This is a genomic window from Pseudanabaena sp. UWO311, from assembly GCF_006937785.1.
In the GTDB taxonomy this organism is placed as follows: Bacteria; Cyanobacteriota; Cyanobacteriia; order Pseudanabaenales; family Pseudanabaenaceae; genus Pseudanabaena.
In genome coordinates, this window is the sequence record NZ_SJEE01000001.1 from 1 (window position 1) to 57,671 (window position 57,671).

50 protein-coding genes and 1 tRNA gene (1 of these 51 running past the window's edge) are annotated in these 57,671 nt (G+C 41.6%); 24 read left to right on the top strand and 27 right to left on the bottom strand.

Annotation, left to right across the window (positions count from 1 at the left end; all coding sequences use genetic code 11):
* The first annotated feature begins 130 nt into the window (after window positions 1-130).
* From PseudUWO311_RS00005 to hemG, 10 genes are all read left to right on the top strand, one after another.
* Window positions 131-550: a GUN4 domain-containing protein gene (locus tag PseudUWO311_RS00005; protein ID WP_142653044.1), complete on the top strand. Its 420-nt coding sequence runs from the start codon at window positions 131-133 to the stop codon at window positions 548-550.
* 432 nt (window positions 551-982) lie between these two features.
* Entirely contained in the window at window positions 983-1,228 is a 246-nt protein-coding gene (locus tag PseudUWO311_RS00010; protein WP_142653045.1) for a hypothetical protein, read from the top strand.
* 165 nt (window positions 1,229-1,393) lie between these two features.
* Window positions 1,394-2,422, top strand: coding sequence for a glycosyltransferase family 2 protein (locus tag PseudUWO311_RS00015; protein WP_142653046.1), 1,029 nt, complete (start codon window positions 1,394-1,396; stop codon window positions 2,420-2,422).
* Between the two features lies 1 nt (window position 2,423).
* Window positions 2,424-3,395, top strand: coding sequence for a glycosyltransferase (locus PseudUWO311_RS00020; protein ID WP_142653047.1), 972 nt, complete (start codon window positions 2,424-2,426; stop codon window positions 3,393-3,395).
* Window positions 3,396-3,401: 6 nt separating this feature from the next.
* Window positions 3,402-3,968, top strand: coding sequence for an acyltransferase (locus tag PseudUWO311_RS00025; protein WP_142653048.1), 567 nt, complete (start codon window positions 3,402-3,404; stop codon window positions 3,966-3,968).
* A 291-nt stretch (window positions 3,969-4,259) separates the two neighbouring features.
* On the top strand, window positions 4,260-5,093 hold the full coding sequence (locus PseudUWO311_RS00030) for an ABC transporter ATP-binding protein (RefSeq protein ID WP_142653049.1): 834 nt from the start codon (window positions 4,260-4,262) through the stop codon (window positions 5,091-5,093).
* A 5-nt stretch (window positions 5,094-5,098) separates the two neighbouring features.
* Entirely contained in the window at window positions 5,099-6,427 is a 1,329-nt protein-coding gene (locus PseudUWO311_RS00035) for an MlaD family protein (protein ID WP_142653050.1), read from the top strand.
* On the top strand, window positions 6,424-6,858 hold the full coding sequence (locus tag PseudUWO311_RS00040; RefSeq protein ID WP_142653051.1) for an NfeD family protein: 435 nt from the start codon (window positions 6,424-6,426) through the stop codon (window positions 6,856-6,858). The genes PseudUWO311_RS00035 and PseudUWO311_RS00040 overlap by 4 nt, the downstream gene beginning before the upstream one ends.
* A 504-nt stretch (window positions 6,859-7,362) precedes the next feature.
* The gene (locus tag PseudUWO311_RS00045) at window positions 7,363-7,599 is read left to right on the top strand and encodes a DUF2811 domain-containing protein (RefSeq protein WP_142653052.1); all 237 of its coding nucleotides are present in this window, start codon (window positions 7,363-7,365) and stop codon (window positions 7,597-7,599) included.
* Between the two features lie 157 nt (window positions 7,600-7,756).
* The gene (gene hemG / locus PseudUWO311_RS00050) at window positions 7,757-9,196 is read left to right on the top strand and encodes a protoporphyrinogen oxidase (protein ID WP_142653053.1); all 1,440 of its coding nucleotides are present in this window, start codon (window positions 7,757-7,759) and stop codon (window positions 9,194-9,196) included.
* A 219-nt stretch (window positions 9,197-9,415) separates the two neighbouring features.
* Here the strand turns inward: hemG and PseudUWO311_RS00055 are convergent, their stop codons facing one another.
* The 10 genes from PseudUWO311_RS00055 to PseudUWO311_RS00100 all read right to left on the bottom strand — a co-directional run bounded on the left by PseudUWO311_RS00055 (window position 9,416) and on the right by PseudUWO311_RS00100 (window position 19,194).
* The gene (locus tag PseudUWO311_RS00055) at window positions 9,416-9,841 is read right to left on the bottom strand and encodes an STAS domain-containing protein (protein WP_190303343.1); all 426 of its coding nucleotides are present in this window, start codon (window positions 9,839-9,841) and stop codon (window positions 9,416-9,418) included.
* Window positions 9,842-10,210: 369 nt separating this feature from the next.
* Entirely contained in the window at window positions 10,211-11,548 is a 1,338-nt protein-coding gene (gene rimO / locus PseudUWO311_RS00060) for a 30S ribosomal protein S12 methylthiotransferase RimO (protein WP_142653359.1), read from the bottom strand.
* A 172-nt stretch (window positions 11,549-11,720) separates the two neighbouring features.
* On the bottom strand, window positions 11,721-13,205 hold the full coding sequence (locus PseudUWO311_RS00065; protein ID WP_142653055.1) for a phospholipase D-like domain-containing protein: 1,485 nt from the start codon (window positions 13,203-13,205) through the stop codon (window positions 11,721-11,723).
* A gap of 85 nt (window positions 13,206-13,290) precedes the next feature.
* Window positions 13,291-13,479 carry a hypothetical protein gene (locus tag PseudUWO311_RS00070; RefSeq protein ID WP_142653056.1) on the bottom strand — a complete coding sequence of 63 codons (189 nt, stop codon included), beginning with the start codon at window positions 13,477-13,479 and terminating at the stop codon, window positions 13,291-13,293.
* Window positions 13,480-13,764: 285 nt separating this feature from the next.
* Window positions 13,765-14,112, bottom strand: coding sequence for a YkgJ family cysteine cluster protein (locus PseudUWO311_RS00075; RefSeq protein ID WP_142653057.1), 348 nt, complete (start codon window positions 14,110-14,112; stop codon window positions 13,765-13,767).
* 113 nt (window positions 14,113-14,225) lie between these two features.
* Window positions 14,226-15,113, bottom strand: a complete 888-nt coding sequence (locus PseudUWO311_RS00080; protein WP_142653058.1) for an alpha/beta fold hydrolase — start codon at window positions 15,111-15,113, stop codon at window positions 14,226-14,228.
* Between the two features lie 78 nt (window positions 15,114-15,191).
* Window positions 15,192-16,007, bottom strand: coding sequence for a phosphate ABC transporter ATP-binding protein PstB (pstB, locus tag PseudUWO311_RS00085; protein ID WP_142653059.1), 816 nt, complete (start codon window positions 16,005-16,007; stop codon window positions 15,192-15,194).
* 75 nt (window positions 16,008-16,082) lie between these two features.
* Window positions 16,083-17,054, bottom strand: a complete 972-nt coding sequence (pstA, locus tag PseudUWO311_RS00090; RefSeq protein WP_142653060.1) for a phosphate ABC transporter permease PstA — start codon at window positions 17,052-17,054, stop codon at window positions 16,083-16,085.
* Window positions 17,047-17,997, bottom strand: coding sequence for a phosphate ABC transporter permease subunit PstC (gene pstC, locus PseudUWO311_RS00095; RefSeq protein ID WP_223807384.1), 951 nt, complete (start codon window positions 17,995-17,997; stop codon window positions 17,047-17,049). The genes pstA and pstC overlap by 8 nt, the downstream gene beginning before the upstream one ends.
* Window positions 17,998-18,093: 96 nt before the next feature.
* Complete coding sequence (locus PseudUWO311_RS00100) at window positions 18,094-19,194, bottom strand: PstS family phosphate ABC transporter substrate-binding protein (RefSeq protein ID WP_223807385.1); 1,101 nt, start codon at window positions 19,192-19,194, stop codon at window positions 18,094-18,096.
* 651 nt (window positions 19,195-19,845) lie between these two features.
* Here PseudUWO311_RS00100 and PseudUWO311_RS00105 point away from each other — a divergent pair.
* The 3 genes from PseudUWO311_RS00105 to PseudUWO311_RS00115 all read left to right on the top strand — a co-directional run bounded on the left by PseudUWO311_RS00105 (window position 19,846) and on the right by PseudUWO311_RS00115 (window position 23,377).
* Complete coding sequence (locus tag PseudUWO311_RS00105; RefSeq protein ID WP_142653061.1) at window positions 19,846-21,078, top strand: HhoA/HhoB/HtrA family serine endopeptidase; 1,233 nt, start codon at window positions 19,846-19,848, stop codon at window positions 21,076-21,078.
* Window positions 21,079-21,240: 162 nt separating this feature from the next.
* Entirely contained in the window at window positions 21,241-22,008 is a 768-nt protein-coding gene (locus tag PseudUWO311_RS00110) for a hypothetical protein (protein ID WP_142653062.1), read from the top strand.
* Window positions 22,009-22,243: 235 nt separating this feature from the next.
* The gene (locus PseudUWO311_RS00115; RefSeq protein WP_142653063.1) at window positions 22,244-23,377 is read left to right on the top strand and encodes a tetratricopeptide repeat protein; all 1,134 of its coding nucleotides are present in this window, start codon (window positions 22,244-22,246) and stop codon (window positions 23,375-23,377) included.
* A gap of 29 nt (window positions 23,378-23,406) precedes the next feature.
* Here PseudUWO311_RS00115 and cbiB read toward each other — a convergent pair whose 3' ends face one another.
* Window positions 23,407-24,402 carry an adenosylcobinamide-phosphate synthase CbiB gene (cbiB, locus tag PseudUWO311_RS00120; RefSeq protein WP_142653064.1) on the bottom strand — a complete coding sequence of 332 codons (996 nt, stop codon included), beginning with the start codon at window positions 24,400-24,402 and terminating at the stop codon, window positions 23,407-23,409.
* 59 nt (window positions 24,403-24,461) lie between these two features.
* On the opposite strand from cbiB, the gene PseudUWO311_RS00125 reads away from it, so the two are divergent.
* The 3 genes from PseudUWO311_RS00125 to PseudUWO311_RS00135 all read left to right on the top strand — a co-directional run bounded on the left by PseudUWO311_RS00125 (window position 24,462) and on the right by PseudUWO311_RS00135 (window position 29,469).
* The gene (locus PseudUWO311_RS00125) at window positions 24,462-25,943 is read left to right on the top strand and encodes a cobyric acid synthase (protein ID WP_142653065.1); all 1,482 of its coding nucleotides are present in this window, start codon (window positions 24,462-24,464) and stop codon (window positions 25,941-25,943) included.
* Window positions 25,944-26,272: 329 nt separating this feature from the next.
* Window positions 26,273-28,012 carry an ABC transporter ATP-binding protein gene (locus PseudUWO311_RS00130; RefSeq protein WP_142653066.1) on the top strand — a complete coding sequence of 580 codons (1,740 nt, stop codon included), beginning with the start codon at window positions 26,273-26,275 and terminating at the stop codon, window positions 28,010-28,012.
* A gap of 98 nt (window positions 28,013-28,110) precedes the next feature.
* A complete protein-coding gene (locus tag PseudUWO311_RS00135; RefSeq protein ID WP_142653067.1) occupies window positions 28,111-29,469 on the top strand; it encodes a pyridoxal phosphate-dependent decarboxylase family protein in 1,359 nt (452 codons plus the stop codon).
* 39 nt (window positions 29,470-29,508) lie between these two features.
* On the opposite strand, the gene PseudUWO311_RS00140 is transcribed toward PseudUWO311_RS00135, so the two are convergent.
* The 6 genes from PseudUWO311_RS00140 to uvrB form a co-directional block, all read right to left on the bottom strand.
* On the bottom strand, window positions 29,509-30,384 hold the full coding sequence (locus tag PseudUWO311_RS00140) for a shikimate dehydrogenase (RefSeq protein WP_142653068.1): 876 nt from the start codon (window positions 30,382-30,384) through the stop codon (window positions 29,509-29,511).
* A gap of 209 nt (window positions 30,385-30,593) precedes the next feature.
* The gene (locus PseudUWO311_RS00145) at window positions 30,594-31,241 is read right to left on the bottom strand and encodes a retron system putative HNH endonuclease (RefSeq protein WP_142653069.1); all 648 of its coding nucleotides are present in this window, start codon (window positions 31,239-31,241) and stop codon (window positions 30,594-30,596) included.
* 233 nt (window positions 31,242-31,474) lie between these two features.
* Window positions 31,475-32,785 (bottom strand): AAA family ATPase, encoded by a 1,311-nt coding sequence (locus tag PseudUWO311_RS00150; protein WP_142653070.1) that lies wholly within the window; start codon window positions 32,783-32,785, stop codon window positions 31,475-31,477.
* A 15-nt stretch (window positions 32,786-32,800) separates the two neighbouring features.
* Window positions 32,801-33,211, bottom strand: a complete 411-nt coding sequence (locus tag PseudUWO311_RS00155) for a putative toxin-antitoxin system toxin component, PIN family (RefSeq protein WP_142653071.1) — start codon at window positions 33,209-33,211, stop codon at window positions 32,801-32,803.
* Window positions 33,201-33,422, bottom strand: a complete 222-nt coding sequence (locus PseudUWO311_RS00160; protein ID WP_142653072.1) for a hypothetical protein — start codon at window positions 33,420-33,422, stop codon at window positions 33,201-33,203. Before PseudUWO311_RS00160 ends, PseudUWO311_RS00155 begins: the two co-directional genes overlap by 11 nt.
* A 48-nt stretch (window positions 33,423-33,470) precedes the next feature.
* A complete protein-coding gene (gene uvrB, locus PseudUWO311_RS00165; RefSeq protein ID WP_142653073.1) occupies window positions 33,471-35,474 on the bottom strand; it encodes an excinuclease ABC subunit UvrB in 2,004 nt (667 codons plus the stop codon).
* 258 nt (window positions 35,475-35,732) lie between these two features.
* Here uvrB and PseudUWO311_RS00170 point away from each other — a divergent pair, with 258 nt between their 5' ends.
* From PseudUWO311_RS00170 to gloB, 3 genes are all read left to right on the top strand, one after another.
* Window positions 35,733-36,335 carry a vWA domain-containing protein gene (locus tag PseudUWO311_RS00170; protein WP_142653074.1) on the top strand — a complete coding sequence of 201 codons (603 nt, stop codon included), beginning with the start codon at window positions 35,733-35,735 and terminating at the stop codon, window positions 36,333-36,335.
* Window positions 36,336-36,407: 72 nt separating this feature from the next.
* Window positions 36,408-36,860 (top strand): salt stress protein, Slr1339 family, encoded by a 453-nt coding sequence (locus tag PseudUWO311_RS00175; protein ID WP_142653075.1) that lies wholly within the window; start codon window positions 36,408-36,410, stop codon window positions 36,858-36,860.
* A gap of 65 nt (window positions 36,861-36,925) precedes the next feature.
* A complete protein-coding gene (gene gloB, locus PseudUWO311_RS00180) occupies window positions 36,926-37,696 on the top strand; it encodes a hydroxyacylglutathione hydrolase (RefSeq protein WP_142653076.1) in 771 nt (256 codons plus the stop codon).
* A gap of 97 nt (window positions 37,697-37,793) precedes the next feature.
* Here the strand turns inward: gloB and PseudUWO311_RS00185 are convergent.
* Both PseudUWO311_RS00185 and PseudUWO311_RS00190 read right to left on the bottom strand, forming a co-directional pair.
* Window positions 37,794-37,865 (bottom strand) — tRNA-Gln (locus PseudUWO311_RS00185).
* A gap of 167 nt (window positions 37,866-38,032) precedes the next feature.
* Window positions 38,033-40,591, bottom strand: coding sequence for a mannose-1-phosphate guanyltransferase (locus tag PseudUWO311_RS00190; RefSeq protein ID WP_142653077.1), 2,559 nt, complete (start codon window positions 40,589-40,591; stop codon window positions 38,033-38,035).
* A 66-nt stretch (window positions 40,592-40,657) separates the two neighbouring features.
* Here PseudUWO311_RS00190 and pyrF point away from each other — a divergent pair, with 66 nt between their 5' ends.
* The gene (gene pyrF, locus PseudUWO311_RS00195; protein ID WP_142653078.1) at window positions 40,658-41,371 is read left to right on the top strand and encodes an orotidine-5'-phosphate decarboxylase; all 714 of its coding nucleotides are present in this window, start codon (window positions 40,658-40,660) and stop codon (window positions 41,369-41,371) included.
* Window positions 41,372-41,515: 144 nt separating this feature from the next.
* Complete coding sequence (locus PseudUWO311_RS00200) at window positions 41,516-41,956, top strand: hypothetical protein (protein WP_142653079.1); 441 nt, start codon at window positions 41,516-41,518, stop codon at window positions 41,954-41,956.
* 50 nt (window positions 41,957-42,006) lie between these two features.
* Here the strand turns inward: PseudUWO311_RS00200 and PseudUWO311_RS00205 are convergent, their stop codons facing one another.
* From PseudUWO311_RS00205 to purN, 6 genes are all read right to left on the bottom strand, one after another.
* Entirely contained in the window at window positions 42,007-42,369 is a 363-nt protein-coding gene (locus tag PseudUWO311_RS00205) for a DUF2237 family protein (RefSeq protein ID WP_142653080.1), read from the bottom strand.
* Complete coding sequence (gene def / locus PseudUWO311_RS00210) at window positions 42,360-42,920, bottom strand: peptide deformylase (RefSeq protein WP_142653081.1); 561 nt, start codon at window positions 42,918-42,920, stop codon at window positions 42,360-42,362. The genes PseudUWO311_RS00205 and def overlap by 10 nt, the downstream gene beginning before the upstream one ends.
* Before the next feature lie 84 nt (window positions 42,921-43,004).
* On the bottom strand, window positions 43,005-43,238 hold the full coding sequence (locus PseudUWO311_RS00215; RefSeq protein ID WP_142653362.1) for a hypothetical protein: 234 nt from the start codon (window positions 43,236-43,238) through the stop codon (window positions 43,005-43,007).
* A 496-nt stretch (window positions 43,239-43,734) separates the two neighbouring features.
* Window positions 43,735-47,091 carry a response regulator gene (locus PseudUWO311_RS00220; RefSeq protein WP_142653082.1) on the bottom strand — a complete coding sequence of 1,119 codons (3,357 nt, stop codon included), beginning with the start codon at window positions 47,089-47,091 and terminating at the stop codon, window positions 43,735-43,737.
* A gap of 445 nt (window positions 47,092-47,536) precedes the next feature.
* Complete coding sequence (locus PseudUWO311_RS00225; RefSeq protein WP_142653083.1) at window positions 47,537-49,033, bottom strand: UDP-N-acetylmuramoyl-L-alanyl-D-glutamate--2,6-diaminopimelate ligase; 1,497 nt, start codon at window positions 49,031-49,033, stop codon at window positions 47,537-47,539.
* Window positions 49,034-49,209: 176 nt separating this feature from the next.
* The gene (gene purN / locus PseudUWO311_RS00230) at window positions 49,210-49,779 is read right to left on the bottom strand and encodes a phosphoribosylglycinamide formyltransferase (protein ID WP_142653084.1); all 570 of its coding nucleotides are present in this window, start codon (window positions 49,777-49,779) and stop codon (window positions 49,210-49,212) included.
* A gap of 195 nt (window positions 49,780-49,974) precedes the next feature.
* Between purN and dusA the strand changes: the two genes are divergently transcribed.
* Entirely contained in the window at window positions 49,975-50,994 is a 1,020-nt protein-coding gene (dusA, locus tag PseudUWO311_RS00235; protein WP_142653085.1) for a tRNA dihydrouridine(20/20a) synthase DusA, read from the top strand.
* A 63-nt stretch (window positions 50,995-51,057) separates the two neighbouring features.
* On the opposite strand, the gene PseudUWO311_RS00240 is transcribed toward dusA, so the two are convergent.
* Together PseudUWO311_RS00240 and rsmH are read right to left on the bottom strand one after the other, a co-directional pair.
* Window positions 51,058-55,329 carry a PAS domain S-box protein gene (locus PseudUWO311_RS00240; protein WP_142653086.1) on the bottom strand — a complete coding sequence of 1,424 codons (4,272 nt, stop codon included), beginning with the start codon at window positions 55,327-55,329 and terminating at the stop codon, window positions 51,058-51,060.
* A gap of 156 nt (window positions 55,330-55,485) precedes the next feature.
* Entirely contained in the window at window positions 55,486-56,349 is an 864-nt protein-coding gene (rsmH, locus tag PseudUWO311_RS00245) for a 16S rRNA (cytosine(1402)-N(4))-methyltransferase RsmH (protein WP_142653087.1), read from the bottom strand.
* Window positions 56,350-56,515: 166 nt separating this feature from the next.
* On the opposite strand from rsmH, the gene ilvN reads away from it, so the two are divergent.
* Entirely contained in the window at window positions 56,516-57,055 is a 540-nt protein-coding gene (gene ilvN, locus PseudUWO311_RS00250; RefSeq protein WP_142653088.1) for an acetolactate synthase small subunit, read from the top strand.
* 205 nt (window positions 57,056-57,260) lie between these two features.
* Window positions 57,261-57,671 carry the start of a type I restriction endonuclease subunit R gene (locus tag PseudUWO311_RS00255; RefSeq protein ID WP_142653089.1) on the top strand. Its footprint extends 2,679 nt past the window's final position, so the window shows 411 of its 3,090 coding nt (coding positions 1-411); the start codon lies at window positions 57,261-57,263; its stop codon lies beyond the right edge, outside the window.

Below are 57,671 nucleotides of genomic sequence, written 5' to 3' on the forward strand. Positions count from 1 at the left end.
CGCAATTACTATGGCTATTAATTCTATTACTGATGAAGATGCTCTTAATTGGTTTCATCATTGTGGTCTCTGCTTCGACCCTTTTAGTTAGCTTCTTTTGTGGCGGGTTTGATCGGTATTTGCTGTAAAAGTGGCAAATCGAGAAAAAGATGGATGCTTAAATATTGAAAATATTAAAGATTTCCCTTCTGAAGATTTGCAGATGATTGACTGGCTATGGGTAAATTATAGCGATGGCAAATTTGGTTTTAGTGTCCAAAAAAAACTATGGTTAGAGTGTGGCGGTAAAATTGGTGAATATGATCAAGGGGTTTGGAGGGAATTTGCAGCAAGAGTTGGTTGGTATTATCCAGAGAACGATGACTGGCAAACATACAATAATAACTGGAGAACATATAGTGAATTTACGAAAGACACTGATAACTTCCAAAATCTTCTCCCTGCAAGTCTTCCGTGGCGAAAGTTAATTGGTGGAATAGAGCGTATTGGTAGAAGAATTTTAGTAAGTGGAGTAGTGATTTGTTCTCTTTTTTCTCGTAGTGATTTGTAGTAATCAGGTTCCCATCACTTTTGTTACCTGTCACCACCGATTTTCCTGTAGGGGCAGAGCATTCCCACCACAATCTATAAATTCTGCAACCATCTCAAATTGGGAATGCTCTGCCCTTAACCTCCAACATTCACCGACAATCCTAAACCTCCCTAAGCGATCAACATTCACTGAAAACTCCCAAACCGCAGGGATAAATTATCGATAAAAGCGCATAGGGTAGAGCATTTGCGATCGCAACTCTCCACTGCGATCTGCGATCACAAATGCTCTACCCCTAACAATATTTTCCTTTTTCCTTGATCTCCCGTGACCCCGATCGCATTTACGCACACACAACATCACAAGAGCATAGATTTGCGATCGCAACCCCAGCCTTGATAGAACGAGATACTAATCTCATAGAAAAATTCTTTCAAATGGCAAAAAGCAATGATCCTCAATTCACTAAACCAAGTTCGCTCGATTGTAATCAACACCGTCGCTGGCACAGAACAAGCGATCGTTTTTCTAGGCAAAACTTTTGTAGCTGATAAAGTTTATAACTCTCTCAACGATGCGATCGCGGGATGCAGAAGAGATTTAGATTTGGGCATGGCAGTCTTAATCGCACCAAATGACAGCCAGTTTAGTGTTTGGTTATCAATTCCTAATGAAATGATTTTACAAGCTGCCTAATCCCTTCCTAGTTAAAGAATAGGCAAAGGAAATAAAGAAAACAAAAGTCAGCCTACAGCTATTTTTAATTGACTATGTGGAATGCTGTTGTACAATGTGATTCCAGAGAATGCAAACAAAGCGCTATATTAACTACACAAACTGATTTCGCGATTTTGATCAAATATGGTACTTGTAAATACTGCTATAACATTACAAGATTTGCCTATTCAACCAGAAGGCAAAACGGGCTGGCCTTGGACAGAAGAGACAGAAGTATTGCCTGATAAAATGCCTGACGGTTCTGACTGGCCAAGAATTAGTATTGTCACTCCAAACTATAACTATGGACATTTTATAGAGGAAACAATTCGTTCAGTTCTACTTCAAGGATATCCAAACCTTGAGTATATAGTTATTGATGGAGGAAGTACTGATAATTCTATTGAAATCATCAAGAAGTACGAAAAATGGTTATTCTATTGGATTAGCGAAAAAGATTCTGGGCAAAGCAATGCGATTAATAAAGGGATCAGAAAATCCAGTGGAGTAATCTTTAATTGGATAAATTCTGATGATATATTGAACTTGGGAGCTTTATATAATGTTGCCTCGATTTGGAAAGAAAGAAACCCAGATATTTTAGTAGGCTCTAGCAGAATAATCACTCAAGAAAAATATATTGATTGGATACCAAAAGAAACAATTTCAGTATTAGAGCTAGCACTGAGTTTTCAGGGCAAAGTCGGAATGTCACAGCCTTCAACTTTTTTGAATCTAGATCTTGTCAAATGTATTGGAGGTCTATGTGAAAACTTCCATTACATAATTGACTATAGCTTATACATCAATCTACTTTTAAGTAACAATACAAGTATAAGTAGGTTGACAACTATCAATACGTACCTGTCAACTGTTAAACTACATGAAGAAGCAAAGACAGTTTCATCTTGGATTCAGTTTGAAAAGGAAACTATTCAGATGCTTTCTAGCGTTATAACTAAGTTTCCAGAAAATGACAGAAAAGGTATAAAACAATATATATATCAATTGTCTGTTCAAGTAGCCGTAAGAGAGACCACTCTGAATCTAAGATTTTTAGGACTTGTTTTCCTCCTAAGCTTACTCTTAAAAAAGCCTTCCTTCATCTTCTCACGATTTTATCTCGGAGCATTAAAGAATAAACTTGTGGAAGTCACTGGTAGGGAACATTAGTATGACTGAACTGGTTTCTATTATTATCCCATGCTACAACGCCGAAAAATGGATTGCAGAATGTATTGATTCTGCACTTTCACAAACCTACAGCCCCATAGAAATAATTGTTGTTGACGATGGATCTACGGATAGAAGTCTATCTATAATTAAAAAATATGGCAATAAAATTAGGTGGGTTAGTTATGAAAATGGGGGGGCAAGTGCAGCTCGAAATCGAGGAATTCAAATTAGTAAAGGAAAGTATATTCAATTTATAGATGCTGATGACTATATTTCTCCTATAAAAGTAAAGGATCAAGTAGAGTTTTTAAAAGTATCAGGCAAAGATATTGTTTATGGTGATTGGTGTCATCAAGTTTATAATGATGATAATACAATCAAATCATCAAGTTACATTACAAATCAGTCTTCTGATGACATGACTTATTATGTAATTAGTAATAACACTATTCATAGCGGATCTTGTTTATGCAAACGTGAAGTAATTGAAAGAATATCAGGATTTGACGAATCGATAAGAATTGCGGAAGATTATGATTTTTTTGTTAGGTTAGCTCTCTCTGGAGCTAAATTTACCTATCTTCAGGGTCGCAACTACTTTTATCGTATATATAGCCAAATTACTGCTTCTAATGGGCAAGGAATAAAACACCCAAATTCAGTTAAATTTGTTTTAGACAAAACAAGCTTTTACCTAGCACAAAAAGATCTTTTGACTGGTAAATATCGTCGCTTGCTTGCTTGTAAATACTTTCTAGTTGCTAAAAATTATCTAATGCTTGGGGAGTTTAAACAATCTAATACTTGTTATAATATATCTAATAACTTGTCAGAAACACATAAATATAGATCAGAAGGAAGCTCGAAATTTGAGAAGGTATACAATTTGTTTGGTTGGAAAGTCACTTCATTGTTGATGTATGCTTTACATTTTATTTCTATGACAATAAACAAGTTAGCTAAAAGTTAAAGTGATATGAAAAATCTTTTACTAACATTTACTTGTAATCTTAAAAGTTATATAGGAAATTTCCTTCTGTATTTTAATAATTATATTTTATCTTATATACCACTACACACATTAAGAAAGTGTTTCTATATTAATTTTTTGGGTCTTGAAATTGGGGAAGGAAGTAGTATTTTTATGGGAGCATGGTTTGACAGTAGAAAAAATTTTAGGATAGGGAAAAATAGCATTATTAATCAAAAATGTCGTTTGGATAATCGCGGAAGATTGACGATAGGTGATAATGTCTCTATATCCGCTGAAGTATGTATTCTAACTGCTGATCATGATTTGCAATCCCCTCTATTTACTGGAAGATGTCGAGCAGTAACTATTGAAGATTATGTGTTTGTTGGAACAAGAGCGATTGTATTGCCTGGGGTAACATTGGGGAAGGGTTGTGCGGTTGCAGCAGGTGCAGTTGTTACTAAAGATGTTGAACCATTCACAATTGTTGGTGGTGTTCCTGCTAAACATATTTCTAATAGAAATGAAAACTTGAACTATGAATGTCATTATCCAAGGTCTTTCTTTTAGTTCTGCTATAGCCAGAAATTTTAGAACAGAGAGTTGCGCTGCTTTGGCACTGGACAGCTAAAACGTGATCGACGTATTTGCGTCTTTTTTGTCCTCATGACATGGACGTTTCAGTACCCATCACTCTTTGACAATCCAGTACCCCTGATAGAGAGCTTTTACAGCTTTTAGATTTTTTTGGCTTTGGGTTTTATAATGCAAATTGCTGATTTAGAGTTATTTTTTAGGAAAAGTTTCTGAAAAAATGTTAGTTTTTTGTAGAGCGATTTTTTCAATCTGAAATAAATGTCGATGGAGCCAGTCCGATCTCTGATCAAAAATAGTAGCAATGTGGTTACGCCTTTGCTAGAACTGCGTGATATTCACAAAAGTTTTGGTTCTAATGCCGTGCTAAATGGTGTTGATCTCACTGTGCATTCAGGGGAAGCGATCGCGATCATTGGCCCCTCTGGTACTGGTAAATCGACAATCTTACGGATTATTTGCGGTCTCCTTGCCCCTGAGCAAGGTGAACTCTATATCAATGGCAATCTCGTTTCCTCCGAAGATGATATTCAAGAAGGAGGCTATGGGGTAAACATCGGTATGGTGTTTCAAAATGCGGCGCTATTTGACTCGCTTACGGTTGCAGAAAATGTGGGTTTTTCACTATTTGAGCATTCTCGTTTGTCGCGCCGCGAAATATATCGACTGGTCGAACATAAACTTGCACTCGTGGGTTTAGAGAATATTAGCGATCGCTATCCTAGCCAACTATCAGGCGGGATGCGAAAGCGAGTTAGTTTTGCTCGCGCCATTATGGATGACCCCACTGCGAAAACGCAAACCAAAAAAGTGCTGCTCTATGATGAACCCACCGCAGGACTTGATCCTGTGGCTTCGACAATTATAGAGGACTTAATGCGATCGCTACGAGAGCAACAGGTCTGTGATAGTTATATTGTCGTCACTCACCAAGACAGCACTATCCGTCGTACTGCCGATCGTTTGGTCGTGCTTTACCGTGGATTGGTTCGCTACGCAGGAAACGTGAGTACAATTGATACTGTTGACAATCCATATGTCAGGCAATTTTTTAGCGGCAGTACTGAAGGTCCAATTCAACTTTTGACTAGGGAGGTATAAGACTCGTGCAGCGAAAAACATTACGCGACGGTGCGCTTGGCTTATTTATCATCGGTGGAGTAGTTGCCTTTGGTGGCGCTTTATTATGGTTACGCGGGTTGCAACTTAGTAGCTCTAAGTTTACATTTACGATCAAAATAGCTGATGCAAGTGGTCTAAATAATGGCTCAGTTGTCAGATTTCGTGGTGTCGAAGTAGGACGGGTCACAGCGTTGACAGCCCAAACAGAGGGTGTTGATGTCCAAGTAAGTATTGAAAACTCTAGATTAATTATTCCGAAGAACTCGATCGCTGAAACTAATCAAAGTGGTTTTCTGGGGAATACCAATATCGATATTTTTCCGCCGCAAGATAAATTAGCAATTGATCCGAAGATGAATCCGATCGCAAAGGATTGCAATGCCGATCTGATTATTTGTCAAGGTGGAGAAATTGAAGGAACTCGAGGTGTGAGCTTCATTGCATTGCTCAAGGATTCGAGTGCTACATTACGCAAAATTAACGATCAAAATTTAGTCGATAACCTCAATGAGACTCTAGTTGCAGCCAAAGCTACTGCAAAAAGCATCCAAAAATTGACGGATTCCGCGAGTAAAGTGATCGGTACATTTGAGGGGCAAATCGTTAAATTTGGCGATACAGCGGACGCAATTAGTGGAGCAGCCACTAAGGTTGGCAATGTCGCAAATAGTGCCCAAGATTTAATCGAGGTCAATCGCGAAAAACTAGCGCAAACCCTTGATGGCATTGCCGCTACTTCCAATGAAGCGAGAGCTTTACTTGCTAGTGCCAAGCCCTTATTGAGTGATGGTAAGATCATCGCAAATTTACAGCAACTAGCCGAAAATGCTGCTGAAACATCAGCAAACCTTCGGAAAGTATCTGGTGAGTTAAACAATCCTGCCACAATGTCGGCATTGCGTGAAACCCTCGATTCAGCAAGGGCAACTTTTGCCAACGCCAAGAAGATTACCGCCGATCTTGATGAACTAACGGGAGATCCCAAGCTGCGCAGCAATATTCGTAATTTGATCAATGGTTTAGGAGGGCTACTTTCCAATGCTCCGAATCTAGACTCCATTGCACCAACCGCGACTAATGCACGCCCTAGCGAACCTGCTACAAGCGATCGACCTAAATCACCAGCAACCGTAGAAGTTGCTCGAAATAAAGTGATTAAATCTACTACAGAGGATGATCGCTTTAAACGAGAAAAATCTCTTGACTCTCAAAAAGTGAAGATCAACAGCCCCAAACCTAGCAGCACAATTGTGAAGTCAGGAACATCTTCTGAGACAGCTACATCCAATTCTGATAAATCAAGCAATCCATGAACTTACTACCTAGTCAAGTCTGGCTGCTGCTCGGGATTGCTCTTGTCGTTATTGAGCTACTAGTGCCATTGCCAACTTTTCTAATTGCAGGAGCAATGGGAATAGCCGCATTGTTAGTAGCTGCGATCACCATAATCTTACCTATTCCTGCGTTGCAAATCTTGGTCTGGATGTTGCTCTCAGGTATGTTGGCAATGTTTTCACGGCGATTCATTCCTAAGGATTCGCATCAACTTAAAGAGTCTAGTGAGGGGATTACGCTCACGGAAATACCTGTAGGAGAAACTGGACGAGTCAAGTATGAGGGTGGTTCATGGAAAGCAAGATGTGATAATCCGCAAATTGCGATCGCAGCCAATCAAAAAGTAATCGTGCTAAGGCGAAAAGGTACAACACTGATAGTTGTTCCTGAAAATTGGCTGAGTAATTAAGTAAAAGAAATTACATAAACATACAAGGTAGCGCCCCCTTGGGGCGTAACCCTTGTATGTTTATGTTTGTAATTGTCGTTTTTTGCTTGTGTAGTGATCGCTATAAACATGCCACAAATATTAAGAAAAAAATAATTTTCAACTTAAATACCCAAAAGTTTTCCACAGACTTTTCCACAGATATTGTGGCTTTATCCACAGATAACCATTAGTTTTCCACAGGTGTTTTTATAGATATAGATACTTGCGCCTTACTGGTTAAGGATTCGTTAATAGAATGAACACTTCACTTGGGAAAACTTTTTAATTGCTTCTAATATAAATAAATGTAACCTAAAATCATCTAAAATGCTGATTCTAGCAAAGCGATTTCAGTATTTTGTCATCGCTACTTAATATTCCGTTACGTTGACAAGATCCATAGATACACGCACAATTAAAGCCCGACCGCTGAAAATGGTTGCGTCATTTCTATCAAACTTGTTTAAAAGTTGAGGTTTCAGCATGAGTACGACCGTCAGTATATTGGCAGAAATTCCTGAAGAATTACACGAAACCCTCAAAAACTACTTAGAGTCACATCCCGACTGGGATCAAGATCGCGTATTTGCTGCAGCATTATCTTTATTTCTATTGCAAAATGGCGGGAATGATCGCCATGGCTCATCCCATAATGCATCCCATAGTTATCGCAGCACCGCCAAAGTTTATCTAAATGCTTTATTTCAGCACTCAGTATAAAAGCGGCTTTCCTCAGAAGAGCCAATTGTGTGTTTTGTAGCACCTCAGTCGCTAAATACACACAATTGGTTTATTGACTTTCAAAGCTTGTACTAAACTATAAGAGCTTAGTTGTACTAGACTAAAAATTGCTCAATTGATCAAAGCGCTCTAAGCTATGTCCCTCAAGCCATCCTCCGAAGCCAATCCCCCTTTAGATGTCCTTGTCGTTGGGGCAGGAATATCAGGATTAACGATCGCTCATGAACTAGCGATCGCCAACCAATATTGTGTCTTAGTTGCAGAAGCTCAAGATCGTGTGGGTGGGGCTATAACCAGTGCCAAAAATGACGAAGGTTATCAATGGGAAGAGGGGCCAAATAGTTTTCAGCCTGCTCCTGAACTATTACGTCTAGCTGTACAAGTTGGACTCAAGGATGAATTGGTTCTAGCCGATGGCAAATTACCCCGTTTCGTTTTTCTGAATGGCAAGTTAAACGCTTTGCCCATGAGTCCACCTGGTGCGATCGCTTCCAAGATTTTGACTTGGGGTGGCAAAATTCGCTTAGCTATTGGTGCGCTTGGCTTTGCCCGTCCAGCTATGGCAGGAGAAGAATCTGTCGATCAATTCTTTTCGCGTTTATTAGGCAAACAAGCTGTTGAGAGATTAGTTGCACCGTTTATATCAGGTGTATACGCAGGGGATCCCAAGAAACTAAGTGCTAGTGCAGCTTTTTCTAAGATTTTTAGATTAGAAAATAACTATAATGGGCTGCTCGCTGGAGCAATGCTTTCTGCAAAAGAACGTAAAGCCCAGAAGCTTTCTGATCCGAATCTTCCCAAAGTTAAAACTGGTGAACTGGGATCATTTCGTGAAGGTATTAAGATGCTGCCTGAAGCGATCGCCACCAAGTTAAGAGATCAAGGTGCTGTTGTGAAACAACAATGGACTTTGAGATCGCTGGAAAAGCAAGGCGAAGTCTATATTTCTAAGTTCGATACACCAACGGGTGAAGAAACTGTGACATCGCGATCGGTAGTTCTCAGTACCCCTGCTTATATCACCGCAAAACTTTTACAAGATTATTTGCCATCAGCTAGCCAAGCCTTAAATGAGATTTTCTATCCGACTGTTGCTTGTGTGGTACTTGCTTACCCTAAGAGCGAATTTGCCTATGATATGAAAGGCTTTGGTAATCTGATCCCCCGCACTCAAGGGGTGCGAACTTTAGGCACAATTTGGTCATCGAGTCTATTTGCTGGACGAGCTCCAGAAGGTTGGCAACTATTACTAAACTTTATCGGTGGGACGCTTGATCCCGCTCTAGCCAAACTTTCAGAATCAGAAATCATTGCCGCCGTGCATCAAGATCTAAAAAAGACTATTCTCAGACCTAATACAAAAGCTGAACCGAAAGCGATCGCTGTTCATATATGGGATAAAGCGATCCCCCAATACGAAATTGGACATTTAGAGCGACTTGCCACTGTGGAAACAGAATTACAGAAATCTCAGGGACTGTATGTCAGTGCCAATTTTATCGGCGGTGTGGCTCTAGGTGACTGTATCAAGCGTAGCTTGCAAGAAGCTAATAAAATTGATGCATTTTTAAAGTAACGTTAGTTCGGCTAAATCACAAAATAGGAAGAATCGCAAAGCGATTCTTCCTATTTTGTGCCATCTGCGCCGTGCAAAGCACGGTGCAGATGGCGATATAGAACTCACTCATGTCAAAGCAATAGAAGTTATGTCTAAAAAGCAAAAGCCTCGCTCAGCGAGGCTTTTGCTTTTTAGACATAAGACAAAGAGCATAGAATGTTCACTTTTATACTGATTCTAGGCAGCTAATAGATAGTCAGAACCTTGATTTTGAACATCAGAGCGATTTACGAAGTTGCTAACGCTAGGGAAAACTGCAAACAGTTGATCAATTCTTGTAATCTCGAATACAAGACGAACAGAAGGTTGTTGAGAGCAAAGTAAAAAATTACTCTTGTGGGATTGCATTAGTCTTAAACATGCTAAGAGCTTTTGTAAACCTTGACTATCAATAAATTCAACATTTTCCATATCAACAATCAGAACAGGAACTTCTTTATTGTTCATCATGACATTAGCTGAAACCCAAGACTCAACATTAGCAAGAAGTTCAGATCCCGCGAGGCTATCAAACTTGCTATTGGTAAGTTTAATTGTAAAGGCGGATTCGCTATTTAAACCTTGGTGGAAGGATAGCTGGTTAACTTTAGTAATTGTATCCATTGTTCTTCCTTTTAGCTTCTTTAAGAGAGTGTCAGTTTGAGTTCTAATGTCTAGCATCTGATTTAGAAGAGAATTTAGATTGCTGGACAGCGCAAACTTATTTTTTACTTCTTGGATTCTATTATTCACGCTTTTCTATTTTTTAAAACCATTAATAGATATACAAAGGTTAGTAAATAGAAGTTAGAAAGTTATATAAAAGTTATTTTTCTCGTCTTGATATAAATTTTCTAAAAACTATGTAGCTATATATACCAAAATGAGGCTATACCCCTTAAGCTGCAACTCTCTCACATTAAAACCGTTCTGCCCATGCCAAGCGCAGCAAGGGAAGAACAGACTTATAATTTTTAATTGTTTAGGTACTTATTAGACAATTTCACCAAATAGATCGTAGTGATCGGCGGCAGTAACTTTGACGGAAAACATAGAGCCTAGAGTTGCTTTGCCAAGGGGATCGCGAACATAGACCACACCATCAACATCAGGAGCAAATCTTGCCGATCGCCCAATTAGTTCACCCGTGGCTGGATTTTCTTGCTCGATCAACACATCAATGGTTTTACCGATCTCTAACTGGTTATTCTTGAAAGAAATTTCCTGTTGAGCTGCCATGATGCGATCGCGGCGGTCTTGTTTGACTTCTTCGGGTAATTGGTTTGGCAAATCAAAGGCAGGTGTACCTTCTTCTGCGGAAAACGTAAATACACCGACATGATCAAATTCATGACGCTTCACAAATTCTAGTAAATGCTCAAACTGATCCTCAGTTTCCCCAGGAAATCCAACAATGAATGTAGTACGGGTAACAGCATTGGGAAGTGCAGCTTTGAGTTGCTCCATGATCTTGTCATTGATCCGCCCTTGCCAAGGACGATTCATGGCTCTTAATACATCGGGATGTGAATGTTGCAAAGGTAAATCTAGATAAGGAACCACGTTATGAGTGGACTTCATCGCATTGATTACTTTTGGAGTAAGTCCTGTGGGATAGGCGTAATGCATTCTGATCCAAGGCACATCGACTTGTCCAAGAGCGGTTAAAAGTTCGGCAAGGCGAGGCTGACCGTAAATATCTAGACCATAATTAGTAGTGATTTGCGAAATCAAAATAATTTCTTTTACGCCTTCACTGGCTAAGCGATCGCATTCAGTCACAATCGACTCAATCGATCGCGATCGCTGATCGCCGCGTAAATGAGGAATGATGCAAAATGCGCAACGATAGTCACAACCTTCAGCTACGCGGACATAGGCAACAGCTTCATTGGTGGTGCGATATCGCGGTACGGTGTCATCAGCGATATAGGTGGGGACTTGAGTAACTTCTTTGACTCGTTCGCCTTTCTCGGCACGTTCAATTACATCAACAATTTTTTGATAGTCGCCAGTACCAACAAGGGCAACCGCTTCAGGAATTTCATCAAGTAGTTCCTGCTGAAAGTGTTGCGCCATACAGCCAGCGATGACGATACGCTTGCCCATATCGGCAAGTTCAACCAGTGTCCGCACAGATTCGCGCCGCGCATCTTCGATAAAGCTACAGGTATTAACGATCACATAATCGGCTAGTTCTTCGTTGCTATCGACTTGATAACCTGCTTGAACTAGTAAGCCCAGCATATGTTCCGTATCGACGCGGTTCTTTTCACAACCCAAGTGAGAGAAAGCGATCGTGGGTTTGACGGTTGGAACCAGATTGACCATATTTGTATTAACGCAACTTTTGGCGCGAAAAATTTCAGACACTCTAGCTTAACAAAACTTAAGCACTATATGAAACCGATTTTGGTGTTTCCATCGCCTGCGGCGATGGAAACACCAAAATCGGTTTTTTGAAAGATCTCCAAAAAACCGATTTTTATAACGAGAATGACTGTTAAAATTCTGAATTTTCAATCAAGGAGTTAGACTTGCTTTTAACTCGCTCAGCGCAGCTTTTGGAAGTAGCTTGGACTAGTTTTGCGGTGGGTCCCAAGGTGACATCTTGATAAAGGCGATCATATTCCCTTTGAAAATGTGCTGCTACAGTCTCATTTTGGATGGCAACTAAAACTTCATCATTTGTGAAGTTTGCAGCCTTTGTCCAGTTGTGTGAACCTGTAAGAATTAAATTGCGATCAAGAATTGCGAACTTATGATGCAACGTATCTCCAGATACAAGATTGGGAATACCAACAGTTTTAATGGGTTGTTTCCATGCACTGCTCTTTCCTCTTCTGCAATCTTGGGTGGACTGAAGCCCCCACATATCGAGAGTTGACGAATAATCCCGATAGGCAAATTGAGGCTCTACTAGTGCTCGAATCTGTACATTTCCTTGTTGACGCTCTTCCAGAATTGTCGAAATAAATTCATCGGAATAGACAAATAGTGCCATATCAACATTTGTCTTAGTACCAGCGATCGCCGTGGCGATTAGTCCGTTACTGGTTTGTTCCCTTGCTGTATCTTCAGGATCTGGAGAGAACTTAAGTCGGATTTGCGCTCCGCCAACGATGAGATAATCAATTTTTCGAGAAGGTTTTTTCGTGCCGAACAGACTGTCAGGTTTTCCATTTGGACCGTCTCCCCACATTAGATTAAATTCTTGCTTAAATCTTGCGGCGAGTTCTTTACTTTCTATCCGAACAAGATTATTAGCATTACCTCTAGTCTCAGGTCTAGTAAAGTCACCATGAATATCACTCATGGTCAAATTTGCAGAACCAAACAAAACTATTTGATCGTCAATCACCATAAATTTATGGTGCATTAATCCACTACCTTTTGAGCCATCAGCAGTATCGTCAATCCAAGGCACATTAGTAATCTTGATTAGCCGTAAACCATCACTACGATCCAATTCATCTTCACTTAAGCGACCATCGTTATCAATATCCGTAAACTTCTGAAATTCTTTATAGCGATCGCGATCGCGAGGATTCAGCTTCTCAACTTGCTCAGGTGTATATTCGCTCCAAGCTCGACTATAGTTGTTTTCGAGAATCAGTCGGACGTTTACGCCCCGCAATTTCGCCTCAACAATTGCTTTAGCAATATTAGGTAAACGTAGCTCTTGGACAGCAATATCAAGACTAACTTTAGATCGACTAACATTGTCAATCATCACCCGTTCTAGATTGTCACCAAGACGTTCGATTTTTCGATATGGGTCGGTGTATCGAGCGGCTTGATTTTGATTAAAAAACACCTGAATATTTGGATGCTGTGGCAAAGTTGGAACAATGCCAGACTCAGATTTGCAAGCATTTACCGCGATCGTAATTAGAGCAGTTATCCCAAAAAGTATTAACCAATAACCTATCCGACGAGATAGAGATGGGAATTTATAATTTATCTGCGAATAGGTCACATAACCCATACAAGCAAGACTTCAAATTTTGCAATTCTAGTCTACAGCCCTTAGCACTAAAATCAAGGCTAATAATTGGCGCTTAAGCCAATTATTAGCTAACTTGCCTGACTTTACCTTGATCGATAGCCTGCATGAGATACTCTAGGGCTTCGTAGTCAGGATCAGTAATATAACCTTGCTCAGAAAGCTCATGATTAATCATGTTTTCTAGTTCAGGGGTAAGGCGTTTGACGAGAAGAGCACGGTTGACGAGATTTCTGATGACACTCTTGTTACTCATGATTTTTGTACTAGGTGTATAAGGATTAAATTAGAGAAATAGTCTTTCGAGTGATGATGACCAGATCTTGAATTGGTGTATCGTCACTTTTTAAGGACTATCCCTATACCAATTAGTTTCCTCTGAAATCACAGATATAGATGTGACTCGTATCTATGTAAAGATGTGACTTATATCTGTAGATAGATGTGACTCTGATGTATATATGTTGGTGATCAGAATCACAAAACCCAAAAAGACAAAGTGCCCGCTTAGCGGGCACTTTGTCTTTTTGGGTTTTGTGAACTAATTAACTGCTTGCTCGAACCGTAGTATTTCTAGAGATCTCTCACCATAAACTGACTCAATATTTTCCTCGCAACAAGCGATCGCAAACTCATCTAATTCTTCTGGCTCCACGCCAAACATGTCATAGAAAGTCTCAGGTTCTACTCGACAAAAGCGCGGTCTTTGCTCATAAATTGTACATTTGCGGTTCAGTTGATCGAAGTTGATGCACCAGCCATCGCTACCCACCATACTTAAGTATTTTTGAAGTTCGTCGGCGGTGAGGTAATCTGCAAGGTCAGGGCGATCTTTCGGATCAAGATTGCAGCATGCGCCACAGCCGCTAATGCATTGCCAAGTTGCCATTTTATATTTTCTAATCAATTCGTTTATTCAATATACAGCGCTTTGCGCTGTCCCCTAAACCAAGAAAAATCTTAAAAGGCTTGCAAAGCAAGCCTTTTAAGATTTTTCTTGAGCTATAAAGACAAAGACCACTCTCGAATTAATCTATTCACGACCTCTGGACTCTCATCATGGGGGCAATGTCCTGCATTAATGTAATGCTCTGTGAGTGATGGATAAAACTCACGAAATTTTGCACCCCTCGCACAGGAATTCATCCAAGGATCACCTTCACCCCAAATCATTAATAAGGGACTACTCATTGATCCTAATAACTCATCGACCTTTTTGCCTTGCGGTGTGCTAAATACTGACGCAAAAACTTGTGCAGCACCCTGATCACAGGAAGGACGATAAATATCTTCAACTAATTGATCGGTAACAGCAGATTGATCTAAATAGACTTTTTTTAAAGTGCTACGAATACGAGATTTTTGACGGACGAAGTTAAATAACAATTGATTTGCCCAAGGCTGGCGTAGGACTTTCTGCAAGGCTGGGGTGATCGCTTTTTGGATTGGATTTACTTTCTTAGCCCCAAGAGGATTGGTATCTGTAAATGGCCCCGCACTATTGAGTAAGATCACACCTGCCACTGATTGAGGATAATCAGCAGCTACACATAACGAAGAATAACCACCAAGGGAATTACCAGCAATTACGGTTGGACGTTGAATTTTTTCGGTAATAAAATCATGGAGCTGATCGCGCCAAAGATTGCCGCTATATTGCCATGCAGGTTTTTGCGATCGCCCAAAGCCTAACAAATCAATCGCATATACTTCAAAGTCTTGACTAAGTTCAGAGATATTCTTGCGCCAGTGATCTGTTGATGCCCCAAATCCATGCACTAAGAGCAGTGGTGGACGCTGAGAATTATTTCCCGCTTTGACAAAATAAATTTTTTGTTCACGCCATAGCCAATATTGACCAGCGATCGATTCAGTACTTGTTAAAACCATGAAAGTTTATTAGCCACAAAAATAAGTAAAGAGAGCGCCAAGCGCTCTCTTTACTTATTTTAATCTTGATTTTTAGCTTTAGCCAAATCTACCGCTAATGTATTCCTCAGTGGCTACTTGCTTAGGACTGCTGAAGATAACTGAGGTGCGATCAATTTCCACTAACTTACCTGTACGCTTACCACTTTCGGTAAGTTCTGTATTAAAGAAAGCAGTCATATCAGCCGATCTCGAAGCTTGCTGCATATTGTGGGTCACGATTACCAGCGTATATTTCTGCTTTAACTCTTGCATTAACTCTTCAATGCGAAGAGTTGAGATAGGGTCAAGTGCCGAACAAGGCTCATCCATCAAGATCACCTGTGGCTCAACTGCGATCGCACGAGCAATACACAAACGTTGTTGTTGACCACCAGAGAGGGCTAAACCACTTTCTTGAAGCTTATCTTTGACCTCATCCCAAATCGCAGCCGATCTCAATGACTTTTCTACTAAGTCATCCATATCATTCTTAGAACCCTTAAATCCATTGATCCGAGGACCAAACGCGATGTTTTCATAAATCGATTTTGGAAATGGATTAGGGCGCTGAAATACCATACCAATGTGACGACGTACTGCCACAGGATCGATCTTGGGATCGTAAAGGTTATGACCATTGAAGGAGATTACGCCTTTAACTCTTGCACCTTCAATCAAATCATTAAGACGATTAAAACATCTCAAAATTGTGCTTTTACCACATCCCGAAGGACCAATAAAAGCAGTGATTTGATTTTTGAAGATTTCTAAATTAACGCCTGCTACTGCTGGAGAGTTGGAGCTGTAAAAAACATTAACGTCTTCGACCTTTAAAATTGCCTGATTTTCAGAGGAGTTGCTGCTTAAGTTCATTGTAAGAAACCAGATTCGTAATTATTATCTTTCATAAAATACTTTGCAAACGGATACCCTGCACAAGGACTCGAATCACTTAGCCCGACTGCGTAAGAAAATGGCAATTAAATTCATCCCTAAAACTAACACCAGTAAAACAACGATACCTGCTGAAGCAAGTACTTGAAACTCTGGCTTAGGATCACCCACCCAGTCATAAATCTGGGATGGCAGAACTGAGAAGAAATTATCGTTTGACCATAATGTGTCGGTGAATACATCTCCTATTTTACCACTGGATAAAGCTCCAAAGTTGATGGGTGAAGCTTTTGGGTCAAACAGAACCGTACCAGCCCCAAGGACGATAATTGGAGCCGTTTCGCCAATACCTCTGGAGGTAGAGATAATCACGGCTGTTAAAATCCCTGGTAGAGCTGAAGGTAAAACGTGATGGCGAATTGTTTGCCACTTAGTTGCACCAACTCCATAGGAAGCCTGACGAATTGATTGTGGGACGGCGCGAATTGCTTCTCTGGAAATAACAATTACTGGGGGCAAAATTAGCAATGTAATCGTTAAAATCCCTGTAACCAATACAGCTCTACCGCTATAAATGCCCCGTACAAATAGCCCTAAGCCCAACAGACCATAAATGATCGAGGGAATACCAGCTAGATTATAAATATTTAATTCGATTAACTCTGTAAACCAATTTTTCTTGGCATATTCTTCTAGGTAGATGGCGGAGCTAACTCCAATCGGGACTACCAAGAGTAACACATACGCGACCATCGAAATAGATCCTAGAATCGCGGCTTTGTACCCAGATTCTAAAGGTCGGCGAGATGGATACAACTTAAATAAATCCCAGTTGAGACGACTAGAACCATCTTTGACTACATTGAAAATTAATACAACGAGGACAACTAAACCAAGTAGGGTAGCGAAAATGCAAAAGCCTGCAAATATGTTGCCCCATAACTGTCGAGATTCTAGTTTCGGGTCAAATTTTGAATCGCTAGATTGTCCGCCAAACGTATCTAATATTTCTGAACCGTTATTCATAGGTTTCTTGGAAACGCTTGCTAATTTGCTTACTAATAATGTTGAGAAGGAGCGTGATTAGAAAAAGCGTCATACCTACTGCAAAAAGTGCTTGATATTCAACGCTACCAACCCGTGAATCACCCTTTGCGACTTGAGCGATATAAGCCGTCATTGTACCAACAGTTTGTCTGGGATCGAGAGTGAGAGTAGGTTTTTGTCCTGCGGCGATCGCTACAATCATCGTCTCACCAACGGCGCGAGATATGCCCAAAATGATGGCAGCACATATACCTGACAAAGCAGCAGGAAGTACGACATTTGTCGAGACTTCTTTCTTGGTCGAGCCAAGCCCATAGGCGGCTTCACGTAGAGATATCGGTACTGCACGCATGGCATCAGTACTAATTGAAGCGATGGTTGGTACGATCATTACGCCCATGATTAAACCCGCGCTGAGAGCATTAAAGCCTTGCAAATTAGGAATAATCTTACTAAGAACAGGGGTAATAAAGGTCAACGCAAAGTAGCCGTATACGACCGTTGGCACGCCAGCAAGCAACTCGATTACAGGGCGCAAAAACTTGCTTAATCTTGGTGATGCATATTCTGACAAATAGATAGCAGTTGCTAGTCCCAGAGGAGTTGCTACCAACATCGCGATCAGAGCCACCATGATAGTGCCGTTCACAGTCGGCCATATACAAAAGCTTTTTTCGGAAAATTGAGGTGTCCAACTACAGCTATAGTTGCCATCTGGCAAGGTTTTGCCGAATAGAAATTCGCCAATATTTGCCTTGCCAAAAAAGCTGATGGTTTCCGAGGAAAGCTCAAAAACGATCGCTATGGTCGTCAGTACAGAAATGCAGGCACAAATAAGCAACGCATAGCCGATCGCATTTTCTTTAATATTGCGATCGCGACGTTGATAAATATCGAGTGAATCGGGTTCAGGAATATTCACAAAAATTGACAATGAAGTTTTTCAATCAAGTAAATCAAACAAGTAAATCACAAAAATAAGCCCTTTCCCAAATGCTGGGAAGGGCTTAAATCAGGACTATTTCAGGTCTTTTGCCATCAATTCCGAAACAGATACTCCAGCAGGTGCATCCATGAAGGTTGAACCAACGTTCTCAGCCTTGAATCGAGCGACAACTTTGGTGAGCGCGTCAGCAGGAAGATTAACGTAGCCGACTTCTTTCACCAACTTCGTACTAGTTAGATAAAAATCAATGTAAGCCTTAACTTCAGGACGTGCTAGAGCTTTCTTGGACACATAGATAAATAGCGGACGAGACAATGGCGAGTATTTACCAGAGGTGATGTTATCGGTTGTTGGTGCGACACAACCCTTACCACCATCGACTTCAACCGCATTCAAGGTCTTTGCGTTTTCTTCAAAATAAGCAACTCCCAAGAAACCTGACGCGCCTTTGCCGCCTTGAACGCCTTTCACAATGATATTGCTATCTTCAGTTGGTTGATAGTCCTTGCGAATTGCCTTAGATTTGCCGTTAACTGCTTCAGTGAAGTAGTCGAATGTACCCGAATCTGCACCGCGACCAAATAAAGCGATCGTTTCTTTAGGGAACTCAGGTCTTACTTGATCCCAAGTTGTGACCTTACCTTCAGAGTCTGGACTCCAAAGGGTCTTGAGTTCGGGAACTGTGAGGCACTTTGCCCAAGTGTTTTCTTTATTAACAATTATAGTCAAGCCATCAACAGCGACTGGAAGTTCAACGAAATCAACATTCTTAGCCTTGCAATCTTCAGCTTCCTTGGCTTTGATCGGGCGAGAAGCACCAGAAATATCGATATCTCCAGAGCAGAATTTCTTGAAGCCGCCACCAGTGCCACTTGAACCAACAGGAACTTTCACCCCAGGATTTGATTTTGCAAAATCTTCTGCAACAGCCTTGCTAATAGGAGCGACTGTATTGGAACCATCAATGGTGATATTGCCAGATAAGTTGGAAGGAGCTTTAGCAGGTTCCTTAGCAGGTTCTTTAGCAGCCGTTGTGGTAGTTGCTGCGGGACTAGTTGCACTAGGAGTACTAGGTTTGGTGTCGCTTCCGCTACAGGATGCAAGTGTTGCGGCTAGTGTAACGCCTGCTACAAAAGTTACAACACTACGATTGATATTCTTCTTGGACATCATAAAAATCTTACTGCGATTATATCTGTTACGGTTGACTAAGCATTTAAACTAGACATGATTGATACTAAACTGCATCCGTCAACCAAAGGTTAAGGGACGTTAAAGATGCAGTTAAGTTTAGTTTGCCAAAAAGTTTTTACGTCAAGATTAATTAACAAAACAGACTATAGAGAGGGGGCAAGTTTCCTCTGAATAGCATGTTTTGTGTGTGTTTTGCAGTTAAGCAGTTAAGCCATTAAGCGTAGGTATAAAACAAACCCAGATATGCGGGCGGCACTTTTGGGTTTGCTTTAGCGTCAGATGTAAATAAGAACGACGATTTACTACCCGCCAGTGAATAATACCAAAACACAAAATGGCTACGCCATTTTGTGTTTTTAAAACCATAACGGGGCTTAGTTTTTAATTCACAAAAGTGTGGCGACACTTTTGTGAATTGGTATAATCAGCAATACTCAGTAACACAAAATATAGATATTTGTGGCAAATATTTGTAGCAGATATTTGTGGGAATTAAGTTCTCTTGGGTGATGCGTTATCCCTTAGAACTGTGGCTAAGTATTAAGTGACGGTTTTCCGTCTAGCATCAAAGATTAACCCGATAAAAAATTTTTTGTAGAATGTTAGGTATTATTGGTCGCGGAAATAGCTATGAGAGACTCAAATAAAAAATCTCGTTACAAGCAACCTTTGATTTATGTTTCGATGCTGCTATTAGGTGTCATCTTGGGAGCTTGGGCGGTTGTGTCAGGAGTGCGATCGCCAAATACAACAGTAATTACCCCTGTTAGTCAGGTTGCATCGATATCACCTGCGATCGCACAGGATAGCGACAGAGTGAAATCAATCTCAGTCCCCCGTAATTATGTTGTGGAGGCAGTTAATCGCACTGGCCCGGCCGTTGTCAGAATAAACGCCTCACGTACTGTCGCTAGTAACCAACAAATTCCTCAGGAATTTATGGACGATCCCATGTTTCGCCAGTTTTTTGGCGATCAACTACGTCGGATGCCCAAGGAACGGGTTGAACGCGGCACTGGTTCAGGCTTTATCATCAACAAAGAAGGTGACATCATCACCAATGCTCACGTTGTTAGTGGAGCGGACAAAGTGACTGTGATTCTTAAAGATGGTCGCCAAATTGAAGGTAAAGTCTTAGGTAGCGATGAACTTACCGATATTGCTGTTGTCCAAGTTAAGCCAGATAATTTGCCTACTGTGAGCATTGGTAGTTCTCAAAATTTGCAGCCAGGCGACTGGGCGATCGCGATCGGTAATCCTCTTGGCTTAGACAATACAGTTACAGCAGGAATCATCAGTGCGATCGGTCGCAATAGTGGACAAATTGGAGTCGATAAGCGAGTTAGCTTTATTCAAACTGATGCCGCAATTAATCCTGGAAACTCAGGTGGACCTCTGCTTAATCAAAATGGTGAGGTGATCGGGGTAAACACTGCAATCATTCAAGGCGCTCAGGGATTAGGTTTTGCAATTCCCATTGAAACTGCTCAGCGCATTGCTAAACAGATAATCGCGAGTGGTAAAGTCAGTCGCGCCTATCTTGGTATTCAGATGGTGACAGTTGATGCAAATGTCAAGAAACAGGTCAATCAAGACACTGAGTTTGGAATTAAAATCTCCGAAGATAAAGGTGTCCTGATTACCAGAGTTGTTGATGATTCTCCTGCGGCAAAAGCAGGTGCTAAGCGTGGTGATGTAATCACCAAGTTTAACGACAAAGAAATTTTGACTGCTGATCAGGTCACTCAATTAGTGGAAGATCGTGCTGTTGGCGACAAGATTAATATGGAAGTCAAACGTAATGGTCAGACGGTAGCGTTGAGTGTAGAAACTGCTCAGTTCCCACAAAAATTCCCTAATTAAGTAACTCGGCAAAACCCAAAAAAATGTACCGCCCGCGCAGCGGGCGGTACATTTTTTTTGGTTTAATATTTGATTTTGCTGAGCGACTTAAATTTTTTTAAAGAGAGGCGGCGCAAAGCTCCGCCTTTTATCTTTTGGTACAGATATATTCAGGTAAATCCTATGGGTAATTTTATTGGTTGGCTGGGAGCTTTACTACTGATTTTTCTGGCGGGATTTGGTCTGACTCAATGGTTGAATTTACCCTTTGGTAATTTTATTGATTGGGTAATTGGTGCAAGCATTTTTGTCTGGCTGATTATCATCGTGACAGTGCCTTGGAACGTTTACTTTCAATCTAAGGCTGTACTCAATCAAGCTGAAATTTCTAAGGATAAAGGCATCGCCGTTGATGAGAACCAATTACCATATGTCCGATCGCTTGCCCAAAAATCCCTAGGATTGGCGATTGGGTTACATGTAATTTCGGCTATCGCTCTATATGTTTTAGCATCAAGTGGCATTGGCACTATCGGCTATGTGGGTGCGATCGCGGCGCTGTTGCTGACAATATTACGTCCTGCAATAAGTGCCTATGAATATATAGCTCAACGCTTAAGGTTAATCTCACAGCAAATTGATTACCCTCGCGAAGACGTGATGGAATTAAGGCAAAGGTTTGCTAATTTAGAAGAGTCCGTTCGACAAATTAACGAGCAACTAAGCACTGAAAATCCCTATTCATGGGTGACAAAGTATGAGCAATTTGCCAATGAGATGCGCAAAGATCTATCACGACTAGGTGCAAATGTTGAAGATTTACGAGCAACAAATGCACTGGATCATGATCGCTTAGCCCGTGAATCTCGACAAGCGATCGCACAATTGAGTGCTGATAGCCAATTTTTAGAACAAGTTCGAGAAATTATTCGCTTTTTTAAAAGTGCATAAACAAAACCTAAAATAGTTTAAAAGCAGTCAAAACTTACAGCAACCATTTTGCGATTTATTTGGAAAAAGTCGATGTGACGGAAACCATCATATCGGCTTGCTTCAGCCAAATGTATTATGTTGATTCTTGCAAGTTTGATGTGGGTAGGCTAGTTTTAATCAAGGTCATTATTTTCAAGTATCTGAATCTTCTGACTATCGAGCTCTTCAATAATTAGAAATTGCTGATATTAATATGAATCCTAGATCCATTACTTCTCAAGATGCAACCGTAGTTGAAGGTAGTCAATATGAGCATTATCTAATTTTGAAAGATCCTGAAGGACAGCAACGGATTTTACTAGATAGTAAGAGCTATGTACTTGGACGATCTCCAGAAAACGATATTGTCTTGCGATCGCAGTCAGTGTCGCGGGAACATGCAACTTTAATAGGAATTCCTGTACCAGATCCTTTACTACAATTATTTCGTCTTAGTGATGGGACTCCTGAAAAAGGGAAAAGTACAAATGGATTGTTGATTAATGGGGAAATGCGCGATTCATGGGTCTTAATGCATGGAGATGAAATTGTTTTTAGTAGCAATACTCTTGCCGTTTATCGAATTGAGCCTGAGCCGCCTTACGCGCAAGGCAAAGTTTCTATTTTTCTTGAATGCTTGCAAGAACTAGCAAAAAAAGATCGTAAGTCAGGTAAATATACTGATGCTGAAAACTATCTTGAGCAAACTTTAATTGTCAATCAACATTTGTATGGAGAATCACACCCTAATGTTGCTAATTGCTTAATAGATTTAGCAGTAATTAGTTATTCCCAAAACCAATTCGATAAGACCGAAAAGTTATTTATACAAGCGATCAACATCCGTAAGCTGACTCTGGGGGAAGAGAGTCCTGATGTTGTCTCAGCAATGCTTGATTTATCAGCAATTTATAATTCTCAGGCTTTATATTCAAAAGCAGAATCATTGTTTTTGCAAGCTTTAGAAATTAAAAAAAAGGTGTTAGGTGTAGAGCATCCAGAAATTGCGGCGAGTTTAGTAGATTTAGCAGCCATATACTATTCTCAAAAGCGCTATCAAGAAGTAAAAAATCTTTATGAACAAGCAATCAAAATTTATAAGCGATCGCTTGAAGATAAGCATCCACATATTTTGGCAGTACAGAACAAATTAGCAAATCTCAAGAAGAAATTACGACCAAAATGGTTATCCTTCAATGTGCTAATTCCCGCTTCCTTGATACTGCTATCAGGTGTTATTGCCTATACTTTCTTTGCTCCAAAAACCGACATTGCCTGCGTTAAGGTTTTACCTGATGGAAGCACTAAATCGATATCTGGTGATGAATGTCGCCAAATTAGTAAATAGTAAAAAGGGATGCGGAGCATCCCTTTTTACTATTTATTGACTATGACTATGGCGAAGCTAAGCCAGATTAAAAAACAGGTGCGCGTTAGTTTAAGTGCTTGTGAAATTTTGGGAGATGTAATCGCTTTGATTGCATCTCCTAATAAAGGCTTTTGTTTGACAAGTCCACGATAGCGATTTTCGCCACCTAGCTGCACTTGCAAGATTGCCGCATACACACATTCACTCCATCCAGAATTGGGGCTAGGGTCTTGCTTAGCATCGCGATCGCAAATTTGCCAAACATAAATTGGCTTTCCTGAAAGTAAGGCTAAAGTAATAACCGTTAATCGACAGGGCAACCAAGTCAGTACATCATCGGTTTTGGCGCTAAACCAACCTAGATCGGTATAGGGAGCCTCGCGATAACCAACCATTGAATCGAGAGTACTAGATGCTTTGTAAGCGATCGCTAAAACTACGCCACCATAATCAAACAATGCTGAGCCAATCAAGGCATAAAACAATGGCGATGTCACGGCATCGATCGCATTTTCGGTCACAGTTTCCAGTACAGCCCGTAAAATTTCTAATTCGGTCAAATCTTCTGTGTCACGCCCTACATAGCGACTTAACTCTTGACGAGCATTTTCGATATTGCCAGTTTGCAGGACAGCTAGCACTGACTCAGCAGCATCACGAAGACTGCGCCCAGCAAAACAAGCGGCTAGTAAAATACTGGAAACAGCGATCGCTAAAATCGGATGGACTTTTGCCGATGCGATCGAGATCAGCCAGCTTACTACACCACTTCCCAAGATCATGCTAACTCCTAAAATCATGCCTAGCACTTTCATGATTAGTGGCGAAAAGCGAGGAATACGATTGCTAGAAGCAGGATCTTCGATCAGCACCAAATCAGTAAATTGCGAGATGAACCAACCCATGACCTGCACTGGATGCAGCCAATTAACAGGATCGCCAATTAAGCGATCGAGACTTGCCGCAAAAATTAAAATTAGAAAGTTAGGAGATAGCTCTAGCACAGGAATTCGATGATAAGTTTAGTAGGGGCAACGCCCCTACTAAACTTATCATCGATATTATGAAAGCCATATCTGTTTTGGGAACTTCATCTAATGCTGGCAAAAGCTGGATGGTTACTGCATTAGGAGCATGGCTCAGACGCAATGGAGTGAAAGTTGCTCCATTTAAAGCGCAAAATATGTCGAATAATTCCTACGTGACCTTAGAAGGGGGAGAAATAGGAAGAGCGCAAGCAGTGCAAGCGATAGCCTGTGGAATGCGTCCAATCGTAGAGATGAATCCTATTCTCTTAAAGCCATCGGGAAATGGAACATCGCAATTGGTACTATTGGGAGAAGCCCGTCAACATATCGCCGCAATTGATTATTATCAACATATCGAAAAGCTCTGGGAGACTGTGCGCGACTCTCTCGAATATTGGCGCGATCGCTGTGATATTTTGCTGCTAGAAGGTGCTGGCAGCCCTGTAGAACTTAATCTCATGCATCGCGATCTTGTGAATTTACGCCCGATTGTTCATTTGCAAGGACGATGGATTCTAGTTGGTGATATTGAGAAGGGAGGTGTATTTGCTCAGATAATTGGGACGCATCAGCTTCTACCTGAAACTGCAAGGGATTTGGGATTAGGCTTTATAGTGAACAAGTTTCGTGGCGATTTGAGATTGTTTAGTGATGCAGAGAAACACTTTCGCGATCACATGCCGCATCTTCCCTATTTAGGTTTGCTTCCCTATGCTTCAGATCTACAACCTGAGAGCGAAGACAGTCTATGTAGCGAAGCGGAAGCTAAAGGTCAGGGTGCGAAGATCGCGTGGATTAGATTTCCATATTTGTCTAATTCTCAAGATAGTCAGCCTTGGCAATTAGATTTAGGCATAGAGACAGTTTGGGCAAAAAACATTGCGGACTTAGCCAATGCAAAGATCATTATTCTTCCCGGAAGCAAAAACACTCTAAGCGATCTGCAATGGTTAAAAACGTCAGGATTAGCAGATGCAATTCTTACTGCACATCGTCACGGTGTGCCGATAGTTGGGATTTGCGGCGGTTATCAGATGTTGGGGAAATATCTATGCGATCGCGAAGGTGTGGCTGGTTCATCAGGCGAAGTAAAAGGTTTGGGACTGTTACCAATTAGCACCGAGTTTATGCCTACAAAACAAGTGCGTCAGGTGCAGGCAATCTGGCAATCAGAGCAGTCTATGGATGAATGGATGACATACGAGATTCATATGGGCGTTACCAAATTAATTGAGATAAGTGAATCTTCGCAAAATCGACCTTTATTGCAAGTGCAAGGCGATCGCGAGTTTCGTGATGAAGGAATGCAATGCGATCGGGTATGGGGAAGTTATTTACATGGTTTATTTGAGTCTGCGGCTGTGCGCCAAGCTTTAACCAGATTGGCAAATATTCCTGAACATCAGCCAGCCTCTATCTCTTGGCTAGATCATCAACAAAAGCTTTATAACGACATGGCAGGCTTACTAGAAGCGCATCTAGACCTTACTGCAATTCATCGTTATCTCGATATCTAGCTTGTATAGCTTTTACCAATTTAGTGGAAACAGAGAGTTGCGGTGCTTTGCGCCGTAACTCTCTGTTATACCAATTCACAAAAGTGTGACAACACTTCTGTGAATTAAAAACCAAACCCTGTAAGGGTTTTAAAAACACAAAATGGCTGCGCCACTTTGTGTTTTGGTATTATTTTTTGACTCAGAAGATCAGAAGATTTTTGTTAAAAGTGTTGCAAAGCAACACTTTTAACAAAAATCTTGGTTGCCCTGATAGCGCAAAGCACTGTAAGTGTCTTGAAGCATGATATTTTAGCTTGAGATGCTTAGATACTCAGTCCTTAAAAAACATGCTGCTTGAAGTCGAAAACTTGACTGTTCGTTATGGCGATGCAGAGCCTGCGGTCGATCGCGTTACTTTTCATTTACAAGCAGGTGAAGCTCTAGGTTTAATCGGTGAAAGTGGCTGTGGTAAATCGACGATTGGGCGATCGCTAATTAAGCTATTACCCAAATATGCCAGCATTGAAGGGACAATCTGTGTCGATGGCGAAGCGATCGCTGAGAAAAAAGACGGCACATGGCGCGGTGAAAAGGTCGGATTAATATTTCAAGATCCGATGACAAGACTCGATCCACTCATGAGCATAGAGGCGCATGGTCTAGAAGTATTAGCATCCCATTATCCTAAGCTAACATCAGAATCCGCTAAACAACGACTCAAGGATGCGCTTAAAGCTGTTCGTATCGATCCATCACGAGCTAGGCAATATCCCCATGAATTTAGTGGTGGGATGCGTCAGAGAGTCGCGATCGCCCTTTCATTACTGCTGAATCCTGTTTTATTAATTGCCGATGAGCCAACCACTAGCCTTGATGTCACTGTTGCCACAGATATTCTCAAAGAACTAACCGAACTTCGCAAAAGTCGTTCTATGGGCTTGCTATTGGTCACCCACGATCTTGGGATGGTTGCTGAATATTGCGATCGCATAGCAGTTATGTATAACGGAGTGATTGTAGAGACAGGATCGGTTGAAGAAATTTTCCGTTCCCCGCAACATCCCTATACACAAAGCTTATTAGCATCTGTTCTCCATTTCCATCCCGAAGAGTTAGCTTCTAATCAAGATTTTCAAGATATTTCTGAAGTACAAAATCAGGAAGTTCGCGAAGATATCCCAAAAAACATTCCAGAAAATGCTCTGGAAGAGAACCAAGATTCTGAAGAGACTAATGCAATTGCAAAAGTCCAAGTCACCCAAAAATCAGCATCAAGAGTAATGCTCTATGTTAGTAATCTCAAAAAACATTATGTCACTGGCGGCAATCTGTTAACGCGATTTATTGATCCTTCGATTGGTTTAGTCAAGGCAGTTGATGGCGTTGATTTGGAAATAGTCTCAGGAGAAACATTTGGTATTATTGGTGAAAGTGGCTCTGGCAAGAGCACGACAGGGCGAGCAATTTTGCAATTGATTAAGCCCGATCGCGGTTCCGTGCGATTTAATAGCGTGGAACTAACTAGACTCAAAGGCGAACAACTACGCCAAATGCGATCGCAGATGCAGATGATTTTCCAAGATCCGCGTGCTTGCTTTAGTCCTTATATGACGGTGTTTCATAGCGTCGCCGATCCATTGCTGATTCATAAACTTGAACCTAATCTCGAATCTGCTCGCGAAAAAGTATATGCAATTCTCGAAAAGGTAGGACTGAATTCACAATTAGCCGAGCGCTATCCTTCAGATTTGTCAGGAGGGCAATTGCAACGAGTGGCGATTGCCCGTGCTTTAATTACTAACCCGAAATTAGTCATTTGTGATGAGCCTGTGAGTATGCTCGATGCTTCGATTCAAAGTCAAGTTTTGCGGTTAATGCGCGATCTTAAGGAGGAATTTAAGCTAACTTATATCTTCATTACCCACGATCTAGCTGTTGCTCAATTTTTCTGCGATCGCATTGCCGTGATGCGTGGAGGTAAAATTGTAGAGCAGGGCAGTACTGTAGAAGTGTTGACCAATCCTCGACATGAATATACCAAGGCTTTGATTGCTTCAATTCCACGCATTCCTTACATCAATAGCTAAAAGTTAGGAATCCCCAAAGCTGTGGCGCACTCGGCAGCGTGCGCCACAGCTTTTAAATCCCTGATTTTTATTGGATATTATTTACAAAAAAAGCAACAATGCCCGATTCTTCAAGAAAATCATTCCTTGATTCACACTTTCTTAATCCCGATCTCTCTAATCTCGAAGACATCCGTAAGTTAGGATATGCCTTTGTTGATCTGATTGTGGATTCAGTTTTGGATACTCAAAATCAGCCCTTTGTAAAAGATGAATCTGCTTTTGATATTCTTATTCCTGATCAAGGACAAGAGCTTTCAGAATTGCTTTCAGAAGTGCGATCGCAGATTTTGCCTCGTACTGTCAACTTCCAAAATCCTCGCTATATGGGACATATGGACAGTGTTCCTACTGCGATTACAATCTGGGCAGATGCTCTAGTTTCAGCAATTAACAACAACATGCTGAGCTATGAACTCGCCCCTGTTTTTACAGAAATGGAAGCACAATTGATGCAATGGTTCGGTAATATCTTTGGAATGGGAACTAATTGTTTTGGCACACTTACTGCTGGTGGTAGCCTTGCCAATATTTCAGGACTATTATTAGCGAGAAACTGGAAACTGCCACAGAGCAAGAAAGCAGGAAATTCCAGCGATTTAGTTGCATTCGTTTCTGATGCTGCACATACTTCTTTTGAGAAGGCGATGAATGTAATCGGAGTTGGCAAAGAGAACTTAGTGCGAGTACCAACTAACTATCGTGGCGAAATCATTTTAGAGGAATTGGAATCTGCTATTCAGAAGTCTATTCAGGAAGGAAAAAAACCTTTTTTTGTGGCTGCGATCGCAGGGACAACAGTAACAGGAGCAATTGATTCAATTCAATCGGTAGGTGAAATTGCTAAACGTTATGATTGTTGGTTTCATATTGATGCGGCTTATGGTGGCGCAGGCATTTTTACCCCAAAACTACAACCATTATTTCAAGGTTGTGAACTTGCTGACTCCATGACCTTTAATCCGCAAAAATGGCTATGGGTAGCACGAACCTGTGCGATGCTAATCGTGAAAGATAAGCAGCATCTCGTTGATGGCTTTGATGGGGAACTTCCCTATATGGATGCTCACACGCTTAACTTCGGAAATCTCAATTTGCAGGGAACAAGACGGACTGATAGCCTCAAGTTATGGATGGCTCTGAAAGCGATGGGAATTTCAGGTTGTCGTTATCTTGTGGAGCGATCGCTTGATCTATCAGACAATCTGCGTCAATGGGTTGAAGATTCAACCGAATTAGAAATGGTCTGCGAACCGACTGTAAATATTATTTGCATCAAATCTAACGATCCAAAGCTTAGTAGTGCTGCTCTGCGCCAGCAATGGATCGATGAGGGTAAATTATGGCTGTCGCTGCCACTTTGGAAAGGCGATCGCATTCTCAAAGCAGTAGTTTTACATCCCTACGCAAGTCAGTAGCTAGGCTACAAATCGCACGCTAAGCGTGCGATTTGCTTTTTAGTGTTTGGTAGCCAGATGCTGAAGCAATGCTTGGCGCATGATCTCAATCGGGATGGTTTGGTCTAACCAAAACTCTAGCCCGATCGCACCCTGATTAATTAGCATTTCTAAGCCATCGATCGCTTTGAGTCCCCTAGCAGCCGCGATTTGTAAAAATTTAGTGGGAAGTGGTGTATAAATCAGGTCATAGGCGATCGCATGATCAGGCAATAAATTCATTTCTGAAACAGAAATTGGTGTATTTGGATCGCTTGCCATCCCGATCGGCGTGGCATTAATGACGATTCCTGCAACCTCTAGCAAGTGGGGTATTGATGCCCAAGGATGTACCCGCAGATTGTAATCATGGAGTTGGCTAGTCATTGCTCCATGAAATTTTTTCATCTTTTTGGGATCTCGCCCCACTACATGAATTACCGAACAGCCCAATTCCAAGCAAGCAGCAACTACTGCCTTAGCCGCTCCACCACTACCAAGGATCACAGCAGGCATATTTTCCCAATCACAGTTAAGTTTCTTGAGTGGCTCTAAAAAACCTGCCACATCAGTATTTGTGCCAACCCATCGTTCGCCAACCCGCCTTACTGTATTGACTGCACCAACGGCTTTAGCGATCGGTAAGACTTCATCAAGTAAAGGCATCACTTCAACTTTATGAGGGATCGTCAGGTTAAAGCCTTGCACTGATTGAACAGCTTTCAAACCTGCGATTGCCGCAGGTAATTGCTCCACAGGAATCGGAAAAGGCACATACACATAGTCCACTCCCATCGCTGCGATCGCGGCATTATGCATCACAGGTGAAAGACTATGACTGACAGGAAAACCCATCACTCCTAAAATTTTAGTTGTCCCTAAGATGCGCCCGCTCATAGTTGCTTACCTCACGTAATTAAAAAACTATGACACAAATGTTTCGCTTAGAGGCTAAGCAATATGGCAATCTTTGATAAAACTTACCTGAATTCTCGGTTTTAGGACGACCAGTTTGAGCTGCCAACCCATTTACCAAGACAGGTTGCGATCGACTTGCCACTCATGCGATCGCGCAAAGCCTTAATTTTGTCTCGATAAGGCTATATCTAGCCTGAGTAGGAAATATAAAGCAGATGATCTTCTGCTCCTTTACTTAACGCCCAACGGATTGTCGTAAAGAACCTCGGATAGTTCTCTTTTCCATTATCAAAATATTCTGCGGCTAATTGCTTTTCGATTATAGTTGGATCAATTATTCCGTCATCATAAGAGTCAAGTTCTTCTTCTATTTTCTTAATTACCGCTAATCTCAGTGTTTTCAATCGCTCAACATTCAGCCCTAATGTTTGAATAGTGAATTGAGCAACTGCAACAGGAATGCCCACTTTCTCACAATTAGCTTCATCGGGTAAAATTTCACCATCTTCCCTTTTAAAGCGAAATAATCTTGCTGTGGGTAGCTCTAGGGGATTTAATAAACGCCCATCAGGAACAAAATTAGCTTTGGCTTTACCACAACAGGGATATTTGTGAGGTAATTGCGAATTATCAATATTTTCATCCTCAATAGCCCCTGGCAGCTTACAAACGGCTAACATATTTTGCCAATCAAGATCATAATTTTGCTCACGGGTTGATTGTTCGCAGGGAATAAAATGCTCAACTGAACAAAATTTTTCTCGAATCCGAGTTTCACAATAAGCGCAAATGCCCTTTTGATCTGAGACTAAGGTGCTTTGAATTGCTGACTTCAGATCGGATTTTTTACTTGCGTGTTTGCCCCACTTTCTGAGTTGACTTGTATATCGTTGTTTATATTAGACTTAATCGGAAATAAAACAGCCAAAATGCCATCAAACTCTTATGCAGTAAGCATTTTATCGATTTCTTGGGTGTTTCTGAAAACCTTGTGTAGTAAGGCTTTCACTTATTTCCGATTAAGTCTATTGTGTAAGCTCATATGGCTCTGGGGATTTGAGGACTTTTTTCATGCATTAACTTTTCTCTGTAACCGATGGATTTGCATATCTGCTCTAATCAAATCAGGATCAAAATGTTCCCAATCCTGTAATCTGTCACGAAGCTGTTTTGCTTCTTCTAAGTTACCATTATCGATCGCATCAAAAAGTGCCGTTAATGTCCGTGATTCTTCAGTGTCTGGACGTAATTTTTCTAGTCCCAAAACATCACGCACTATGTCTGAACTTGATCTACCTCTAGTTGGGGTAGGACATTCTTTGATTTGATAGTTTTCTAAAATTTTGACCTGATGACGTTCTACAGTGGTGACAATTTCGGGGCTATGGGTGGTGGCAATAATTTGCGTATTAGGAAATACTTTGCGGAGGTTAGGAATAATTTTTTGTTGCCAAGTTGGATGTAGGTGTAAATCTAGCTCATCAATCATTAATACTGCTTCAGCTTCTAATGGGTTTTCCATCTGTGGGTTTGCCTGTGCTAAACGTCTTGCAAAGTCCATCACAAGGGCTAACATATTGCGATATCCTGAACTTAATTGGTTAAGCGATAGTTCAATTTTTTCGCCTGTTTCAGTTTCCCATTCAACCATAAGTTGTGCAGAAGCTTTTTGAGTAAAGTAAACACGAGCATTTGGTGCAATGATTGTGGAAATTGCTTTTCGTATTTGCCGTAAATCCGAAAGTTCAAAATTAATATCCCCTCTTTTTTTTCCTTCTCTCAGTTCTTGTAGTTCTCTCACAAAAAACCAGTTAGATAAATCTGTAAAATCTGCAATTGCATCAAAAGTATTTGTTAAAGCTCCAAATCTATCAAAAGATTGATTTGATAGATTGTCAAGATCGATAACATCTGTTAAATTGCGATTTCCTTTATAGTAGGCTACAAGAAACATTTCATATTGCAAATTATTTTTTAGTTCATTTATCTTTTTAAATGAACTTGTTTGATTAGAGTAGTCACTATTATTCTTTCTTTCTAATCTTTTATTGTCATCATTATTAAATGGTTTTGTATATATAACTTGCCAGCTTTCAGAATCTGTAGCTGACACGGCAAACTCTACTGCGTTCTTATGAATTGTGTCATTTTTTTTGATTGGTAAGTCTCTTTGAAAAATTGGTGGTACATCGGAAAATATTGTATTTACAGGTTCTTGAAATTTTGCCACATAGGGGTATATAGCAGCAGCGATCGCATCTAATACAGTACTTTTACCAGAGCCATTGTTGCCAACGAATATATTGACATCTGGATTTAAGTTGACCGTTAGATCTTCAAAGCATCGAAAGTTTTTAATCTGAACTCGTTGAATGTGCATTTTGATTGTTTTTTATTAAAGCTCAAGAAAAGCGGCTGGCGTGATGATTGGAATACCTCGAAAGGGATGTAAAACTAATAAATCGCGATCGCCTGATATCAAATAATCAGCTTTGCCATTTACGGCTAATTCTAGGAATTTATCATCTTTAGAGTCTCGACAGGCAATGACTGGTTCATTAATTTCAACTAATTCCGATTGTTGGGTAAGTTGAGCGATAAATTCTGAACGAATTTCTCTGTCTACATATTTGTCAAATTTTGGACGATTCATTACTTTTTGTAATTCTTCGATAGTAGCAACAGAAATCAAAATGATACCTGAATGTCTAATTAATTTCACTACTCGGTCAGGAACTGATGAGGCAATGAGGATACTACTGACTAATGTATTTGTATCTATGACAAATTTTAGTTTAGATGTCATCGCTCAAGATCTCGTCTAGGATTTCTTGGGTTAAGCCATTTACTTGTGCTTGTGCTTGCATTTCTTGAATGATTTCTTCTAGCGATCTCCTATTTATAAATTGTTTGAGTGAACTATTGAGAATAAGCTGCATTTTTTTTCGTTCCATCAAGTTTGCCTCTTGATAGGCTCTAGCAATTTCTGGTTCGACTTCGATACTGATGGTTTCCATGATTTACCTCTAATCTAATCTGAATAAATAAAGATTAGTTTTCTAAAATTATACTTTTCCAAGTAAGCGATCGCGCAGTAACTTAATTTTGTCGCGAAAGGCAGCAGCTTGCTCGAATTCTTGTTTCTTGGCAGCATCTTTCATTTGGGATTCCAGTTCTCCTATTAAAGAGGGAATATCATCAAGGGGAATCTCTTTGGCATTGTTTACGACATATTCAAGCTGACGTTCATTGAGACGGCGTGATACCGAGAGAAAGTCTAAGATCGAATTGCCTTCAATGGATTTGACAATTGAGGTTGGGGTAATCTGATTATCTTGGTTATACTTGGTTTGAATACGGCGGCGGCGCTCAGTTTCGGAAATGGCTTTTTCCATGCTATTTGTCATGCGATCGGCATACATAATTACCTGTCCGCCAATGTTTCGCGCCGCTCGTCCAATTGTTTGAATCAGCGATCGCTCTGCTCTTAAGAAGCCCTCTTTATCTGCGTCCAAAATTGCCACTAGCGAAACTTCTGGCAAATCTAAACCTTCACGCAGTAGGTTTACACCAATCAATACATCAAATGTACCTCTGCGAAGATCTTGCAGAATCTCAATCCGTTCAATTGATTTAATGTCTGAATGTAGATAGCGCACTAAAAGATTTCGCTCTTGAAAATATGTAGTCAAATCCTCAGCCATCTTCTTTGTCAGAGTTGTGATTAGGACTCGTTCCTTACGCTTAATCCGTTCTTGAATCTCATGATAGAGGTCGTCCACTTGTCCCTCGGTCGGACGCACAAATATTTCGGGATCGATAACGCCAGTTGGTCTAATAATTTGTTCGACAACTTGTTCTGAAACTTCCATTTCCCAATCCCCTGGAGTCGCAGAAACAAAAATGCATTGCTTGACCATCTCCCAAAACTCATCAGCCTTGAGTGGACGGTTATCCGCAGCACTTGGCAAACGGAATCCATGATCGATGAGGGTCATCTTTCTGGCGCGATCGCTATTATACATTCCGCGAATTTGAGGGATAGAGACATGAGACTCATCCACAATTAGCAACCAATCATCTTTTGGGAAGTAATCTACTAAACACGCTGGCGATTCACCAGCTTGACGACCTGCTAAATGGCGCGAATAGTTTTCGACTCCATTACAAAAGCCGACTTCCTGCAATAGTTCCAAATCGTATTTTGTGCGTTGTTCTAACCGTTGAGCTTCGAGTAATTTTCCTGCATTAGTTAATTCTTCAAGTCTTGCTTCCATCTCTTCTCTGATTTCTGCGCAGGCAATCTCTAAGCGATCAGTAGGAGTAACAAAGTGACGCGCAGGATAAATGTTCAAAGCTTCTAAACTTTGCAAAATCTCGCCAGTAACTGGATCAACATAGCGAATTGCTTCGATCTGATCGCCAAAAAACTCGATCCGAATCGTGCGATCTTCGTAGGCTGGCCCAATTTCTAAAATGTCACCCTTGACGCGAAATTTACCGCGTCCCATTTCGATATCGTTGCGCTCGTACTGCACATTGGTTAGCGATCGCAATAATTCTCGCTGGTCATATTCCACACCTACACCCAAGGGTATTGAGGCTTTGAGATATTCTTCAGGAATACCCAAACCATAGATACAGCTTACTGAGGCTACTACAATTACATCCTTGCGCTCAAAGAGCGATCGCGTTGCTGAATGCCGCAGCATATCGATCTCATCGTTAATCGAAGCGGTTTTCTCGATGTAGGTATCCGTTACTGGGATATAGGCTTCAGGTTGGTAGTAATCGTAATAACTGATGAAATATTCGACAGCATTATTAGGAAAGAATTCTCGCAATTCGTTGCAAAGCTGAGCCGCTAAGGTTTTGTTATGGGCAAGTACCAAGGTGGGCTTTTGATATTGGGCGATCGCATTGGCCACGGTCATGGTTTTGCCTGTCCCCGTCGCACCCAAAAGTGTCTGATAACGCAATCCTTTTTGTAATCCGTCAAATAATTGGGCGATCGCTTTGGGTTGATCGGCGGTGGGTGGCCAAGGTGTACGAATGTCAAACAATGCCATGAGCTTAGAAGGTATTGGGAAAGGGAGCAAAATTAGCGATCTCTATCATATCAAACCAAAATTTAAGGTGCTAAAAGCAAAAGCCGCCAAGAACTCAAGTTCTTGGCTAAAAGCTAAAGTCGGTTGAAACCGACTGAAAAAGTGCAACCCGTTTTAACGGGTTTTAGCTCTTAGCCTGCACTTGAGTGCAAGGCGTTTGCTTCCATGTCACATCAGATATAATTTAAGTCAGTTCACATTCTTGCTAAGGAGTTGTATATGCTAGACAAGCGCGACTATACCCTAATCATCGATAAAAGTGGAAGCATGTCAAACACTGACAGAGGCACTAACAAAAGTCGGTGGGAAATTGTCAAGGAATCGACGCTTGCCCTTGCGCGTAAATGCGATCAGTTAGACCCAGATGGGATTACGGTGTATTTGTTCTCAGGGAAATTTAAGCGATACGACAATGTGTCGGCAGTTAAAGTTGAGCAAATCTTCCAAGAAAATGATCCGATGGGCGGTACGAATTTAACCGCAGTACTGCAAGATGCTGTTAATCAATACTTTCAGCGCAAAAAGGCTGGTCAAGCTAAGGCTGGGGAAACCATTCTAGTGATTACTGATGGAGAACCAGATGATCGTCGTTCTGTGTTTGAAGTCATCATCGACGCAACGCGCCGTCTCAATTCAGATGAAGAATTAGCAATCTCTTTTATTCAAGTTGGCTCCGATGCTAGTGCCACTGATTTCCTCAAGGCTTTAGATGATAAGTTGCAGAGCATCGGAGCGAATTTTGACATTGTGGATACGATTACACTTAGTGATATGGAAGATATGACACTTGCGGAAGTGTTAATGAGCGCGATTAGTGATTAGGCTATTAGCTATTGGCTATTGGTGTTTCCCAAAAAATAAATATAAGCAAATTTATAGATATAAATTAATCAAATGGAATCTCTTGAGTCCATTCTTTCGGATCTTCAGGGCAAGTATAAAGATCCAGAAACTAGTAAACAGGGTAAGGACGAGAAGTCAACGTCTCAGTCACCCAATCAAAACAATAGCCCAACGATCGCACCAGCTGCCAATTCTTTGGATAACCTGCTAAATGATTTGCGGAATAATTCACAAAGCAAATCACAAAACTATGTGCCTGATTACCAATCTCAGCAGGTAATCCCCGAAGTTAAACAAAAACCTACTTCACCAGTGATCGATCGCGATTTACAGCAGATTGCTAATCAGCAAAAAGTCAAAGATCAAGAAGAAATCACAAAAACTGCAACTGAATGGTTAAAAAAGCTCGATCCGCTTGGTGGTGAAGGCTTATGGTTTGAGGAGTTCGCCAAAAACTATCCTTCACGATTAGAAGCTGCGATCGCACTACTTCAATCTCAATAATTGTTAATAAGCTTTGCTTCGCTAAGCTTATTAACAATTTGTACATTATCCAACTGAGAGATTCTATGAATATTTACCGTTTAGCCGTTCTCAGTGACAACTACGTCTTTGTCTTGCATGATCCTGCTAGCAATACAGCAGCAGTAGTTGACCCTGCTGTACATGAACCTGTTCTTGCTAAATTAGAAGAATTAGGGGCAAATTTAGTTGCAATTTTTAACACCCATCACCATAGCGATCATATTGGTGGAAATAATGCGCTCATTAAAAAATTCCCTGATGCAATTGTTTACGGTGGAGAAAAAGACCGCGATCGCATTCCCCATCAGCAAGTATTTTTAAAAGGTGGCGATCGCGTTACTTTTGGCGATCGGGAAGCGCAGGTGTTTTTTGTGCCTGGACATACCTACGCCCACATAGCCTATTACTTTGAGCCAAGGGGTGACCAAGGTGGTGAACTATTCTGTGGTGATACTTTGTTCGCAGGTGGCTGTGGGAGATTGTTTGAAGGCACTCCAGCGGAAATGCTTAACTCACTCGATCAATTGCGTCAACTGCCCGATGATACTCGCGTCTGGTGCGCTCATGAGTATACGCTTGGCAATCTCAAGTTTGCTCTGACAGTGGATAGTGATAATCCTGATTTACAAGAACGGATGACTACAGCAACCGCAATGCGACAAAGAGGTGAAGCAACTGTACCAACCACAATTGGGCTGGAAAAACGGACTAATCCATTTATGCGCTGGGATTTTCCTGCAATTCAGCGATCGGCTGGTATTGAGATTCCTGAGCGAGTATTTGCCAGAATTCGCGGTAAAAAAGATAATTTTTAGCAAATAGAACCCAGAACTTGTGTGGCGGGCGTAGCCACGCCACACTAAGGCAAATGGAATAAAAAAGCTCCTCATTGAGGAGCTTTTTTATTCGGAACTGGGGTGCAAGGATTCGAACCTCGGAATGTCTGGACCAAAACCAGATGCCTTACCACTTGGCGACACCCCAATAATACTATTGTATTTTGGTGTGATGCGTTTTTCAAATCTCTTTGATTGTGCGGTAATTACTATAGCAAAGGGAGGCAGGGTTTTGTCAACCCATTTCCAAAAAATCTTTTAGCACAATTCGTAATTCGTAATTCGTAATTAATCAAGAGTTTTTTTGACAAGTACTTAATTGTCTAAAAGCACAGAATCTTTGGATAGGGCAACTTGAATCTTGCAGAACCCATCAATATGACTGCAAAAATCTTCAATATTGCGCTCAGCCCATGCTTGTCCACTACTCAATGGCGTATCAAATCCATTCGCGAAAACATGCACAAGTGGATCACCAGCGTCAGGTAAAACTAAAACCCAATCACGATCGCTATAAAAAACTTTCACCCCATCAATCAGCTCAATTTTTTCGCGTCCATAAGATTCGACTAAATGGCGCATGAGTGTACCTTTGATGCTCCAAGGACAGCGGACGGTCTGTTTGCGAAAATGACAACGGGGCAAATGTACACGTACTTGCGATAGCGATCGCTTTTGCAGCGTAATCCATTCCATGATCTTGGCAATGCTAAACATCGCATCAAAACCAGGATGAAGCTGCGGGAAGATAAATCCCATTTCTGCTGAACCACCAAGCACTACACCTTCATAGCTATGGCAAGTCGCCATCAAAGCTGTTGGATTGGCTCGGGTACGAATCACTTTGCCCCCATGCTTTTCTGCTATCAGTTCCACCATACCTGATGCAGAGACAGGTACAACGACAGTGCCCCCATTCTGAGAAGTCAGTACCATTTCCACCATTAATCCAGTTAAAGCTTCATCACGGATAGGTTTGCCTAACTCATCAATTAAGATAAATTTCTCACCATTAGCATAGACTTGCACACCAAAATTTGCCCGTACCGCCTTGACTACATCAGTTAACTGAGTCAACATTTTTTCGCGATCAACTGGTGCTGGGGCGACTTCATTGAGACTGGCATTGAGAACTACAACATCAGTACTAAATTTGCCTAATATTCTCGGTAAAACTGCGCCTGACACCGCATATACATAGTCAATAACGATTTTTTTACAATCACTAAACCTAATTGCCTCAACGTCAATATTTTTTGCAAAGCCGCTATTGTAATAATCTAAAACGCGAGTGGGATAGCTAATTTCACCAATTTCTTCAATTCTTGCCCTACGAAAATCTTCTTTAAAAAATGTGCCTTCAATCTTTTTTTCTGCGGATTTGTTGATATTAATCCCATTAGCATCAAGGAACTCAATCATCACGCAGTCGTTACGATCAGGATGTACGCGCACATGGATACCACCCACAACACCAAGACTAGGTGCTATAAATCTTGAAATAGGGATCGCTGTTGCCTCAAGGTTTTCCACATTGATGCCCACGGACATTAATCCTGAGATTAGAGATCGCGTTAACATTCGGCAAATCGTGCGTTGATCTCGCGAAACCATCACATGAGAGTTGGGGCGGAGAGTAGCACCATAGGCTGCACCAAGCTTGACCGCAAATTCTGGCGTAATATCTACATTGGCTAAACCAGACACGCTATATTGCCCAAACAAATTACGCGAGGCCATTGCTCCCCAAATCAAGTTTGTGGTTAGGGTTGCACCTGCTTCTACATGTTTGCTCGGCCAAATTCGCACATTCGGGAAAACTCTTGCCTCTTCACCGATGACTGAGTTGGAACCAACCACTGCGCCCTCCATTACATGAGCGCGGCGACTAATGCGAGCATTGCGGGAGATCGTGCAAGCCCAAAGGTGACATTCTTCGCTAATCATGGCGCTATTGCCAATAATCGGACGCTGGAGATCGCAATCTGTGCCAATCGTGACGCGATCGCCGATGATAGTTCCTGCGGAAATTTTGGTGCGATCGCCAATGGAGCAATTACTGCCAATCAGCACAGGTGGTTCAATCTGGACGGTAGGCGAAATAACGGTATGTTTGCCAATCCACAACCCTGTCCGTAATTGCACATAATCTAGATCTAAGTGAACTCTCCCTCTGATCGCATCATACTGGGCTTGTCGATAGGCATCTAAGGAGCCAATATCGCACCAATAACCATTGGCAATATAGCCGTACATCGGCACGCCTTTAGACAGTAAAAGGGGAAATAGATCTGTAGAAAAGTCGCTTGGTTCATTGGCTGGCAAAAAATCTAAAACTTCAGGTTCAAGAATATAAATACCTGTGTTGACTGTATCGGAAAAAACTTCGCTCGTTGAAGGCTTTTCTAAGAATCTTTGAATACGATCCTGTTCGTCAGTAATCACTACCCCAAAAGCCATGGGATCGCTTACTCGGCGCAAAATCAAAGTGGCTTGTGATTTCTTTTGGCGATGAAATTGGAGTGCAGCTGTGAGATCAAAATCAGTAATACTATCGCCACTAATGACTATAAAAGTACTATCTAAAAGACTTTCCACATTTTTGACGCAACCAGCGGTTCCCAGTGGTTGATCTTCTTCAACCACGTACATCATGTTTACGCCAAAATCCGAGCCATCACCAAAATGCTCGCGAATTACATCGGGTAAGTAATGCAATGTGGCAATTACTTCTCTAATGCCGTGACGCTTAAGTAAATTAAGAATATGCTCGGTAATGGGACGATTTAGCACCGATACCATCGGTTTTGGCATATCGCAAGTAAGTGGGCGCAATCTCGTTCCTGAACCGCCTGCCATCAATACCGCTCGCATAGATCCTCCGAACGACAATACGTAATAGGATTAGGCTCTAGTATCGTTCAAATTTGCGATAAAGCAATGAAAATAAACCTTAATCCTGAAGCAGATCCCCAAGCAAAAATTATTGTGGCGTTGGATGTCCCTTCTGCTAACGAAGCCCTAAATTTATGCGATCGCCTACCCCAAGTAAGTTTCTGGAAAGTTGGACTAGAGCTGTTTATCGCCGATGGTAGTACGATTTTGCGCGAACTGAAGGCAAGGGATAAAAGGGTATTTCTAGATTTAAAGCTGCATGACATCCCCAATACAGTTGCTTCGGCATGTCGAGTAGCGACAAAATATGGTGCGGATTTCCTAACAATTCACGCTTCAGGGGGAAAAGCCATGATGAAAGCTGCACAAGCCGAAGTCCAGGGATCTTCAACGCAACTTTTGGCGGTCTCGCTATTAACGAGTATTTCTAGCGTCGAATTGCAGTCTGATTTACTAGTACCTCTAGAAATCCCTGAATATGTCGCTAAATTGGTACTTTTAGCCAAAGAGAGTGGACTCAAGGGTGCGGTCTGTTCGCCGCATGAGGTGACGAAGCTGAGATCGCTTCTTGGCGATGACTTTTGTTTCGTTACGCCTGGGGTTCGTCCCCTAGGAGCCGCTGTTGGCGATCAAAGTCGAGTGATGACTCCCAAAGATGCGATCGCTGCGGGTGCGAATTACTTAGTAATTGGTAGACCGATTACAGCTGCACCTGATCCTGTTTTAGCGTGGGATCAAATTTGTAAAGATTGTTTGTAGATGCCAATGGTTCATCTCAACAATGCTGCATCAATGTATCGCGGTTTATATCTAAGCCCTACCACTGCGAGTTAGTATCCAACAGCTAAGCAAGCTAACTTAAAATTGCGATCGCAAATTCGATTAATTTCAACCAAATAAATCATGAAAAAATTAAACTCCATTATCCTTACCGCCTGTGTCCTATTTGGTTCAGGTTTAGTTTGGAAAACTATGCCAGCTTTTAGCGCTCCAAGTGCAGATGCAGGTATGAAGAGTGTTGTTAAGGCTGAAGCAGACATTGCACCAGAGACATTGGCTCAAAAGTTGAATTTGACTGCTGACCAAAAACAAAAGGCTTTGAAGATCTTTACTGAAAGCACCAAAAAAATTGCTCTATACCTCACTCCTGAACAGCGCAAAAAGTTAGAGGCATCATTAAAAGCAAAGCAAGGGTTTGGAGCTACTCTTCAAAGTTTAAACTTGACTGCTGATCAAAAGAAGAAGATTGCAGTTGTAATGATGGAGCGTCGCAGTCAGTTTGTTGGTATTCTGACGGCTGAACAGAAGAAGAAATTTGAAGCGTTAGCTCCTATCAAGAAGTAATAACAATTCGCGCTCTCACAAAAGGCTCGCTTTGCGAGTCTTTTATGTTTTTAAATTGAGTGTTGTTGTAATTGCTCAAGAGACACAATTTTTAAAGCAGCTTCATGGGTGGCAGCAAGATCTACGGGTGGAGCAACACCTGCTTCTAATGCTTCCTTCCATCGCGACGCACACAAACACCAGCGATCGCCTGCATTTAGTCCCATAAAATTAAACATTGGTGCGGGTGTTCTTAAGTCATTGCCTTGAGCCTTGGTGAAATCTAGAAATTCATCAGTAACTTGAGCGCAGATAACATGTATCCCAAGATCTTGATCGCCAGTTTGACAAAATCCGTCGCGATAAAATCCAGTTATTGGCAATGAGCAGCATAGCGCCAGATTTTCGCCCAAAACATTTTTGATTACTGCCATAATTTTTGATATTCAGCTTCCGTAGCAAGATCGAGAGTATTTTCGACGCGATCTAAAAATACTTTTCCTTCAAGATGATCATATTCGTGTTGAAAGATTCTTGCCACAAAATCAGTTAGTTGCGAAACTTGCCGATCGCCTTGCCGATCTGTATATTCAACTTCGATTTGGCGATCGCGAGGCACGAGCCCACGAATCATCGGTACTGAGAGACAACCTTCCCAACCTTTTTCAGTTTGTCCTGAATAGGAAATAATTTTGGGATTGATCATTGCTGTTGGTTCCATCTGAGGAGCATTTGGATAACGCTCATTAGGGTGAGATGCAATGATAATTAACTGAAGCGATCGCCCAACTTGAGGAGCGGCTAAGCCCACACCCTTGCTTTCTTTTAGGGTAATTAGCATCTCATCAATTAACTGTTGAATTTCGCGATCACTTACATCTGAGATCGGCTTAGCAATCTCACTCAAAGCTGGATTACCGAGCTGATAGACAGTGAGTTTTTGGGTTTTTTGATTAAATATTTTGTGAAGCGATGGGGCAAACATAAATTAATTCATTACCTATGGCATTTGTCATGTAAAGACCGAATAATTTTTTATAAAACTTGCTTTGCAAAGTCTTATAAAAAATTATTCAGGCTTTAATGGATTTGCTTCGTATGCAAGAATATCGATCAAAGCATCAGCTTCAGCAACTGATAGACGCGCTTTTTGGTACTCATCTTCAAACTTAGCATTGGCTGTTGTGTATCCCTGCATGATCATAATCGCAAAATATTCACGTTTAGTCATTCCTTCAATAAGGCTATCTGTATCTCGGTTATAACCAATTGGAAATGCACTATCACTGCGTCTGGTTGACATATATTGTTTTCCTAACAAAATATCAAGGCATATTTTAGCATCAACAATCTCAGACTGAACTATTGATCGCACCATCGTGCAAAGCAACCGCATAAAAATAGTAAGGGGGAACTTCACCAAATATTTATTTGCATAGCTGTCACCAAGTGTACTAGGACATAAAACCCAAGAATTGGTTAGCGGCGCTCCGCGCCGCTAACCAATTCTTGGGTTTTGATTTGTCCTAAGACAAGTGACATTAGCTGTATAGCCAAAAAAGAGATAGATAGGACAAACCAAAACCCAAAAACAAAGTGGTGGCACTTCGAGCCACCACTTTGTTTTTGGGTTTTATGTCTTACCGTAAATCTTTTTCGCTATGCGTGGTTATGACAAGCTATCAAACTTGACTTGGGTTAGTGCCGCGATCGCATCTTCTAACCTGATCGCTAATATTGCTCAAGCCGTGCCCCCTAGTGTTGCCAATGGTCAAAAATGGCTTGTAATATCACATAGTTTAACTATCCACAAAAAAAGTAAGTACAGTTTCATCAACCCCTTTAAGCTTAAGCGGTTCACGCTTACGAAGCTCCTCATCATTAAGATAATCTGCAACCGCTGCTGAGACAAGAATGCAATCAGGTTCTGCTGCCGATTGGATACGAGCAGCAATATTTACAGTTGGTCCGATCGCTGTATAGTCCGATCGCTCCGCACTACCAAACATCCCCACCACTGCCGTACCTTGATGAATGCCGCAGCGAAATCTGACTGTGGGAATGCCCTGAACTGCCCATTGTTCATTGAGTTGAGCCAGCGATCGCTGCATATGTTTAGCTGTCTGAACGGCTCGGCGCACTTGTTCGTTAGGGCTACAATCTTCAGGCGCACCAAACAGAGCCATAATACCATCACCCATAAACTTATCTACCGTGCCACCATTGGCAAAAATTGCTTCTGTCATTGCACCTAGATATTGATTGAGCAACTCAGCAACACGACGCGATCGCAAGGTATTCGCAAGGGAAGTAAAGCCGACAATATCTGTAAAGAGAACTGTGATCATTCTTGGTTCAGGACGCAAATCAAGACTGAGTTCACCTGTGGCAGCTTTGGAAACCAGACTGGGAGGAAGGAAACGCTTAAGAACTGATTCGGTGAGATAGAGATTAAGTTGAGCTACGCGGCGCTCATTGGTTTTGAGAGCGAGTAAATTCCGAACTTCTGCTAACAATTCGCGATCGTTAAAAGGCTTGGCTAGATAGGCATCAGCACCCATTTCTGTACCTTCAATGCGAGTCTCTTCATTGGCTTTAGCAGTTAACAAAATCATCGGAATTCCCGATAATTCAGGATCTTGGCGAATCATGGCAATTAAGTCCAAACCAGAGACTTGAGGCATCATCAAATCGGTAACGATTAGATCAGGTCGATGTTCTTGAGCTTGAGTGTAGCCATGAGCACCATTATGTGCCGAGATCACACTATAGCCAGCCTGATTAAGAACCCGTCGCAAATATCCCCGTAGATCACGATTGTCGTCAACGATTAAGATTTTGCCAGTAGTAGTATGTGGAGATTCTTCATGTTCACTATCAGTAATGAAACTATCTTCTTCTAAACCCAAGTCAGTTTCTAGATCCGCAAGTTCCACTGAGGCTCTCGATATTTGGAGATCGGCAGGTAAGTTAGTAACTTGATCGGTGGGCAAATGTTTTTTACCTGTGGGAATGGAGATCATAAAGGTAGTCCCATAACCATAGTCTGAGGTAACGGAAATGTTTCCCCCATGCAGATCCACCAATTCTTTGACCAGCGATAAACCTAAGCCACTACCCTCATAACTACGATTAACGGAACCTTCAGCTTGACGAAATCGATCAAATAGAAATGGAATTTGATCTTGGCGAATACCAATCCCAGTATCATGCACGCTAAGAATACAATGGTCACCATCTGGATCAGCTGAGATATCAACAGTAACGCTACCGTTACTGGGTGTGAACTTCATCGCATTAGACAGCAGATTGTAGAGCACCTTATCAAACTTCTCTAAGTCTAGATAGATTTCTGGACATTCGCTAAACTTACTAAACAGGTGAATATTTTTGCGATCGCAGTAGGGACGAAACGCATCGATAGTTTGGCTCGTAAATTCGATCAGATTGCAAGGACGGAAACAAGCTTGCATTTTTCCAGCATCAAGGCGTTGTATATCTAGAAGTTGATTAACCAGACGCAGCAACCGACGACAGTTTCGTAGAGCAATCACCGATTGTTCAAGTGGGAGTGATTGGGATTTCTCGATCGCTGATTCTAATGGCCCAATGGTAAGGGTGAGGGGAGTACGGAATTCATGGGAGAGATTCTGAAAAAATTCGGTTTTTTGGCGATCAAGTTCAAGAAGTTGCTGTGCTTGTTGGCGAGTTTTTTGAAAGAGATTAGCCTGTTGCACTGCGATCGCCGCTTGAGCTGCCACAGCTTGCACCAAAGATACTTCTTCAGGTTGCCATTGTCGTGGCAGACTATTTTGACGCATAGAAATACTGCCAATAATCTTGCCATCAGATAGCAGTGGAACCATGAGCAGCGATCGAGCAATGGAACGTAATGGCAAATCAGTGATATTCCATTCTGGATTTTCTTGTAAATCCGAGATGGCGACGGGTTGCTTGGTTTCAATTAAAGCTTGAAAGACGGGATTAACGGAGATATTCGCAATCGATTGCGGCAATACTGGTTCGTTCGGATTTGACCGATCATGAACTACCTCATTAGGATCGAGTAAATGTAAACCGACACAGCGTAAGTAATGCTCATCTTCTGTCCATAAAGATAAAGCACAACTTTCCGAATTTAAGGCTTGACCTAATTGCTGGGTAATTGACGCAAAAATCTTTTGAGGATCGAGACTGGAGCGGATCGTACTTGTAATCGTATTGAGCAAAGATTCCCTTTTTGCCAGTTCTTGAATGCGATCATAAGCTCTGGCGCGAGAACTAACGATCGCGGCTTGATCGGCTGCTAATTCAATCAAGGCTAATTCATCACTACTCCACAAATGCGGACTTTCGCAATGATAGAGGGCTAACATCGCTAAGCATTCTTGCTGGACTTCAAGGGGAACAAATAAAACTGATTTGATGTTTGCTTTAGCATAGATAGATTTATCAGTTTCCGAAACACGCTGATCGTCCTCAATATTACTAATTGCGACAATCTGCGATCGCAGGGTGAGAATCTTCGATAGCTGAGGCAAACTAGCCATTGGGTGACTGCAATAGGCAAAATAGTCTTCTGAAAGTATTCTTGCCTCAGATAGTCGTAAAATGCTGCCAGAAACTTCAAAATTACGGGCAATAGATTCAGCGATCGAGGCAATAATTTCCCGATATGGTGCGGCACTATCTACTGATGAGGCGATCGCGTTCAGGAGTGATTGTTGGCGCAGAGTGCGACGTAGCTCAGCAGTTCGATTTCGCAGGACATTATGAGTATCAATGGCTTGGCTTACTACATTTCTGAGTTCTACTTCGTCCCAAGGCTTGGTGACGTACTTAAAAACCTTACAAGTGTTAATCGCCTCAACCAAATCCTCAACATCGGTATATCCTGTAAGAATAATCCGCATTGTGTCAGGATATTTGACCGCCATTTGACTCAAAAACTCAGTTCCACTCATGATCGGCATTCTTTGATCAGAGATAATTACGGCGACTTCCCCTTCGTGATCAAGCAATTCCAACGCTTCCAAGCCACTATTGGCTCGCAAAACTTGATAATCTCGATAAAAAGTCCGAAATAGCAAATCCAAGTTATCGGGTTCATCATCGATAACTAGTAACTTAGGTTTGGGGGCGATTTGCGAACCCATGGAGCTACTTCTTCCTAAAAATTTTGATGCTTGAATACTCTGGGTTTAAAGTATCAGAGAACACTAATCTGAATGAGCTTGAAATTGATAAGCTCAACTTGGTTTTGAATATACTTCCTTTTGCATCATAACCGATACTCCTTACGTGTTTTTGCCTAGTAAGTAATACCAAAACACAAAATGGCGTAGCCATTTTGTGTTTTTAAAACCCTTACAGGGTTTGTTTTTTAATTCACAGAAGTGTGACAACACTTCTGTGAATTGGTGGAATTAAACGTAGGATGGGTTAGCGATAGCGTAACCCATCATTGACAACTAATTGATGCGTTACGTTTCACTAACGCATCCTACATTTAATTAACCTTTCCTACACATGTGACCAACAACTAATAAAAACAAGAATCTATGCTGCGAACAAGGATCGCCATATAGATTCTTGTTTTTATTAAGCCAAGTTGTGGCGAAGGATTAAAGCTGATTGAGCCTCTTCGCGATCATCAAAATGGATTTTTTCTCGCCCAATGATTTGATAGTCTTCATGACCTTTTCCAGCGATCAGAATTGTATCGCCTGATTGAGCTTTCGCAATGGCTGTTTGGATGCATTTATGCCGATCGCCTTCAATAGTCATTGGCTTATCACCTATATCGGCTTTGACTCCAACTACGACATCATCCAAAATTTGTTGGGGATCTTCAGTACGGGGATTGTCAGAAGTTACATAAATGCGATCAGCTAGTCTGGCGGCGATCCCACCCATTAACGACCGCTTGGTGCGATCGCGATCGCCTCCACAACCAAACACACAGATTAATTCTCGCTGGGTAAAGGGACGCATCGCCTTTAATAGGTTTTCGAGACTATCAGGGGTATGCGCATAGTCCACCACGACCGTCACATCTTGATCGTCGCTTACCTGTACCCTTTCTACTCGTCCAGGGACGTTTTTAAATTCTGGCAAGCGGCTGACCACTTCGGCAAGACTCATCCCCATATGCAAAGCCGTTGCGATCGCAGCCAAGATATTCTCGACATTAAACCGACCAACTAGCGGTGAGTTGAAAGCGATCGCTCCCTGTGGTGTGTGTAATGTTCCCGTTGCGCCATTGGGCAAGTAGGTCAAGTTTCCGGTATAAAAATCGGCTTGGGAATTACTAATGCTATAAGTCCAAATTGGTTTGTCGCCGATCATTTGCACCAAACGCTGTCCAAAAGTATCATCAAAATTGATAATCGCTCTACCTTGCAAATAAATATCGCCAAATAGCAAAGCCTTTGCCTGAAAATAGGATTCTAAGTCTTTGTGATAGTCCAAGTGATCTTGGGTCAAATTGGTAAATACCGCCACCTCGAAGGGGCAACCTAATACACGCCTTTGGTCTAAAGCATGGGAGCTAACCTCCATCAAGCCTACGTCACAACCTGCGGCGATCGCATCAGCAAGTTGCGCTTGTAAATCTATAGCAAAAGGTGTGGTATGGCTTGCAGTCTTAGAATAGCCAGCCCAACGGGTATAAAGTGTCCCAAATAGAGCCGATGCATATTGGGTTTGCAATAAAAACTCGATTAGGTGCGTGGTGGTCGTTTTGCCATTTGTTCCTGTTACGCCTACCAACTTTAGTTTTTGAGCAGGATAGTCATAAAATGCTGTTGCAATTTGGCTGCAAGCGACAACCACATCGTCAACGGCGATCGCTTTAGCTTGATCTTGCTCAGATAAATTGCCAAAAGCTTCACGGGAAATAATTGCTGCGATCGCTCCCTGTGCGATCGCCTGTGGTGCAAATTTGCCACCATCCACCTGTGTCCCCGTCATCCCGATAAACAAGTCCCCAGCTTGACAAGCCCGCGAATCTGTAATTACACGCTTTATTTCTAGCCCGTCTAGTTCAGGCTGAGAATTTTGATAACCAGCTAACGCTAGCAATTGTCCTAAACGCATAATTTCTCGATCCTACTCTCAAGCACAAAATATCCAAGAATTCTGACATGAAATCTTGATTTGTGACAACTAGATCAAACCAAAAGCAGCAATACTCAATATGAAACCGATTTTTATAATGAGAATTGCTGAACCAAAAGGAGAAGCGGCGCTTTGCGCCGCTTCTCCTTTTGATTTTAATGGCTATATTCTGCGATCGCCTCTGGGTAAATAATATGCTCTTGAACTTGGATGCGCTTTTGGAGATCCTCTAGAGTGTCTTCTGGCAATACAGGAACCGCAGCTTGCTTGAGAATTTTGCCGCTATCAACTTCGAGGCTGAGTAAATGTACAGTGCAGCCCGTAACCTTGACCCCATAGTTAAAGGCTTGCTCGATCGCATGAATACCTTTAAAGCTTGGTAATAAACTAGGATGAATATTCAAAATTCGCTCTGGGAAAGCATCAATTAAAACTTGGGTAACGATTCGCATCCAGCCAGCCATGATCACCAAATCGACATTGTACTTTTCGAGAATATTGATGATTGCGAGATCCAGGGCTTTACGGGATTTGTAGTCTCGATGATTGACTAAAATTGCAGGAATACCATACTTTTCAGCGCGTTGACGGGCAAATGCATCAGGTTCGTTATAGATGACAACTGCGATTTTAGCTTTCAGTTCTCCATTTACGATCGCTTGAGCGATCGCTTCCAAATTACTGCCACTTCCTGAAGCTAATACAGCCAACACCTTTACGCTCACAAATCTTCGAGGCTCCTAAACAAAAAATGCAGACACAAGTTTACTATATAGAGGCAGTGATCCCAATTCACAAAAGTGTCATCACACTTTTGTGAATTAAAAAACAAACCCTGTAAGGGTTTTAAAAGCACAAAATGGCTGTGCCATTTTGCGCTTTGGTATGACTTGAGCTGCATCTATATAGCTGATTCCGCCATGACTAGTCTATCGAAATTATCGCTTGCTACTCCAGCAGTGCGCGATCGCCTCCAAACCTATCCCCTCAGCATCGCGCCGATGATGGATCGTACTGATCGCCATTATCGCTATTTCATGCGCCAAATCACGAGGCGGACTTTGCTATATACAGAGATGGTAACCAGTGCGGCAATTAAGCATGGCGATAAAGACTATCTATTAGGATTCTCTCCGCTGGAAAATCCCCTAGCTTTACAAGTGGGCGGAGACAATCCTCAAGATCTCGCAGAATGTGCGAGGCTTGCCGAATCGATGGGTTATGACGAAATTAATTTGAACGTCGGCTGTCCTAGCGATCGAGTTCAGAGTGGGCATTTTGGGGCTTGCTTGATGAAAACTCCCGATCGCGTGGCGAAATGTATTGAAGCCATGATCGCCGCCGCTACAATTCCAGTTTCAGTTAAGCATCGCATCGGAGTCGATGATTTAGATCGTTACGAAGATATGCAAAACTTTGTACGGATTTTGTCAGAAGCAGGTTGTCAGCGCTTCTCAGTTCATGCAAGGAAGGCTTGGTTGCAGGGGCTAAGCCCCAAAGACAATCGTGAAGTTCCACCTTTGCGCTATGCCGATGTGCATCGCCTAAAGGTGGAATTCCCACATTTATTTATTGAAATCAATGGTGGATTTACAACTCTAGAGCAGGCTCATGAACAGTTACAGTATGTCGATGCCGTGATGATTGGTCGTGCAGCCTATGACAATCCCTATCTGTTTGCGATGTGCGATCGCGAGTTTTTTGGTGAAGAAGCTCCTATTCGTAGCCGTGTTGAGGTTGCCGAAGCGATGATTGCATATATTGATCAATGGACAGCGAAAGGATTGAGGTTACATAAAATCACTCGTCATATGCTGCAATTGTTCCACGGTCAGGCTGGTAGTCGGATCTGGAAACGAATTCTTACAGAGAAATCTTGTATTACTGGAGCAGGTTCTGAAGTAATTCGTGATGCGATCGCTGCCGTTAGTAGTTTGTGACCAAACCAAACCCATATTTTTGTAAAAGCCATGCGAAGCATGGCTTTTACAAAAATATGGGTTTTACTTCAGTACAAAGCTCTGCATGTTTGGTGAGTGAATGGGAATTGAGAGCAAAAACTCAGTAAACTCGTTTAGCTCGCTGTTAATCACCAATGTCCCTTGATGTTGCTTAACGATAATGTCATGGGTAAGCGAAAGCCCCAGCCCTGTTCCTTCCCCAGGAGGCTTAGTTGTGAAGAATGGGTCAAGGATTTTAGAGCGGATCTGAGGGGTAAGACCACAACCATTATCACGAATGCGGATTTCTACTTTATCTTCTACCAGTTGAGTAGAAACTGTGAGGCTAGGTATGTATGTACTAGGTCGTAAATCATCTTCACTTAACTGCATCTGCTTAGAGCGCATCGCATCATAGGCATTATCGATTAAATTAATAAACGCTCTCATGAGAGTGTTAGAAATTATGTCAACTAGTCCTACTTCTGGATCATAGTTGGTGTGAATAGAGACATTGAAGTTAATATCTTGTAACCGTTTGCTATGAAAGGCTAGTTTCAGGGCTTCATCAAGCAAGGTATTAAGTTTTGTAGGCTGCATTGGAGCAGGTTCGCTACGGGAATGTTGCATCATGCTATCAATAATCTCTGCGGCCCGGAGGCTATGTCGATGGATCGTAGAGGCATTTTCCTGTAAGTCGATGATTAGAGTTTCGATCGATGAAGCTGTTTGGGGATCTTGAACCAAAAAGATTGGCTGTAGAATCTCTAGTAGTTCTTGAGATAGATCAATAGAGCCTTCAGCATAGTTTTTGACAAAGTTAAGAGGGTTACGCATTTCGTGGGCGATGCCTGCAGTGAGTGTACCTAACGAGGCAAGCTTTTCTTGAGCAATAATCCGCTCTTGAGCGCTTTTGAGCTCATTAGTGCGTTCTTGGACACGTTGCTCAAGAGTTTGGGAATAGTCTTCGAGTTGATGATTAGCTTCCTCTAGCTTACTGTTTAATTGAGATAGTTCTTGCAACAGGCGATCAAGCTCTAGTTCAGCTCGCTTGCGATCGCTGATATCAGTGTGTGTTCCCAACATGCGCAATGGCTGTCCATTATCGTCCCATTCTACAATTTTACCAAGCGAGAGAATCCATTTCCAGTCACCATTTTTAGTGCGATGACGAAACTCTACTTTATAATGCGGAAGCGCACCATTAACATAATCTCGATAAGTTTTTGCAACTATTGCCAGATCATCTGGATGGAGTCTTTCAATCCATCTAGCTCTAGTTTCCTGTAGCTCCTCAGGGCTATAGCCTAACATAGTGGCATATTCTGGACTGACAACAGTTTCTCCAGATTGAGGATTAAGGTCATAGAGTCCTTGATTGGCTGCGGTCAAGGCAAGGCGTAAACGTTCTTCACTGTCTTGCAGAGATATTTCTGCTTCTCGACGTGCTGTCACATCTCGATTACTGATCACCACACCTGTGATTGAGCCATCGACTTCAAAATAAGGAGAATAGGTTGCACTAACAAATCGATTACCTGCCTTCTTAAAATAGAACCAATCCCCGTAATCAGTTGTTTCGCCTGTAAGACATCGATCAAACCTTGGCTTGACAATGTTTTGGAACGTGTCATCGCCCATGACATCACAAATAGAAACACCAACAATCTCATTCAACTGTCGCTCATTCTGATCTAAATAAATTTGATTGACCAAGCGATACGTATAGTTTTGGTCAACCAGAGCCATCCCGACTGGAGCGATCTCCACCATCCGCTGAAATTGTCTCAAGACAATTTCAGCTTGTTTGCGATCGGTAATATCACGCACTACACCGACAATTCTGAAACCATCACCCTCTTCTTTCTCAACAACTTTTCCATTTACAGCGACCCAACGTATCTCGCCATCATTACGATTAATCCGATATTCAATGTTGTAAGGGGAATGTGTAGTAAAACTATGATAAAGAGACTGAAACACTCGTTCTTGATCTTCGAGACGAACTAATTTTAGAAAGGCTTCACGATCTCCAGGAAATGCTCCAGCCTCATAGCCAAAAATGGCTTCTGTCCTTTCCGACCAGATCCCTGTATCTAAGTTAGACTCCCAAGTTCCCATCTCCATCACTTCGAGAGCCAGTTGTAACCGCAGTTTCTCTGACTGAAGTTGTTGCTCTGAGCGTTTGCGATCGCTAATATCTTGAATAATGCCAATAAAATACTGCGGTTCTCCACTGTGGTTTCGAGCTAATGAGACAGCCAAATTCGCCCAAACAATCTCACCATCTTTGCGGATATACCGCTTTTCCATCGTAAAGCTTTGTAGTTCTCCTTTGACCAAAAGTCTGGATTTTTCGTCGTCTTTAGCAAGGTCGTCAGAATGAGTTAATTCGGCAAAAGATTTAACTAGCAATTCTGTTTCTGAGTACCCCATAATGTCGCAAAATCTTTGGTTGATTTGCATATATCTCCCATCCAAGCTATTTTGGCAAATCCCAACGGCCGCTTGATCAAAGGTAGCTCGCAAACGTTCATTACTATCGCCAAGGGCTATTTCAGCTCGTTTGCGATCGCTAATATCTTCATAACAGCCGAGAATCCCGATTACCTCTCCTTGAGAATTTGTTAAAGGGATTTTGCTATTACGAATCCAGATCTGATCCCCATTTAGATTTCTAGTGAGTTCTTCATATCCCAATTTTGGGGTTTTAGTCTCTATGATTCTAGCGTCATCAGCACGGTAGAGATTAGCCCAATCATTCCAAGGTAGCTCAAAATCAGTTTTGCCGATAATTTGTTCTTCAGTTAGCTGATAGTCGTTGGCAAATGCTGGATTACAGCCCAAAAAACGAGACTGTCGATCTTTCCAAAAGACTCGTTGGGGAATAGTGTCGAGTACTAGCTGCAACATATTACGCGATTCTTGCAGGGCTTGAGTTCGTTCTTGGACTCGCTTTTCTAGGGTGGAATTCAATTGTTGCAGGTTTTCTAAAGTCTGTAATCTTTCTAACTCAGCCCCAGCACGGGCTGCAAAAATTTTCAGTAATATCTCAGCACGTTCAGGATTAGCGATGGACTTACGACTGAGAATATTAAGAACCCCAATCGTTTCGTTAAATTCATTTTTAAGTGCAAGACCCATATAACTTTCAGATTCGTTTTGGACAAGAAATTCATCTTGAGGGAAATAGTCTTGAACATTTTTAGGACAGTAATAAATACCCTGCTTGATTACTTCAGCACATGGGGTATTAGAAATCTCATAGGTTACATTTGGCTGAAATTGTTGGTCATAATAGACAGCTAATGTTTCTAGACTTTTCCCAACCTTTTTGTTAATGCAGATATGCGATACATCCAAAGCAATGGCAATTTTCTCTGCTAAACAGACAAAAAAGTCTGCGCCAGTCACCGAAGCTGTACCTTCCATTAAGCTTTGGAGAGTTATTTCTGTCTGTTTGCGATCGCTAATATCTATAGCAATTCCAGCTGTGCCTAAGGGTTTATTGCGATCGCCAAAAACTGGGGTTTTAATTGTCTCAATCCATTGATGATTTCCATCGGCTGTAATTAGTTTTTCTTCAACCCGCTTTTGTTTGCCAGATCTCATGACCTCAAAATCATCGCTGCGATAGGATTCAGCTACGTCTTGTTCCCAAACATCTAGATCAGTTAGTCCAACTAATTGAGAAGAATCGTAGCCACAGGCTTGGGCGAATGGCTCATTAACTGCCAGAAATCTCCCTTCGCAGTCTTTGAGCCAAGCAATGTGGGGAATGTTATTTAGTAGTGAATATACCTGATTGTTTCTTTGCAGGACGAGATTTTCTAAATTGGCGTTTATTAACTCAAGTTGAGAGTTTGCTTGCTGAAGTGATACCTGCTGTTGGGCGATTTTTTTTTCTTGTTCGTAGCACCGCAGAGCTTCTGTCACCGTTAATTTAAGATCGACTTCACTCCAAGGTTTTGACACGAAGCGATAAAGATTACCTTGATTGACCACATTGGCTATAGACTCTGCACTTGCTTGACCAGTCAGCATGACTTTTAAGATCTCAGGATGTCGAGCATGAAGTTCAATCAAGACTTGATCTCCTTGCATGTTTGGCATAATTTGATCGGCAATTACTAGGGGTATTTCTATCCCATTCGACAATAGCTCTTCTACCAAAGTCAATGCTTCTTCGCCACTTTCGGCGACCTCGATCGCATAGTCGGGGAAGCATCTCATTAATTGACTTCTGAGGGTGATCAGAATATTAATTTCGTCATCCACGCAAAGGATTGTCATTCTATTCATTGTTTCATCACCTTGCTTCGCAAGGGTGTGCATATAAGAACGCCCTGCACTCAAGTGCGGGCTAAAAGCTAAAACCCGTTGAAACGGGTTGCTTAGAAGTATTCTTTAGTCTGCTTCAGTAGACTTGAGCTTTTAGCCCGCACTTGAGTGCAGGGCGACTGCTGCTCAAGTACTACAATTATAAATTGATTAAATCCTTTGGGCAATGCGTAACTTCGCCGATCGCGATCTAGGATTTGAACGAGTTTCTTCATCCGTAGCGATGATGACTTTTTTGGTGAGAACCTGTAAGCGATCGTCTTCACGAAATGTATGCTTGACAATGCGATCTTCAAGACTGTGGAATGTAATTACGGCAATCTTACCGCCTGTTTTTAGCCAATTTGGAGCCACTGCAAGCCATTTTTCGAGGCTTTCTAATTCACGATTTACAGCTATTCTCAGGGCTTGAAAAGTTCGCGTAGCGGGATGGATTCTGCCATTCCGATAACTAGCAGGGACGCAAGCAGAAATGGCATTAGCAAGTTCCAACGTGGTTTTAAATGGACGCTTCTCTACAATTTGACGGGCAATTCGCCGCGAAAGTCTCTCTTCTCCCAGTTTAAAAAAAATATCCGCAAGTTCTACTTCTTTATAGTGGTTGATAATTTCCGCAGCAGTCAGAGTTTGGCGATTATCCATACGCATATCAAGGTCGCCTGACTCTCGGAAGCTAAACCCCCGCTCAGCAATATCAAATTGCGTTGAACTTACGCCCAAATCAGCAAGGATGCCATCAAATTTCAAATCTGGCGAAGGTTTATATTCACAAAAGTTGCCCCGCCAAAAAGTTACTTGGTTTATATGATCTGCAAGTTTTGCGGTTGCCGCCGCGATCGCCATTTCATCGCGATCGATCGCAACTAAACGCACATTTTCCCCCCCTTGCAAAATTAATGCGCTATGTCCGCCACCGCCAACCGTGCAATCGAGGTACATACCACCTGAAATAATCTCTAAACCTGCGATCGCGGGTTCGGCAAGGACGGGAACATGATGAAACTGAGCAGTCATATTTTTGATGTTTGAATAGATTGCCTAAGAGGGGCGCGAAGCAGCCCCCTTAGTTTTGAGAGCAAAGCACCTAAATCGTTATCAATATGTATCTTGATAATCGCAATAAGGTAACCAAAGTCATTAATATAGTCTACTGTGCTGTTTATTTGCCGAATTTGTCACCATGAAACATACTCTCTCCGTTGTCGTCCAAGATGAGGCAGGCGTGCTGACCCGCATTGCTAGCTTGTTCGCCCGCCGAGGTTTTAATATCGAGAGCCTTGCGGTCGGGACTGCCGAGCAAGATGGATTTACGCGCATTACGATGGTGGTCTCTGGCGACGATCACACGATTGAGCAAATCACGAAGCAGTTGCATAAACTGATCAATGTGATCACAATTCTTGACTTTACCGATATTCCTTGTGTTGAGCGCGAGCTGATGCTCGTTAAGGTAAATGCTGCGCCAAATGTGCGATCGGAAATTATTGAAATATCTCAGATTTTCCGCGCCCGTATTGTTGATGTGGCTGATGATTTCTTGACAATCGAAGTGGTTGGCGATCCTGGGAAGATGGTGGCTATTTTGAAGATGTTAAACAAGTTTGGCATTCGCGAAATTGCCCGTACTGGCAAGGTTTCGTTAACTCGCGAATCGGGGGTTAATACGGAATATCTCAAAATTTCCAAACACAGCCTAGGCAGCGCCGTCTCTAATTTCTAATTTTGAGCGATCGCGCTTTATCCCAACCTATAAAATTTAAAAGCCTCGCAAAATAGCAAGGCTTTTAAATTTTATAGGTTGGGCAACTTGTTGTCAGACCTCGATAGAAAATATTACTCAAAAACGCTATGTTAATATGAAATCATTCGTCAATCTTAAATAATTGCAAAATTATTAGGGTGTAGCTAAAGACTCGTTTGACATTATGACTTTTAACGAAAACTCCAGAGTAAAGTTACCATCAGTCTTGCATTTGAACCGATTGGGTTATCAGTATTTATCGTTGAAGGGGGCAGTGCGAGATGAGGTGACTAATATTTTTACAAATATTTTCAAGGAAAGTATTGCTAAGGTTAACCCGCATATCGAAGAAGAAGATAGCGATCGCCTATTGTCAGAAATTCGCTTTGCTTTAGAAAATGAAGATCTAGGCAAGACTTTTTATGAAAGATTGATTGATCAATCGGGGCATAAAATTATTGACTTTGCCAACTTTGAAAATAATAGTTTTCATGTGGTGACGGAGCTAACATACAAAAATGGTGATGATGAGTTTCGTCCTGATATTGTGCTGTTAATTAATGGAATGCCTTTGGCTTTTGTGGAGGTAAAAAAG

Bases quoted from the DNA above. Each gene is read 5' to 3' on its own strand.
- rsmH (WP_142653087.1), bottom strand. From the start codon at position 56,349: ATGACTGCTCAGTTTCATCATGTTCCCGTCCTTGCCGAACCCGCGATC.
- PseudUWO311_RS00080 (WP_142653058.1), bottom strand. From the start codon at position 15,113: ATGGTTTTAACAAGTACTGAATCGATCGCTGGTCAATATTGGCTATGG.
- PseudUWO311_RS00205 (WP_142653080.1), bottom strand. From the start codon at position 42,369: ATGGCAGTAATCAAAAATGTTTTGGGCGAAAATCTGGCGCTATGCTGC.
- PseudUWO311_RS00240 (WP_142653086.1), bottom strand. From the start codon at position 55,329: ATGCACACCCTTGCGAAGCAAGGTGATGAAACAATGAATAGAATGACA.
- PseudUWO311_RS00040 (WP_142653051.1), top strand. From the start codon at position 6,424: ATGAACTTACTACCTAGTCAAGTCTGGCTGCTGCTCGGGATTGCTCTT.
- PseudUWO311_RS00105 (WP_142653061.1), top strand. From the start codon at position 19,846: ATGAGAGACTCAAATAAAAAATCTCGTTACAAGCAACCTTTGATTTAT.
- PseudUWO311_RS00225 (WP_142653083.1), bottom strand. From the start codon at position 49,033: ATGCGTTTAGGACAATTGCTAGCGTTAGCTGGTTATCAAAATTCTCAG.
- PseudUWO311_RS00045 (WP_142653052.1), top strand. From the start codon at position 7,363: ATGAGTACGACCGTCAGTATATTGGCAGAAATTCCTGAAGAATTACAC.
- PseudUWO311_RS00220 (WP_142653082.1), bottom strand. From the start codon at position 47,091: ATGGGTTCGCAAATCGCCCCCAAACCTAAGTTACTAGTTATCGATGAT.
- PseudUWO311_RS00170 (WP_142653074.1), top strand. From the start codon at position 35,733: ATGCTAGACAAGCGCGACTATACCCTAATCATCGATAAAAGTGGAAGC.
- PseudUWO311_RS00110 (WP_142653062.1), top strand. From the start codon at position 21,241: ATGGGTAATTTTATTGGTTGGCTGGGAGCTTTACTACTGATTTTTCTG.
- PseudUWO311_RS00025 (WP_142653048.1), top strand. From the start codon at position 3,402: ATGAAAAATCTTTTACTAACATTTACTTGTAATCTTAAAAGTTATATA.
- hemG (WP_142653053.1), top strand. From the start codon at position 7,757: ATGTCCCTCAAGCCATCCTCCGAAGCCAATCCCCCTTTAGATGTCCTT.
- PseudUWO311_RS00175 (WP_142653075.1), top strand. From the start codon at position 36,408: ATGGAATCTCTTGAGTCCATTCTTTCGGATCTTCAGGGCAAGTATAAA.
- PseudUWO311_RS00140 (WP_142653068.1), bottom strand. From the start codon at position 30,384: ATGAGCGGGCGCATCTTAGGGACAACTAAAATTTTAGGAGTGATGGGT.
- rimO (WP_142653359.1), bottom strand. From the start codon at position 11,548: ATGGTCAATCTGGTTCCAACCGTCAAACCCACGATCGCTTTCTCTCAC.
- gloB (WP_142653076.1), top strand. From the start codon at position 36,926: ATGAATATTTACCGTTTAGCCGTTCTCAGTGACAACTACGTCTTTGTC.
- PseudUWO311_RS00100 (WP_223807385.1), bottom strand. From the start codon at position 19,194: ATGATGTCCAAGAAGAATATCAATCGTAGTGTTGTAACTTTTGTAGCA.
- dusA (WP_142653085.1), top strand. From the start codon at position 49,975: ATGACTAGTCTATCGAAATTATCGCTTGCTACTCCAGCAGTGCGCGAT.
- PseudUWO311_RS00015 (WP_142653046.1), top strand. From the start codon at position 1,394: ATGGTACTTGTAAATACTGCTATAACATTACAAGATTTGCCTATTCAA.
- PseudUWO311_RS00010 (WP_142653045.1), top strand. From the start codon at position 983: ATGATCCTCAATTCACTAAACCAAGTTCGCTCGATTGTAATCAACACC.
- pyrF (WP_142653078.1), top strand. From the start codon at position 40,658: ATGAAAATAAACCTTAATCCTGAAGCAGATCCCCAAGCAAAAATTATT.
- def (WP_142653081.1), bottom strand. From the start codon at position 42,920: ATGTTTGCCCCATCGCTTCACAAAATATTTAATCAAAAAACCCAAAAA.
- PseudUWO311_RS00065 (WP_142653055.1), bottom strand. From the start codon at position 13,205: ATGGGTTATGTGACCTATTCGCAGATAAATTATAAATTCCCATCTCTA.
- pstB (WP_142653059.1), bottom strand. From the start codon at position 16,007: ATGAACTTAAGCAGCAACTCCTCTGAAAATCAGGCAATTTTAAAGGTC.
- PseudUWO311_RS00150 (WP_142653070.1), bottom strand. From the start codon at position 32,785: ATGCACATTCAACGAGTTCAGATTAAAAACTTTCGATGCTTTGAAGAT.
- PseudUWO311_RS00215 (WP_142653362.1), bottom strand. From the start codon at position 43,238: ATGTCAACCAGACGCAGTGATAGTGCATTTCCAATTGGTTATAACCGA.
- PseudUWO311_RS00190 (WP_142653077.1), bottom strand. From the start codon at position 40,591: ATGCGAGCGGTATTGATGGCAGGCGGTTCAGGAACGAGATTGCGCCCA.
- PseudUWO311_RS00115 (WP_142653063.1), top strand. From the start codon at position 22,244: ATGAATCCTAGATCCATTACTTCTCAAGATGCAACCGTAGTTGAAGGT.
- PseudUWO311_RS00070 (WP_142653056.1), bottom strand. From the start codon at position 13,479: ATGAGTAACAAGAGTGTCATCAGAAATCTCGTCAACCGTGCTCTTCTC.
- PseudUWO311_RS00030 (WP_142653049.1), top strand. From the start codon at position 4,260: ATGGAGCCAGTCCGATCTCTGATCAAAAATAGTAGCAATGTGGTTACG.
- PseudUWO311_RS00135 (WP_142653067.1), top strand. From the start codon at position 28,111: ATGCCCGATTCTTCAAGAAAATCATTCCTTGATTCACACTTTCTTAAT.
- PseudUWO311_RS00075 (WP_142653057.1), bottom strand. From the start codon at position 14,112: ATGGCAACTTGGCAATGCATTAGCGGCTGTGGCGCATGCTGCAATCTT.
- PseudUWO311_RS00160 (WP_142653072.1), bottom strand. From the start codon at position 33,422: ATGGAAACCATCAGTATCGAAGTCGAACCAGAAATTGCTAGAGCCTAT.
- uvrB (WP_142653073.1), bottom strand. From the start codon at position 35,474: ATGGCATTGTTTGACATTCGTACACCTTGGCCACCCACCGCCGATCAA.
- PseudUWO311_RS00125 (WP_142653065.1), top strand. From the start codon at position 24,462: ATGAAAGCCATATCTGTTTTGGGAACTTCATCTAATGCTGGCAAAAGC.
- pstA (WP_142653060.1), bottom strand. From the start codon at position 17,054: ATGAATAACGGTTCAGAAATATTAGATACGTTTGGCGGACAATCTAGC.
- PseudUWO311_RS00155 (WP_142653071.1), bottom strand. From the start codon at position 33,211: ATGACATCTAAACTAAAATTTGTCATAGATACAAATACATTAGTCAGT.
- PseudUWO311_RS00055 (WP_190303343.1), bottom strand. From the start codon at position 9,841: ATGGATACAATTACTAAAGTTAACCAGCTATCCTTCCACCAAGGTTTA.
- PseudUWO311_RS00200 (WP_142653079.1), top strand. From the start codon at position 41,516: ATGAAAAAATTAAACTCCATTATCCTTACCGCCTGTGTCCTATTTGGT.
- PseudUWO311_RS00130 (WP_142653066.1), top strand. From the start codon at position 26,273: ATGCTGCTTGAAGTCGAAAACTTGACTGTTCGTTATGGCGATGCAGAG.
- PseudUWO311_RS00020 (WP_142653047.1), top strand. From the start codon at position 2,424: ATGACTGAACTGGTTTCTATTATTATCCCATGCTACAACGCCGAAAAA.
- ilvN (WP_142653088.1), top strand. From the start codon at position 56,516: ATGAAACATACTCTCTCCGTTGTCGTCCAAGATGAGGCAGGCGTGCTG.